This is a genomic window from Streptomyces sp. NPDC058231 (assembly GCF_042882275.1).
Lineage (GTDB): Bacteria > Actinomycetota > Actinomycetes > Streptomycetales > Streptomycetaceae > Streptomyces.
This window is the reverse complement of the sequence record NZ_JBHVWN010000015.1, coordinates 1-45,580: the sequence shown is the minus strand read 5'-3', so window position 1 is coordinate 45,580 and position 45,580 is coordinate 1. Positions and strand designations below refer to the sequence as shown.

At 67.2% G+C, this 45,580-nt stretch carries 52 protein-coding genes; 6 read left to right on the top strand and 46 right to left on the bottom strand.

What is annotated here, in order from left to right:
* From ACFVXE_RS13615 to ACFVXE_RS13605, 3 genes are all read left to right on the top strand, one after another.
* Positions 1-645: CU044_5270 family protein (locus ACFVXE_RS13615; protein ID WP_389671304.1), on the top strand; the 645-nt coding region annotated here is incomplete at its 5' end.
* A gap of 151 nt (positions 646-796) precedes the next feature.
* Entirely contained in the window at positions 797-1,792 is a 996-nt protein-coding gene (gene coaA / locus ACFVXE_RS13610; protein WP_389671303.1) for a type I pantothenate kinase, read from the top strand.
* A 24-nt stretch (positions 1,793-1,816) separates the two neighbouring features.
* Positions 1,817-2,755, top strand: coding sequence for a DUF389 domain-containing protein (locus ACFVXE_RS13605; protein WP_389671302.1), 939 nt, complete (start codon positions 1,817-1,819; stop codon positions 2,753-2,755).
* A 91-nt stretch (positions 2,756-2,846) separates the two neighbouring features.
* Here the strand turns inward: ACFVXE_RS13605 and glmM are convergent, their stop codons facing one another.
* From glmM to ACFVXE_RS13585, 4 genes are all read right to left on the bottom strand, one after another.
* Complete coding sequence (gene glmM / locus ACFVXE_RS13600) at positions 2,847-4,205, bottom strand: phosphoglucosamine mutase (protein ID WP_389671301.1); 1,359 nt, start codon at positions 4,203-4,205, stop codon at positions 2,847-2,849.
* Positions 4,206-4,427: 222 nt separating this feature from the next.
* A complete protein-coding gene (gene rpsI, locus ACFVXE_RS13595) occupies positions 4,428-4,955 on the bottom strand; it encodes a 30S ribosomal protein S9 (RefSeq protein ID WP_030979658.1) in 528 nt (175 codons plus the stop codon).
* A gap of 44 nt (positions 4,956-4,999) precedes the next feature.
* Positions 5,000-5,443, bottom strand: coding sequence for a 50S ribosomal protein L13 (rplM, locus tag ACFVXE_RS13590; protein WP_030914195.1), 444 nt, complete (start codon positions 5,441-5,443; stop codon positions 5,000-5,002).
* Between the two features lie 227 nt (positions 5,444-5,670).
* Positions 5,671-7,299: an ABC-F family ATP-binding cassette domain-containing protein gene (locus ACFVXE_RS13585; RefSeq protein WP_389671380.1), complete on the bottom strand. Its 1,629-nt coding sequence runs from the start codon at positions 7,297-7,299 to the stop codon at positions 5,671-5,673.
* Positions 7,300-7,357: 58 nt separating this feature from the next.
* Here ACFVXE_RS13585 and ACFVXE_RS13580 point away from each other — a divergent pair, with 58 nt between their 5' ends.
* Positions 7,358-8,212, top strand: a complete 855-nt coding sequence (locus ACFVXE_RS13580; RefSeq protein ID WP_389671300.1) for a hypothetical protein — start codon at positions 7,358-7,360, stop codon at positions 8,210-8,212.
* A gap of 72 nt (positions 8,213-8,284) precedes the next feature.
* Here ACFVXE_RS13580 and truA read toward each other — a convergent pair whose 3' ends face one another.
* The 32 genes from truA to rpsJ form a co-directional block, all read right to left on the bottom strand.
* Entirely contained in the window at positions 8,285-9,139 is an 855-nt protein-coding gene (gene truA, locus ACFVXE_RS13575; protein WP_389671299.1) for a tRNA pseudouridine(38-40) synthase TruA, read from the bottom strand.
* Between the two features lie 87 nt (positions 9,140-9,226).
* Positions 9,227-9,721 (bottom strand): 50S ribosomal protein L17, encoded by a 495-nt coding sequence (gene rplQ / locus ACFVXE_RS13570; protein ID WP_389671298.1) that lies wholly within the window; start codon positions 9,719-9,721, stop codon positions 9,227-9,229.
* A 182-nt stretch (positions 9,722-9,903) separates the two neighbouring features.
* Positions 9,904-10,926, bottom strand: coding sequence for a DNA-directed RNA polymerase subunit alpha (locus ACFVXE_RS13565; protein ID WP_024755423.1), 1,023 nt, complete (start codon positions 10,924-10,926; stop codon positions 9,904-9,906).
* A 109-nt stretch (positions 10,927-11,035) separates the two neighbouring features.
* The gene (gene rpsD, locus ACFVXE_RS13560) at positions 11,036-11,662 is read right to left on the bottom strand and encodes a 30S ribosomal protein S4 (RefSeq protein ID WP_389671297.1); all 627 of its coding nucleotides are present in this window, start codon (positions 11,660-11,662) and stop codon (positions 11,036-11,038) included.
* Between the two features lie 29 nt (positions 11,663-11,691).
* Complete coding sequence (gene rpsK / locus ACFVXE_RS13555; protein WP_003956432.1) at positions 11,692-12,096, bottom strand: 30S ribosomal protein S11; 405 nt, start codon at positions 12,094-12,096, stop codon at positions 11,692-11,694.
* Positions 12,097-12,201: 105 nt separating this feature from the next.
* A complete protein-coding gene (rpsM, locus tag ACFVXE_RS13550; protein WP_018519286.1) occupies positions 12,202-12,582 on the bottom strand; it encodes a 30S ribosomal protein S13 in 381 nt (126 codons plus the stop codon).
* Positions 12,583-12,779: 197 nt separating this feature from the next.
* Complete coding sequence (gene rpmJ / locus ACFVXE_RS13545) at positions 12,780-12,893, bottom strand: 50S ribosomal protein L36 (protein WP_003956441.1); 114 nt, start codon at positions 12,891-12,893, stop codon at positions 12,780-12,782.
* A gap of 60 nt (positions 12,894-12,953) precedes the next feature.
* The gene (gene infA, locus ACFVXE_RS13540; protein WP_003956442.1) at positions 12,954-13,175 is read right to left on the bottom strand and encodes a translation initiation factor IF-1; all 222 of its coding nucleotides are present in this window, start codon (positions 13,173-13,175) and stop codon (positions 12,954-12,956) included.
* A gap of 251 nt (positions 13,176-13,426) precedes the next feature.
* Positions 13,427-14,263 (bottom strand): type I methionyl aminopeptidase, encoded by an 837-nt coding sequence (gene map, locus ACFVXE_RS13535; RefSeq protein WP_389671296.1) that lies wholly within the window; start codon positions 14,261-14,263, stop codon positions 13,427-13,429.
* A gap of 123 nt (positions 14,264-14,386) precedes the next feature.
* Positions 14,387-15,046, bottom strand: a complete 660-nt coding sequence (locus tag ACFVXE_RS13530) for an adenylate kinase (protein WP_389671295.1) — start codon at positions 15,044-15,046, stop codon at positions 14,387-14,389.
* Entirely contained in the window at positions 15,046-16,365 is a 1,320-nt protein-coding gene (gene secY / locus ACFVXE_RS13525) for a preprotein translocase subunit SecY (protein WP_389671294.1), read from the bottom strand. Before secY ends, ACFVXE_RS13530 begins: the two co-directional genes overlap by 1 nt.
* Positions 16,366-16,588: 223 nt before the next feature.
* Complete coding sequence (gene rplO, locus ACFVXE_RS13520; protein ID WP_018550610.1) at positions 16,589-17,044, bottom strand: 50S ribosomal protein L15; 456 nt, start codon at positions 17,042-17,044, stop codon at positions 16,589-16,591.
* Between the two features lies 1 nt (position 17,045).
* A complete protein-coding gene (gene rpmD, locus ACFVXE_RS13515) occupies positions 17,046-17,228 on the bottom strand; it encodes a 50S ribosomal protein L30 (protein WP_007826007.1) in 183 nt (60 codons plus the stop codon).
* Positions 17,228-17,833 carry a 30S ribosomal protein S5 gene (gene rpsE / locus ACFVXE_RS13510; protein WP_030977962.1) on the bottom strand — a complete coding sequence of 202 codons (606 nt, stop codon included), beginning with the start codon at positions 17,831-17,833 and terminating at the stop codon, positions 17,228-17,230. Before rpsE ends, rpmD begins: the two co-directional genes overlap by 1 nt.
* A gap of 47 nt (positions 17,834-17,880) precedes the next feature.
* The gene (gene rplR / locus ACFVXE_RS13505; protein WP_030914149.1) at positions 17,881-18,264 is read right to left on the bottom strand and encodes a 50S ribosomal protein L18; all 384 of its coding nucleotides are present in this window, start codon (positions 18,262-18,264) and stop codon (positions 17,881-17,883) included.
* 2 nt (positions 18,265-18,266) lie between these two features.
* Positions 18,267-18,806: a 50S ribosomal protein L6 gene (gene rplF / locus ACFVXE_RS13500; protein ID WP_030977959.1), complete on the bottom strand. Its 540-nt coding sequence runs from the start codon at positions 18,804-18,806 to the stop codon at positions 18,267-18,269.
* 21 nt (positions 18,807-18,827) lie between these two features.
* On the bottom strand, positions 18,828-19,226 hold the full coding sequence (gene rpsH / locus ACFVXE_RS13495) for a 30S ribosomal protein S8 (RefSeq protein WP_030977958.1): 399 nt from the start codon (positions 19,224-19,226) through the stop codon (positions 18,828-18,830).
* Positions 19,227-19,450: 224 nt separating this feature from the next.
* Positions 19,451-19,636 (bottom strand): type Z 30S ribosomal protein S14, encoded by a 186-nt coding sequence (locus tag ACFVXE_RS13490; protein ID WP_003948630.1) that lies wholly within the window; start codon positions 19,634-19,636, stop codon positions 19,451-19,453.
* Between the two features lie 2 nt (positions 19,637-19,638).
* On the bottom strand, positions 19,639-20,196 hold the full coding sequence (rplE, locus tag ACFVXE_RS13485) for a 50S ribosomal protein L5 (protein WP_037688009.1): 558 nt from the start codon (positions 20,194-20,196) through the stop codon (positions 19,639-19,641).
* Positions 20,196-20,519, bottom strand: a complete 324-nt coding sequence (gene rplX / locus ACFVXE_RS13480) for a 50S ribosomal protein L24 (protein WP_030977955.1) — start codon at positions 20,517-20,519, stop codon at positions 20,196-20,198. Before rplX ends, rplE begins: the two co-directional genes overlap by 1 nt.
* A 2-nt stretch (positions 20,520-20,521) precedes the next feature.
* On the bottom strand, positions 20,522-20,890 hold the full coding sequence (gene rplN, locus ACFVXE_RS13475) for a 50S ribosomal protein L14 (protein ID WP_003966950.1): 369 nt from the start codon (positions 20,888-20,890) through the stop codon (positions 20,522-20,524).
* Positions 20,891-20,999: 109 nt separating this feature from the next.
* The gene (gene rpsQ / locus ACFVXE_RS13470) at positions 21,000-21,284 is read right to left on the bottom strand and encodes a 30S ribosomal protein S17 (protein ID WP_030977953.1); all 285 of its coding nucleotides are present in this window, start codon (positions 21,282-21,284) and stop codon (positions 21,000-21,002) included.
* The gene (gene rpmC, locus ACFVXE_RS13465) at positions 21,284-21,508 is read right to left on the bottom strand and encodes a 50S ribosomal protein L29 (protein WP_015035581.1); all 225 of its coding nucleotides are present in this window, start codon (positions 21,506-21,508) and stop codon (positions 21,284-21,286) included. The genes rpsQ and rpmC overlap by 1 nt, the downstream gene beginning before the upstream one ends.
* Positions 21,508-21,927, bottom strand: coding sequence for a 50S ribosomal protein L16 (gene rplP, locus ACFVXE_RS13460; protein WP_014047785.1), 420 nt, complete (start codon positions 21,925-21,927; stop codon positions 21,508-21,510). Before rplP ends, rpmC begins: the two co-directional genes overlap by 1 nt.
* A 5-nt stretch (positions 21,928-21,932) precedes the next feature.
* Positions 21,933-22,769, bottom strand: a complete 837-nt coding sequence (gene rpsC / locus ACFVXE_RS13455) for a 30S ribosomal protein S3 (protein ID WP_037688007.1) — start codon at positions 22,767-22,769, stop codon at positions 21,933-21,935.
* On the bottom strand, positions 22,769-23,116 hold the full coding sequence (gene rplV, locus ACFVXE_RS13450; RefSeq protein ID WP_004571827.1) for a 50S ribosomal protein L22: 348 nt from the start codon (positions 23,114-23,116) through the stop codon (positions 22,769-22,771). Before rplV ends, rpsC begins: the two co-directional genes overlap by 1 nt.
* A 40-nt stretch (positions 23,117-23,156) precedes the next feature.
* Positions 23,157-23,438: a 30S ribosomal protein S19 gene (gene rpsS, locus ACFVXE_RS13445; RefSeq protein WP_003966956.1), complete on the bottom strand. Its 282-nt coding sequence runs from the start codon at positions 23,436-23,438 to the stop codon at positions 23,157-23,159.
* A 12-nt stretch (positions 23,439-23,450) separates the two neighbouring features.
* On the bottom strand, positions 23,451-24,287 hold the full coding sequence (gene rplB, locus ACFVXE_RS13440; protein WP_093773282.1) for a 50S ribosomal protein L2: 837 nt from the start codon (positions 24,285-24,287) through the stop codon (positions 23,451-23,453).
* A gap of 39 nt (positions 24,288-24,326) precedes the next feature.
* Positions 24,327-24,650 (bottom strand): 50S ribosomal protein L23, encoded by a 324-nt coding sequence (rplW, locus tag ACFVXE_RS13435; protein ID WP_037688005.1) that lies wholly within the window; start codon positions 24,648-24,650, stop codon positions 24,327-24,329.
* A complete protein-coding gene (gene rplD / locus ACFVXE_RS13430) occupies positions 24,650-25,300 on the bottom strand; it encodes a 50S ribosomal protein L4 (protein WP_030914133.1) in 651 nt (216 codons plus the stop codon). The genes rplW and rplD overlap by 1 nt, the downstream gene beginning before the upstream one ends.
* Positions 25,301-25,304: 4 nt before the next feature.
* Entirely contained in the window at positions 25,305-25,949 is a 645-nt protein-coding gene (gene rplC / locus ACFVXE_RS13425; RefSeq protein WP_030914132.1) for a 50S ribosomal protein L3, read from the bottom strand.
* 13 nt (positions 25,950-25,962) lie between these two features.
* A complete protein-coding gene (gene rpsJ, locus ACFVXE_RS13420; protein WP_003948644.1) occupies positions 25,963-26,271 on the bottom strand; it encodes a 30S ribosomal protein S10 in 309 nt (102 codons plus the stop codon).
* 541 nt (positions 26,272-26,812) lie between these two features.
* On the opposite strand from rpsJ, the gene ACFVXE_RS13415 reads away from it, so the two are divergent.
* Positions 26,813-27,289 carry a GNAT family N-acetyltransferase gene (locus tag ACFVXE_RS13415; RefSeq protein ID WP_389671293.1) on the top strand — a complete coding sequence of 159 codons (477 nt, stop codon included), beginning with the start codon at positions 26,813-26,815 and terminating at the stop codon, positions 27,287-27,289.
* 83 nt (positions 27,290-27,372) lie between these two features.
* Positions 27,373-29,442 carry a PIG-L family deacetylase gene (locus tag ACFVXE_RS13410; protein ID WP_389671292.1) on the top strand — a complete coding sequence of 690 codons (2,070 nt, stop codon included), beginning with the start codon at positions 27,373-27,375 and terminating at the stop codon, positions 29,440-29,442.
* A 105-nt stretch (positions 29,443-29,547) separates the two neighbouring features.
* On the opposite strand, the gene tuf is transcribed toward ACFVXE_RS13410, so the two are convergent.
* The 10 genes from tuf to rplK all read right to left on the bottom strand — a co-directional run bounded on the left by tuf (position 29,548) and on the right by rplK (position 45,442).
* Positions 29,548-30,741, bottom strand: coding sequence for an elongation factor Tu (gene tuf, locus ACFVXE_RS13405; RefSeq protein WP_328887563.1), 1,194 nt, complete (start codon positions 30,739-30,741; stop codon positions 29,548-29,550).
* Between the two features lie 160 nt (positions 30,742-30,901).
* Positions 30,902-33,031: an elongation factor G gene (fusA, locus tag ACFVXE_RS13400; protein WP_389671291.1), complete on the bottom strand. Its 2,130-nt coding sequence runs from the start codon at positions 33,029-33,031 to the stop codon at positions 30,902-30,904.
* Between the two features lie 38 nt (positions 33,032-33,069).
* Positions 33,070-33,540 (bottom strand): 30S ribosomal protein S7, encoded by a 471-nt coding sequence (gene rpsG, locus ACFVXE_RS13395; RefSeq protein WP_030977935.1) that lies wholly within the window; start codon positions 33,538-33,540, stop codon positions 33,070-33,072.
* A gap of 2 nt (positions 33,541-33,542) precedes the next feature.
* Entirely contained in the window at positions 33,543-33,914 is a 372-nt protein-coding gene (gene rpsL / locus ACFVXE_RS13390) for a 30S ribosomal protein S12 (RefSeq protein WP_003948652.1), read from the bottom strand.
* A 644-nt stretch (positions 33,915-34,558) separates the two neighbouring features.
* Positions 34,559-38,458 (bottom strand): DNA-directed RNA polymerase subunit beta', encoded by a 3,900-nt coding sequence (locus ACFVXE_RS13385; RefSeq protein ID WP_389671290.1) that lies wholly within the window; start codon positions 38,456-38,458, stop codon positions 34,559-34,561.
* Between the two features lie 98 nt (positions 38,459-38,556).
* On the bottom strand, positions 38,557-42,042 hold the full coding sequence (gene rpoB / locus ACFVXE_RS13380; protein ID WP_389671289.1) for a DNA-directed RNA polymerase subunit beta: 3,486 nt from the start codon (positions 42,040-42,042) through the stop codon (positions 38,557-38,559).
* 585 nt (positions 42,043-42,627) lie between these two features.
* The gene (rplL, locus tag ACFVXE_RS13375) at positions 42,628-43,011 is read right to left on the bottom strand and encodes a 50S ribosomal protein L7/L12 (RefSeq protein ID WP_352265676.1); all 384 of its coding nucleotides are present in this window, start codon (positions 43,009-43,011) and stop codon (positions 42,628-42,630) included.
* 85 nt (positions 43,012-43,096) lie between these two features.
* A complete protein-coding gene (gene rplJ, locus ACFVXE_RS13370; protein WP_030914107.1) occupies positions 43,097-43,657 on the bottom strand; it encodes a 50S ribosomal protein L10 in 561 nt (186 codons plus the stop codon).
* A 548-nt stretch (positions 43,658-44,205) separates the two neighbouring features.
* A complete protein-coding gene (gene rplA / locus ACFVXE_RS13365; protein ID WP_030977922.1) occupies positions 44,206-44,928 on the bottom strand; it encodes a 50S ribosomal protein L1 in 723 nt (240 codons plus the stop codon).
* 79 nt (positions 44,929-45,007) lie between these two features.
* A complete protein-coding gene (gene rplK / locus ACFVXE_RS13360) occupies positions 45,008-45,442 on the bottom strand; it encodes a 50S ribosomal protein L11 (protein ID WP_030977920.1) in 435 nt (144 codons plus the stop codon).
* Positions 45,443-45,580 lie beyond the last annotated feature (138 nt).

Sequence of the window (45,580 nt, the reverse complement as noted above, 5' to 3'; positions counted from 1 at the left end):
TACCTGTGTATCTACACAAGGACCAAGATCGCCGCGCCGGACCCCACGGGGGCCTCCGGCGCCAGGGTGAAGGTGACGTACGACCCCGATTCCTGGGTCCCGTACGACAACTCCGCCGCGGCGAAGAACGGCAAGGACGACGACTACCGCACGTCCCAGCAGGTCTACCGGGCCGCGGAGAAGCTGCCCGACGACCCGGCGCAGCTGTTGAAGAAGGTCCGCTCGTTCTATCCGACGGGCCACACCGCCGAGAGCCCTCCCGAGGCCGAGGCGCAGCACACCTTCCGTGCGATGGGCCTGATGGTCGAGGCGTACCCGATCGCACCGGACGCTCTCGCCCGGATCTACCGCGCGCTGGCCACCGTCCCCGGCGTCCGTGTCACCGACCACCTGGTGAAGGACGCCGCCGGGCGCGAGGCCATCGCCATCACCCGGAAGGAGGACGGCTCGCACGAGCAGCGCGAGATCCTCATCAACCCGCGCGACTACAGCTACGCGGGCCTGCGCTTCGTGGCCGCCGAGGACTACGAGGTGAAGAGTCCCTTCACCGCCGGCCCACCCGGGACGTACAAGGCCGGGGATGTCCTCAACAGCGAGGCACGGGTCATGGCCGCCGTCGTCGACGCGAAGGGCCAGAAGCCCTGACCGCACGGCCCTGACCCTCTAAGGGGGAGTGACCGGCCGGTGTCCGCCACAGGGGGGCGGACACCGGCTTCTCCCGCGCCGCCCCGGGAACCGCACCCCACGTGACCGACCCCACCCCCCACTCCCTCGGAACTCCCGGGACAATGAACCCGTGATCACTTCGCCGCCACGGAGCACCCACCGACGCGCCGAGCACGCTTCGACGCCTTACGTCGACCTCTCCCGTGCCGAATGGAGCGCCCTGCGCGACAAGACCCCGCTGCCGCTGACCGCCGCCGAGGTGGAGCAGTTGCGCGGGCTCGGCGACGTCATCGACCTCGACGAGGTGCGCGACGTCTACCTGCCGCTCTCCCGGCTCCTGAACCTCTACGTCCAGGCCACCTCCGGCCTGCGCGGCGCCCTCAACACCTTCCTCGGGGACGCGGGCAACGGCCACGGCGAGCAGCGCGGCACCCCGTTCGTCATAGGGGTCGCGGGCAGTGTCGCGGTCGGCAAGTCGACCAGCGCCCGCATCCTCCAGGCGCTGCTGGCCCGCTGGCCGGAACACCCTCGGGTGGAGCTCGTCACCACGGACGGGTTCCTGCTGCCGATGAAGGAGCTCCAGGCGCGCGGACTGATGTCGCGCAAGGGGTTCCCGGAGTCGTACGACCGGCGCGCCCTGACCCGTTTCGTCGCCGACATCAAGGCCGGCAAGGACGAGGTGACGGCGCCGGTCTACTCGCACCTGATCTACGACATCGTGCCGGGCGAGCGGCTCACCGTGCGCCGCCCCGACATCCTGATCGTCGAGGGTCTCAACGTGCTGCAGCCCGCGCTGCCCGGCAAGGACGGCCGCACCAGGGTCGGTCTCGCCGACTACTTCGACTTCAGCGTGTACGTGGACGCGCGCGCCGAGGACATCGAGACCTGGTACCTCAACCGCTTCCGCGCACTGCGCGAGACCGCGTTCCAGAACCCGTTCTCGTACTTCCGCAAGTACACGCAGGTCTCCGAGGCGGAGGCCATGGAGTACGCGCGCACCATGTGGCGGACCATCAACAAGCCGAATCTGCTGGAGAACGTGGCACCGACCAGGGGTCGTGCCACCCTGGTACTGCGCAAGGGGCCGGATCACAAGGTCCAGCGGCTGTCCCTGCGCAAGCTCTGAGTCGGCGACCCCACGGGAGTCCGCGTGCTGCACCTGCGTCTGATCGTGCCCACCGGCCGTACGGACGAGGTGGTGCGTCTCGTCGAGCGTTCCGTCGGCGCCACGCATCTGGTGCTGATGCCCGGCGCGGCGCTCGATCCCGCAGGCGACGTGGTGACGTGCGACGTGGCCCGCGAGGCGGTCGACGAGGTGATCGCCGCGCTGCGCGGGCTCGGCATCGACCGGTCCGGTGCGATCGCCATGGAGGACACGGAGCTGACGCTCTCCGCGCATGCCGACCGGGCCGAGAAGGAGGCACCGGGCGAGGGCGTGGACGCGGTGCTGTGGGAGAAGCTGGCGGACGCCACCCACGAGGAGTCGACGTTCAGCGCCACGTATCTGGCGTTCCTCTCGGTGGCCACGATGCTCGCCGCCTGCGGTGTGATGCTCGACAACGCGGTGCTGATCGTGGGCGCGATGGCGGTGGGCCCCGAGTTCGGTCCGCTGGCCGGCATCTCCACCGCGCTGGTGCGGCGCGCCCCGCGCCTGGTATGGCGCTCGCTGTGGACGCTGATCGGCGGCTTCGCCGTCGCCATGGTGGTGACCGCCGGGTTCGCCTGGCTGATGAACGGACTCGGGCTGTTCACTGCCGCCATGATCGAGGCGGACCGACCGAACACGTCGTTCATCTGGCAGCCGGACTGGATGTCGCTGGTGGTGGCACTGCTGGCGGGCATCGCCGGGACGCTCTCCCTGACCTCGGCGAAGTCGGGGGCGCTGATCGGCGTCGCGATCTCGGTGACGACGGTGCCCGCGGCCGCCAACGCGGCGGTGGCCTTCAGCTATCAGGACCTCTCGCAGACCCTGGGCTCGGCGGGCCAGCTGATGGCGAACCTCGGGGGGATCGTGCTCGCGGGGACGCTGACGCTGCTGCTCCAGAAGGCGCTGTGGGCGCTGCATCTCCGCCGGATCCGGTCGGCATGACGCGGCCGCTCCGAGGGACGGAACGCCGGACGGACCCGATGCGCACCAGCCATCGGACCCGCCCGGCGACCGGGAACAGCCGGGTGACGCGCTACCCCAGCGCGGACTTCACCGCGTCGGCCAGCCGGCCGGCCACCGACCGTGCCTGCTCGATGTCAGCCGCCTCGACCATGACCCGTACCAGCGGCTCGGTGCCCGACTGACGGAGCAGTACGCGCCCGGTGTCACCCAGCTCGCGCTCGGCGTCCTCGACCGCGGCGGCCAGCTCCGGGGAGGAGGTGACCCGGGACTTGTCGACGTCCGGGACGTTGATCAGGATCTGCGGGAGCCGCTGCATGACACCCGCCAGGTCGGCGAGGGTACGGCCGGTGGCGACGACCCGGGCCGCCAGCAGCAGGCCGGTCAGCGTGCCGTCGCCGGTCGTGGCGTGGTCGAGGACGATGACGTGGCCGGACTGCTCGCCGCCGAGCGCGTACCCCTCGTTCTTCATCGACTCCAGTACGTACCGGTCGCCGACGGCGGTCTGGACGAGGTTGATGCCCTCCCGCTCCATGGCGATCTTGAAGCCGAGGTTCGACATGACGGTGCCGACCACGGTGTCCTTGCGCAGCTGCCCGGCCTCACGCATGGCGAGCGCCAGCACGGCCAGGATCTGATCGCCGTCGACCTCCTCGCCCGAGGCGTCCACGGCGAGGCAGCGGTCGGCGTCCCCGTCGTGCGCGACGCCGAAGTCGGCGCCGTGCTCGACGACGGCGGCCTTGAGCAGGGCCAGATGGGTGGAGCCGCAGCCGTCGTTGATGTTCAGGCCGTCCGGATCGGCACCGATCGTGATCACCTCGGCGCCGGCCCGTGCGAAGGCCTCGGGCGAGACCCGGGAGGCCGCGCCGTGCGCCTCGTCGAGGACGACCCGCAGCCCGTCGAGCCGGTTCGGCAGCACCGCGACGAGGTGGGCGACGTACCGGTCGAAGCCCTCTGCGTACTCCGTGACCCGTCCCACGCCGTCGCCGGTCGGGCGCGTCCACGGCTCACCGGTGCGGTGCTGCTCGTAGACCGTCTCGATCCGGTCCTCCAGCTCGTCGGCGAGCTTGTGCCCCCCGCGGGCGAAGAACTTGATGCCGTTGTCCGGCATGGCGTTGTGGCTGGCGGAGAGCATCACGCCGAGGTCGGCGCCCAGCACGCCGGTGAGGTGCGCCACCGCCGGGGTGGGCAACACACCGACGCGCAGGACGTCCACGCCCGCGCTCGCCAGACCGGCCACGACGGCGGCCTCCAGGAACTCCCCTGAGGCACGTGGGTCACGACCCACCACGGCTGTCGGCCGATGCCCGTCGAAGCTGCCCGCCTCGGCGAGTACATGCGCCGCAGCGACCGACAGACCGAGCGCGAGCTCGGCCGTCAGATCCGCGTTGGCGACGCCGCGCACACCGTCCGTGCCGAAGAGTCGTCCCACTGGTGTCCTCCGAAAATGCTCCGAAACCGAACCGCAAAAACCAAACAAGTCAGACAGGCCTGGCAGACAGGCCGGCGCGAGGCAGCGCAGAAAGCCATGCCGGGCATGGCGGGCCTATTAACGTCTCATGCCGTTATACGCCCGCAGGCGTCAATAGACGAACGCCCCGGGGGCACAAGGAGTGCCGCCGGGGCGAACGTATAAAGCAGATGAGCAGGCGGATTAGCGCTTGCTGTACTGCGGGGCCTTACGGGCCTTCTTGAGACCGGCCTTCTTGCGCTCGACCGCACGGTCGTCGCGGGAGAGGAAGCCGGCCTTCTTCAGCGGGGCGCGGTTGTTGTCCACGTCCGCCTCGTTCAGCGCACGGGCGACACCGAGGCGCAGGGCACCGGCCTGACCCGAGACGCCGCCACCCGAGATGCGGGCGATGACGTCGTAGCGGTTGTCGAGCTCGAGCACCTTGAAGGGCTCGTTGACTTCCTGCTGGTGCACCTTGTTGGGGAAGTAGTCCTCAAGGGTGCGACCGTTGATCTTCCACTTGCCGGTGCCCGGAACGATCCGGACACGGGCGATGGCGTTCTTGCGACGGCCAAGGCCGGCGGCGGGCTGCGGGTCGCCGAAGCGGGACGCCAGCGACTCGCTGGTGTACTCGCCCTCGACGGGAACCTCGGACTCGAAGGTCGTCACCTCGGCGAAGACCTCTTCGCCCTCGGTGCCCTCGATGGGGTTCTCAACAGTGGTCTCGGCCACGATTCTCCTCAGATCTTTCTTTATGTCTTAGGGGGAGGCCGGAACTACTGCGCGACCTGGGTGATCTCGAACGGGACAGGCTGCTGCGCAGCGTGCGGGTGCTGGTCGCCCGCGTAGACCTTGAGCTTCGAGAGCATCTGACGGCCCAGGGTGTTCTTGGGGATCATGCCCTTGATGGCCTTCTCGACGGCCTTCTCCGGGTTCTTGGAGAGCAGCTCGTCGTAACGCACGGAGCGCAGACCACCCGGGAACCCGGAGTGGCGGTACGCCATCTTCTGGGTCTTCTTGTTGCCGGAGAGGTGAACCTTCTCGGCGTTGATGATGATGACGAAGTCGCCCATGTCCATGTGGGGGGCGTAAATCGCCTTGTGCTTGCCTCGGAGGAGGTTCGCAGCCGTGGTGGCCAGACGACCCAGGACGATGTCCTCGGCGTCGATGATGTGCCACTGGCGAGTGACATCGCCGGGCTTGGGGCTGTACGTACGCACTTCGTAGCCTTCGCTTCTTCAGTGGATGAGGTCCAGACACATGGCACCCCTGAAGCGATCATGCAGCTGGGGCTCACAATGCCGGGAACGCTGTCCGTATGCGAGCCACTGGTAACTGCTCCAGAGAACCTACGTAAGGGCTCTTCGCGTGAGAACGACGAAGCCGATACGTATAACAAACCCCGACAGTACCCGCCCCGCCCGGGACGGGTCAAAACGCGCCGGCCCTACCGCGCCCGCTCCACCCGTCGCTCGTCCCACACCGGCTCCGCGGTCTCCCGCACCACCCCGTCCGACCCGAACACCAGATAGCGGTCGAACGACTTTGCGAACCAGCGGTCGTGCGTGACGGCCATCACAGTTCCGTCGTACGCCTCGAGACCGTCCTGCAGCGCCTCCGCCGACTCCAGGTCCAGGTTGTCCGTCGGCTCGTCCAGCAGCAGCGCGGTGGTCCCCGCCAGCTCCAGCAGCAGGATCTGGAACCGTGCCTGCTGCCCGCCGGACAGCTTCTCGAAAGGCTGGTCGCCCTGGCGCTCCAGCTCGTAGCGGCGCAGTACGGACATCGCCCCGCCCCGGTCCTTCGCGTGCTCCGTCCACAGGATCTCGACGAGCGTGTGCCCCATCAGCTCCGGATGGGCGTGCGTCTGCGCGAAGTGGCCGGGCACGACCCGCGCGCCCAGCTTCCACTCCCCCGTGTGCGCCACCGGCTCCCCGGCGAGCAGCCGCAGGAAGTGCGACTTGCCGGACCCGTTCGAGCCGAGCACGGCGACCCGCTCCCCGTAGTAGATCTCCAGGTCGAACGGTTTCATCAGGCCGGTCAGCTCCAGCCCCTTGCAGGTCACCGCCCGCACCCCGGTCCGGCCACCGCGCAGCCGCATCTTGATGTCCTGCTCGCGCGGCGGCTCCGGCGGCGGACCCGCGTCCTCGAACTTCTTGAAGCGGGTCTGCATGGCCCGGTACCGCGACGCCATGTCGGGGCTGATCGCCGCCTGCTGCCGCAGCCGGTGGACCAGCGCCTTCAGCCGGGCGTGCTCCTCCTCCCAGCGCCGCAGCAGCTCCTCGAACCGGGCGAACCGGTCCTTGCGCGCCTGGTGATACGTGTCGAAACCGGCGCCGTGCACCCACACGTCGCTGCCCGCCGGGCTGGGCTCCACACTGACGATCTTCTCGGCGGCCCGGGAGAGCAGCTCCCGGTCGTGCGAGACGAAGAGGACCGTCTTACGGGTCTCCTTCAGCTTCCCTTCCAGCCACCGCTTGCCGGGGACGTCGAGATAGTTGTCCGGCTCGTCGAGCAGCAGCACCTCGTCGGGACCGCGCAGCAGCGCCTCCAGCACCAGCCGCTTCTGCTCACCACCGCTGAGCGTGCGCACCTCGCGCCACTGCGCCTTCTCGTACGGCACCCCGAGCGCCGCCATGGTGCACATGTCCCAGACGGTCTCGGCCTCGTACCCGCGGGCCTCCGCCCAGTCGCTCAGCGCCTGCGCGTACGCCATCTGCGCGGCCTCGTCGTCGACGGTGAGGATCAGCTGCTCGGCCCTGTCGACCTCCCGCGCCGCCTCCCGGATGCGCGGCTGGGCGACGGAGACGAGCAGGTCCCGGACCGTACGGTCGTCCCGCACCGAGCCCACGAACTGCGGCATCACGCCCAGCCCGCCGCTGACCGACACCGTGCCGCCGTGCGGCTGGAGCTCCCCGGACAGCAGCCGCAGCAACGTCGTCTTCCCGGCGCCGTTCGCCCCCACGAGGGCGACCACGGCCCCGTCCGCGACCCGGAACGAAGCATCGCCGAGCAGCACCCGCCCGTCCGGTAGGTAGTACTCCAGGTGGCCCGCTTCAAGATGTCCCATACACAGCATTGTCACGGCCCGCGAAGCCCTGGCCCAACCGGTTTACGTCTCCTCTAGGATTCGCCGCATGAGCTTTGGGCAAGGGGGGCCCTCCTGGGGGCCCGGAGGCAACCACACTCCGGACTGGGCAGCGCTGGCCGAAGAATCCGCCGCGCGGAGCCGCCGCAAGAAATGGCTGCTGATCGGCGGCGGCGCGCTCGCCACCGCCGCGGTCGCGGCGATCGTCGCCACAGCCGTGATCACGACCAACCACGACAGCGGCTCCACCGGCTCGGACAGGAACACCGGTGACCTGCCGGGGCCCGCCGATCTGCCGACCGACTCGGCCGAGCCCGCGCCGTCCTTCTCCACGGTGGCGCCCCCGCCCCCGCCGGACCCGAAGGACTACATATCGGATGTGAAGAAGGACCGGGCGCCGATCACCGTCGACTCCTTCTACCCCGGCAAGAAGCTGACGATGGGCGACCGCGCCTACGCCAAGGGCGCCACGCACCACACCACCAGCTGCGCCGCCACCACCCAGGGCGCACTCGGCTCGATCCTCACGAACAACGGGTGCGGCCAGGTCATCCGCGCCACGTACAGCAGGGCCGGGGTGGCCGTCACGGTCGGCATCGCGGTCTTCGACACCGAGGCGCAGGCGAAGAAGGCGGCCCAGCAGGCGTCCGGCGGTCTGGCGTCGCTGAGCGGCTCGGGCGTACCGACGTTCTGCCGTGCCGGAGCGATCTGCCGCCGCACCGCCAACTCGTACGGCCGCTACGCCTACTTCACCGTCGGGGGCTTCACGAGCGGCAAGAACGTCACCAAGGCGGACAGGGACGTCTTCACGGTCGGCGACGACCTGACGAACTTCACGTTCCGTCAGATCCGCCACCGCGGCGAGGTCCAGGCCTCCGCGGCGGCGACCGCGTCCACCGGCTGACCGGCGCCGGGGGCGGCGGCGCGTGCGGCGCCGCCCCCGGCACCCCGCGAACGCCCGGCTCCGGTCACAGCACTAGCAGCAACCGCCGCCCGGCAGCGACCGCACGTTGCGGGCCTCCTTGTTCCGCGCCGCGAGCAACCCGTCGGCGGGATAGGCGACTTCCTCCAGCGTCAGCCCGTGCGGCCGCACCACGTGCACGCCCGGATCCCGGACCCCGGCGGCCAGTACCTCGGCCGGCCACGGATCGGGGCGGCGCCCGTCGCCCACGAACAGCATCGCTCCCACCAGCGCGCGCACCATGTTGTGGCAGAACGCGTCGGCCTGCACGGTCCCCGTGACCACTCCGGACACCGCGTCCCGCTCCCAACTCAGCTTCTGCAGCGTACGGATGGTCGTCGCACCCTCGCGCTTCTTGCAGTACGCGGCGAAGTCGTGTTCCCCGAGCATGCGCGCGGCCGCCGCGTTCATCGCCTCCACGTCCAGCGGACGGTCGTGCCACAGCACATGGCCCCGGGTCAGCGGATCGGCACCACCGGGGCGGTCGGATACCCGGTACGCGTAGCGCCGCCACAGCGCGGAGAAACGGGCGTTGAACCCCGGCGGGGCCTCGGCCACCTTCCAGATCCGTACGTCGGGCGCCATCCGCCCCGCCATCCGCCGCAGCAGCAACTCGCCGTGCTCGGCCCACACCCCGGCCGGCAGGTCGACGTGCGCGACCTGACCGCGGGCGTGCACCCCGGCGTCCGTCCGGCCGGCGACCGTCAGGTCGTACGTACGCGAGGACCGGGTCACGGTCCGCAGCGCGTCCTCGATCTCCCCCTGCACGGTCCGCCTGGCCGTCTGCTTCGCCCAGCCGGAGAAATCCTTGCCGTCGTACGCAAGGTCCAGCCGCACCCGTACGTGTCCGGGCTCCACTTCGTCACTCACCCAACGATCCTCTCAAGCCTGAACATACGGAACGGGCCCGCACCGCCCCGAAGGGTGATGCGGGCCCGTCCAGTGGTCTCAGAACGCTCAGGCGTCCTTGGACTCCTCCGCCGGAGCGGCGTCCTCGACGGACTCGGCCGGGGCCTCGTCCTTCTTGAGGGAGTCTTCCTTGACCGCACGCTTCGTCGCGGCCTCGGCCTCACCGGTGGCCTGCTGCGCCACGGTCAGCGCCTCGACCAGCTCGATGACGGCCATCGGGGCGTTGTCGCCACGACGGTTGCCGATCTTGGTGATGCGGGTGTAACCACCGGGGCGGTTCTCGTAGCGCGGGGCGATCTCGGTGAAGAGCGTGTGCACGATGCTCTTGTCCGTGATCGTCGCGAGCACCAGGCGACGGTTGTGGATGTCGCCCTTCTTCGCCTTGGTGATCAGACGCTCGGCGACCGGACGCAGGCGGCGGGCCTTGGCCTCGGTCGTCGTGATGCGGCCGTGCTCGAACAGCGACTTCGCGAGGTTCGCGAGAAGCAGACGCTCGTGCGCGGCGCTGCCGCCCAGACGGGCACCCTTTGCGGGACGCGGCATGGTGTTTCTCCTTGTGTGCTGCACCGGCCGTATCAGGTACCGGTGTCAGTTCCCGTGAAGCGGCCGCCTCACGGAAGATCATGGGCCGGACAGACCCGTCGGGCCCGTCCGGCGTCCGAGGGCAGAGCCCTCACCCCGGTCCGGGGTGCCCGGGAAACCCGGACGCCCCGGCCGGAGGCGTACTAGTACTGCTCGGTCTCGACGAAGCCCGCGTCCGCGTCGTCGTCGGCGCCGAAGGCGTCGGCGGCGGCGGTCGGGTCGAATCCGGGCGGGCTGTCCTTGAGCGCCAGGCCCATGCCGGCCAGCTTCGCCTTGACCTCGTCGATCGACTTCGCACCGAAGTTGCGGATGTCGAGCAGGTCGGCCTCGGAACGCGCCACGAGCTCACCCACGGAGTGGATGCCCTCGCGCTTGAGGCAGTTGTACGAGCGGACCGTGAGCTCCAGCTCCTCGATCGGCAGCGCCAGGTCGGCAGCGAGAGCGGCGTCCGTCGGGGACGGGCCCATGTCGATGCCCTCGGCGTCGATGTTGAGCTCGCGCGCCAGACCGAACAGCTCGACCAGGGTCTTACCGGCCGACGCCATGGCGTCACGGGGACGCATGGCCTGCTTGGTCTCGACGTCGACGATCAGCTTGTCGAAGTCGGTGCGCTGCTCGACACGGGTCGCCTCGACCTTGTACGTGACCTTGAGCACCGGCGAGTAGATGGAGTCGACCGGGATACGGCCGATCTCCTGGCCCGCCTGCTTGTTCTGGACGGCGGAGACGTAGCCGCGACCGCGCTCGACGGTCAGCTCCATCTCCAGCTTGCCCTTGCCGTTCAGCGTGGCGAGGACCAGGTCCGGGTTGTGGACCTCGACGCCGGCCGGCGGGGCGATGTCAGCAGCGGTGACCAGGCCGGGACCCTGCTTGCGCAGGTACATCACGACCGGCTCGTCGTGCTCCGAGGAGACGACCAGCTGCTTGATGTTGAGGATGAGGTCGGTGACGTCCTCCTTGACGCCCGGCACGGTGGTGAACTCGTGCAGGACACCGTCGATCCGGATGCTGGTGACAGCGGCGCCCGGGATCGAGGAGAGGAGCGTGCGGCGGAGAGAGTTACCGAGGGTGTAGCCGAAGCCCGGCTCCAGCGGCTCGATCACGAACCGGGAGCGGAACTCGTCGACGACCTCTTCGGTCAGCGACGGACGCTGAGCGATAAGCATGCTGTGGTCCTTCAGTCGTGGGCGCCCACTATTTGACGCCCCCAGATACTGACAAGGGTACGGGCGGCACGACCCGAAAGAGCCGTACCGCCCGGACCCGCGAGCTCTCCTACTTGGAGTAGAGCTCGACGATCAACTGCTCCTGCACCTGGGTGTCGATCACCTGGCGCTCGGGCAGGGAGTGCACGAGGATCCGCAGCGTCGACGGCACGGCTTCGAGCCACGCCGGAACGGTGCGCTCGCCGGCCTCGGCCTGGGCCACCTGGAAGGGGGTTAGGGCCTTGGACTTCGTGCGGACCTCGATGACGTCGTTCGCGGCGACGCGGGCCGACGGAATGTCGGTCTTCGTGCCGTTCACGGCGATGTGTCCGTGACGCACCAGCTGACGGGCGTGGTCGCGGGACTTGGCGAAGCCGGCCCGGTAGACCACGTTGTCGAGGCGGGTCTCAAGGATGCGCAGAAGGTTCTCACCGGTCTTGCCGGTCTTCTGGTTCGCTTCCTTGTAGTAGTTCACGAACTGCTTTTCAAGGACACCGTAGATCCGCGAGCACTTCTGCTTCTCACGAAGCTGAAGAAGGTACTCACTGTCCTTGGTGCGCCCGCGTCCGTGCTCACCCGGGGGGTAAGGACGGATCTCGATCGGGCACTTCGCGCTCTCGCACTTGCTGCCCTTAAGGAACAGCTTCTGCTTCTCACGACGGCAACGCTTGCAGTCGGCCCCGGTGTATCGCGCCATTTTCCAGTTGTCTCCGTTGCTTCAGAGCGTCAGACGCGACGGCGCTTGGGCGGCCGGCATCCGTTGTGCGGAGTGGGGGTGACGTCCTGGATCGAACCGACCTCGAGGCCGGTGGCCTGGAGGGAGCGGATCGCGGTCTCGCGGCCGGAGCCCGGACCCTTCACGAAGACGTCGACCTTGCGCATGCCGTGCTCCTGCGCGCGGCGGGCGGCCGACTCGGCGGCCATCTGCGCGGCGAAGGGGGTGGACTTGCGCGAGCCCTTGAAGCCGACGTGGCCGGCGGAGGCCCAGGAGATCACGTTGCCCGAGGGGTCCGTGATCGAGACGATCGTGTTGTTGAACGTGCTCTTGATGTGCGCGTGGCCGTGAGCAACGTTCTTCTTTTCCTTGCGACGCACCTTCTTGGCTGCGCCCTGACGTCCCTTGGGGGGCATGTCTGTACTCCAGATGGAGAGGGGAGGTGATCGGTCCTACAGCGAAGACCGCTGGATGCTGCGACGGCCCGGGGATCCGGACTGCCACAGTGCGTCCGCTGAGGACTACTTCTTGCCCGGCTTCTTCTTGCCGGCGATCGCGCGACGCGGGCCCTTGCGGGTACGAGCGTTCGTGCTGGTGCGCTGGCCGTGGACCGGCAGGCCGCGGCGGTGACGCAGACCCTGGTAGCAGCCGATCTCGACCTTGCGGCGGATGTCGGCCTGAATCTCGCGACGGAGGTCACCCTCGGTGCGGAGGTTGGCGTCCACGTACTCGCGGATCTTGACCAGGTCCTCTTCGGCCAGGTCGCGAACGCGCGTGTTCGGGTTCACACCCGTGGTGGCGAGGATCTCCTTGGACCGGGTGCGCCCGATACCGAAGACGTAGGTGAGGGCAACCTCCACGCGCTTTTCGCGCGGGATGTCAACACCTGAAACGCGTGCCATTCAATGGCTCCAGTTGTTATTTCGGGGGTCTTCCGCAGTACCACTCCCGGCCGCCGACCACTTCCGCGAGGAAGCGGTGGTACGTCCGGGTCCCCGGCCCCCGCCGGAGGTGTCGTCAGCCGAAGCTTGGACGGGCACTGCGTATGTACGTATTACGTGCGTCGCGCGAAGTGCTGCGAGATGCAGGGGGTCGTGCGTCAGCCCTGGCGCTGCTTGTGGCGCAGGTTGTCGCAGATGACCATGACCCGACCGTGACGGCGGATCACCTTGCACTTGTCGCAGATCTTCTTGACGCTCGGCTTGACCTTCATGGGATGTCAGGTTCTCCGGGTCAGTGCCAGCACCCCGCCGTGGCGGGGTGTGGGCAAGATCTACTTGTATCGGTAGACGATCCGGCCACGCGTCAGGTCGTACGGAGAGAGCTCCACCACGACCCGGTCATCCGGGAGGATTCGGATGTAGTGCATCCGCATCTTGCCGCTGATGTGCGCGAGGACCTTGTGACCGTTCTGGAGTTCCACCTTGAACATGGCGTTCGGGAGGGACTCGATCACGGTGCCCTCAATTTCGATGGCACCTTGCTTCTTGGCCACGCTTCGCCTTTCGAATCGGCTACCTTGATCGACTCCCAGCTCCGTATGCGGACACACGGACGCACGAGAGCCGACGAGTCAGTCTACGTCAGCGGACCCCAAAAGACGAATCCGTCAAGTTTGCCCACCCCAGGAGATCCTTAGACCCGATTTCGGGCCCCAGTCCTCGCGCGACCGCCGCCGTTCGGCGGAGCGAACAGGACGGGCGGCCGCACCGGCACGGAACCGGCGGGGGCGGGGTTCGGCGTGCCTCAGCCCAGCGGGTCGGGCGCCGCCTGGATTCCGTACTCGGCCAGCTTGGCGCGGCCGCAGTCGGGAGCCGTCAGGACCAGGGGGCCCTGCTCGGTGAGGGCGATCGAGTGCTCCCAGTGCGAGGACCAGGTGCCGTCGGTCGTGATGACCGTCCAGTCGTCCTTCAGCACCTCGGTCTGCGGCGTACCGAGCGAGACCATCGGCTCGATGGCCAGGCAGAGACCGGGGACCAGCTTGATGCCCTTGCCGCGCTTGCGCGCGACGTAGTTCAGCAGGTGCGGGTCCATGTGCATCTCGGTGCCGATGCCGTGGCCGCCGTAGTCCTCGATGATCCCGTACTTGCCGGTGGCCGGACGCGGCTGGCGGCGGATGTACGACTCGATCGCCTTCGAGATGTCGACGAGCCGGTTGTTCACCTTCATTGCGGCGATCCCGGCCCACATGGACTCCTCGGTCACCCGGGAGAGCTCGATGAGCTCCGGAGCGTGACCGGTTCCGACGAAGGCCGTGTACGCGGCGTCGCCGTGCCAGCCGTCCACGATCGCGCCGGCGTCGATGGAGATGATGTCGCCGTCCTTCAGGACGGTCTTGTCGTCCGGGATGCCGTGCACGACGACCTCGTTGACCGAGGTGCAGATGGTCGCCGGGAATCCTCCGTACCCGAGGAAGTTCGACTTCGCCCCGTGGTCGGCGATCACCTTGCGTGCGACCTGGTCCAGGTCCTGGGTGGTGGCGCCGGGCACCGCCGCTTCCCGCGTGGCCGCATGAATGGCAGCGACCACCAGCCCCGCCTCACGCATCTTCGCGATCTGCTCGGGGGTCTTGATCTGCACCATTGCGCGGCGCCTCTCTGCATCGAAGGGGGACGGGGTGCGGCGTACTCCACGATACGGCGCAAACAGTCGGCCGCGGCGCCCAAGGACGCCGCGGCCGTCTGCACAGGTATTACAGGGTGTTCCTCAGTCCTCGGCGGACTTCTTGAGGGCTTCCATCGCCCGCTCGGTCACGTCCATGACCTTGCCGAGCGCGGAGATCGTGACCACCAGGCCCTGGGCCCGGTAGTAGTCGATGATCGGCTCGGTCTGGGTGTGGTAGACCTCCAGCCGGGTCCGGACCGTCTCCTCGGTGTCGTCGTCCCGCTGGTACAGCTCGCCGCCGCAGGTGTCGCAGACACCCTCGGTCTTCGGCTGGTTGTACGTCACGTGGAAGACGTGCGAGCCGTCGTTCCGGCAGATGCGGCGGCCGGCGATGCGCTTGACCACCTCGTCCTCGGGGACCTCCAGGTCCAGGACCGCGTCCAGCTTGGTGCCCTGCTCCTTGAGCATGGCGTCCAGTGCCTCGGCCTGCCCCACGTTGCGCGGGAAGCCGTCCAGCAGGAAGCCGTTCACGGCGTCCGGCTGGGACATGCGGTCCTTGGCCATCCCGATGGTGACCTCGTCCGGCACCAGCTGCCCCGCGTCCATGTAGGCGCGGGCCTGCTTGCCAAGGTCGGTGCCCTGGCTGATGTTGGCGCGGAAGAGGTCGCCCGTGGAGATCTGTGGAATCGACAGGTTCTTGGCAAGGTACGCAGCCTGCGTTCCCTTGCCGGCACCGGGCGGCCCGACGAGGACGATTCGCATCAGCGGAGGAACCCTTCGTAATTGCGCTGCTGGAGCTGACTCTCGATCTGCTTCACGGTCTCCAGACCCACACCCACGATGATGAGGATGCTCGTCCCGCCGAACGGGAAGTTCTGGTTTGCACCGCCGAAGCCTGCCAACGCCATCGTCGGCACAAGAGCGATCAGACCCAGGTACAGCGAGCCCGGCCAAGTGATCCTGTTGAGCACGTAGCTCAGGTACTCGGCAGTAGGTCGACCAGCCCGGATACCCGGGATGAAGCCACCATACTTCTTCATGTTGTCGGCGACTTCCTCGGGGTTGAACGAAATCGCCACATAGAAGAAGGCGAAGAAGACGATCAACAGGAAGTACGCCGTGATGTAGTACGGGTGGTCGCCCTTGACGAAGTGGTCCTTGATCCAGGTCGCCCAGCCCGCAGTGGAGTTGGAGAACTGGACGACCAGGGCCGGGATGTAGAGCAGCGAAGAAGCGAAGATGACGGGAATCACACCCGCCTGATTCACCTTCAGCGGGATGTACGTGGACGTACCGCCGTACGACCTGCGGCCGATCATGCGCTTCGCGTACTGCACCGGGATACGGCGCTGAGCCTGCTCCACGAAGACGACGAGAGCCACCATCACGAAGCCGACCAGGATGACCGTGCCGAACTCGATCCAGCCGTCGGCCAGCTTGCCGCTCTGCTTGATGGCCCACAGGGCGCCGGGGAAGCTGGCGGCGATCGAGATGAACATCAGGATCGACATGCCGTTGCCGATGCCGCGGTCGGTGATGAGCTCACCGAGCCACATGACGGCGGCGGTGCCGGCGGTCATCGTGATGACCATCACGATGGTGGTGAAGATCGAGTGGTTGGGGACGATCTGGTCGGCGACCGGGCAGCCGCTGAAGAGCGCGCCGCTGGTGGCCGTGGCCACCAGGCCGGTGCCCTGGAGGATGGCGAGCGCGACCGTCAGATAACGCGTGTACTGCGTGATCTTGGTCTGCCCGGACTGCCCCTCCTTCTTGAGCGCCTCGAGTCGGGGAATGACCACAGTCAGCAGCTGAAGGATGATGCTGGCTGTGATGTACGGCATGATGCCGAGCGCGAAGATCGTGATCTGCAGCAGTGCACCACCGCTGAACATGTTCACCAGGCCGAAGAGGCTGTTGTTGCCTTTACTTGCCTGATCAACACAGGTCTGGACGTTCTCGTAGCTCACACCCGGTACCGGGATGTGTGCCCCGAGCCGGTAGAGCACGATGATGCCGAGCGTGAAGAGCAGCTTCTTGCGCAGGTCGGGCGTCTTGAACGCCCGGGCGAACGCGGTGAGCACGGTGCCTCCTGCGACCCCCGCGCGATGCGTAGAGGTGACGGTCTTGAGGATCGACGAATACGTAACAGTGAAAGTTTCCCGGGCCTGCGCCCAGGGGTTTACCACATCAAGTGCACGCCACCTTACCGGCGACCATGCCCCCCTAGGAACGACCAACCGGGGATGCCTCAAATGAGAGGCATCCCCGGTCGGATGTTCAAGCCATCGAGTTGTCCGAGTTGTCTCAGACGAGCTCAGTGACGGTGCCGCCGGCGGCGGCAATCTTCTCCTTGGCGGAGCCGGAGACGGCGTCAACCGAAACCTGCAGCGCCACGGAGATCTCGCCCTGTCCGAGGACCTTGACGAGGTGGTTGTTGCGCACGGCACCCTTGGCGACCAGGTCGGCCACCGTGACCTCTCCACCCTCGGGGTAGAGCGTCGCGAGCTTGTCCAGGTTCACGACCTGGTACTCGGTGCGGAACGGGTTCTTGAAGCCCTTGAGCTTCGGGAGACGCATGTGGAGGGGCATCTGCCCACCCTCGAAGCGCTCCGGAACCTGGTAACGGGCCTTCGTGCCCTTGGTACCACGACCAGCGGTCTTACCCTTGGACGCCTCACCACGACCCACACGGGTCTTGGCGGTCTTGGCGCCCGGGGCAGGCCGGAGGTCGTGGGCCTTCAGCGGCTTGTTCTCCGCCATGTCAGTCGACCTCCTCAACCGTCACGAGGTGGCGGACGGTGTGCACCATGCCGCGGAACTCGGGACGGTCCTCCTTGACAACCGTGTCGTTCAGGCGCTTGAGCCCGAGCGAACGCAGGGTGTCGCGGTGGTTCTGCTTGCTGCCGATGTACGACTTCGTCTGCGTGATCTTGAGGCGAGCCATTACGCACCCGCTCCCGCACGTGCACGAAGCAGAGCCGCGGGGGCGACGTCCTCGAGGGGCAGACCACGGCGAGCCGCGATCTCCTCGGGACGCTGCAGACCCTTGAGGGCCGCCACGGTCGCGTGCACGATGTTGATCGCGTTGGACGAGCCAAGCGACTTCGACAGGATGTCGTGAACGCCGGCGCACTCCAGAACGGCGCGCACCGGGCCACCGGCGATAACACCGGTACCGGGGGAAGCCGGCTTCAGCAGCACGACACCCGCGGCCCGCTCGCCCGTGATCGGGTGAGGGATGGTGCCCTGGATGCGCGGAACCTTGAAGAAGTTCTTCTTGGCTTCTTCCACGCCCTTGGCGATGGCCGCGGGAACTTCCTTGGCCTTGCCGTAACCGACACCGACGGTGCCGTCACCATCGCCCACCACGACCAGCGCGGTGAAGCTGAAGCGACGACCACCCTTCACAACCTTGGCGACGCGGTTGATCGCGACAACGCGCTCAACGTACGCGGTCTTCTCGGCGGCAGCTGCGCCGCCGTCACGGCCCTTCCGGTCCCGCCGCTCGCCGCCACCGGCACCGCTTCCGCGGCGCTGGGGTCCAGCCATTGGATTTACCTCTCTCTGTTACGTCCGCTGTGCGTAGGAACCGGGGCTTAGAACTTCAGCCCGGCTTCACGGGCGGCGTCAGCCAGAGCGGCAATCCGCCCGGCGTACTGGTTACCACCGCGGTCAAACACGACGGCCTCGACGCCTGCGGCCTTGGCACGCTCAGCGACCAGGGCGCCGACCTGCTTGGCCTGGGCGCTCTTGTCACCCTCGCCACCACGGATGGACACGTCCAGGGTCGACGCCGACGCGAGCGTGTGGCCCGCGATGTCGTCGATGACCTGAGCGACCATGTGGCGGTTGGAACGCGTCACGACCAAGCGGGGACGCTCCGGCGAACCGGAGATGTGCTTGCGGACGCGGATGTGGCGACGCTTGAGGGCGGCACGCTTGTATGCGTCGCCCTTGGCGATCTTTACGCCGTATGCCATCGCTACTTACCAGCCTTTCCGACCTTGCGGCGGATGACCTCGCCGGCGTACTTGACGCCCTTGGCCTTGTACGGGTCAGGCTTCCGCAGCTTGCGGATCTTGGCCGCGGTCTCGCCGACCTTCTGCTTGTCGATGCCCTCGACGGAGAACTTCGTGGGGGACTCCACCTTGAAGGTGATGCCCTCCGGGGCCTCGATCAGGATCGGGTGGCTGTAGCCCAGGGCGAACTCCAGGTTGGAGCCCTTCGCCTGGACTCGGTAACCGACACCACTGATCTCGAGCGCCTTGATGTATCCCTGGGTCACACCGGTGATCATGTTCGCCACCAGCGTGCGGGACAGGCCGTGAAGGGCCTTGTTCTGACGCTCGTCGTTCGGGCGGACGACGTTCAGGACGCCGTCCTCACCCTTGGTGACCTCGATCGGCGCGGCAACGGTGTGCGAGAGGGAACCCTTGGGGCCCTTCACCGCGACCGTACGGCCATCGATGGTGACGTCCACACCGGCGGGAACCTGGATGGGGAGCTTGCCGATTCGCGACATTAGCTATTCCTCCGTTCCCGACTACCAGACGTAGGCGAGGACTTCCCCACCTACGCCCTTCTTCTGAGCCTGCTGGCCGGTCAGGAGACCGTGGGACGTGGAGATGATCGCCACGCCCAGGCCGCCGAGGACCTTCGGCAGGTTGGTGGACTTTGCGTATACACGCAGACCCGGCTTCGAGATTCGCTTGATGCCGGCGATCGAGCGCTCGCGGTTCGGGCCGAACTTCAGCTCGAGGACGAGGTTCTTGCCAACCTCGGCGTCCTCGACCTTCCAGCCCGTGATGAAGCCCTCCTGCTGGAGGATCTCCGCGATGTGCGACTTGATCTTGCTGTGCGGCATCACGACGTCGTCGTGGTACGCCGAGTTCGCGTTACGCAGACGCGTGAGCATGTCTGCGATGGGATCAGTCATGGTCATGAATTGGCCTTCGGCCTCTCTCGCCGGGGTTTCCTGTATGCGCCATCCCTCTCCCCACTCAGTGGCGGGACGGGTGCGGTGCGGGGACCTACGGCGTAGTAAGTCGGTCTTGGGCGGCAGGCGCCCAACCCTTCAAGCCTACGGCATGAAGAGCCGGGCTCCTGCCGACCAGATGCTTACCGAGAGCTTCCGGGTAGTTCCAACGCCCAGTGGGCGAAGGAGATTTACCAGGAACTCTTGGTCACGCCCGGCAGCTCGCCACGGTGAGCCATCTCACGAAGGCACACGCGGCACAGGCCGAACTTGCGGTAGACGGAGTGGGGCCGGCCGCAGCGCTGGCAGCGGGTGTACCCGCGAACGCCGAACTTCGGCTTACGGGCGGCCTTAGCGATCAGAGCCTTCTTCGCCACGGTCAGTTCTCCTTGAACGGGAAGCCGAGGTGACGAAGGAGGGCACGACCCTCGTCGTCATTGGTCGCCGTGGTGACCACGGTGATGTCCATGCCCCGGACCCGGTCGATCTTGTCCTGGTCGATCTCGTGGAACATGACCTGCTCCGTGAGACCGAAGGTGTAGTTGCCACGGCCGTCGAACTGCTTCGGCGACAGGCCACGGAAGTCACGGATACGCGGCAGCGCGAGCGACAGCGTACGGTCCAGGAACTCCCACATCCGGTCACCACGGAGGGTGACGTGGCAGCCGATCGGCTGGCCCTCGCGCAGCTTGAACTGCGCGATGGACTTGCGGGCCTTCGTGACGGCCGGCTTCTGACCGGTGATCGTGGTGAGGTCGCGCACGGCGCCATCGATCAGCTTGGAGTCGCGGGCGGCGTCGCCCACACCCATGTTGACCACGATCTTGACCAGACCGGGAATCTGCATGACGTTCTCGTACGAGAACTCCTCACGCAGCTTGCCGGCGATTTCCTCGCGGTAGCGCGTCTTGAGACGCGGCGCAGTGGTGGCAGTCATCAGATGTCCTCACCGGTCCGCTTGGCAACGCGGATCTTCTTGCCCTCGTCGTCAAAGCGGTAGCCGACGCGGGTGACGACCTTCTTGCCGTCCTTCTCCACAACCAGCTGAACGTTGCTGACGTGGATCGGGGCCTCGGTGGTGACAATGCCACCGGTCTGCGAGCCGCGAGCCGTCTGACCGGCCTTGGTGTGCTTCTTGACCCGGTTGACACCCTCGACGAGGACGCGGTTCTGCACGGGGTAGGCCACGATGACCTTGCCCTGCTTGCCCTTGTCCTTACCGGTGATGACCTGAACCAGGTCGCCCTTCTTGATCTTCATGCTTACAGCACCTCCGGCGCGAGCGAGATGATCTTCATGAACTTCTTCTCGCGCAGCTCACGGCCCACCGGGCCGAAGATACGGGTGCCGCGGGGGTCGCCGTCGTTCTTCAGAATGACGGCGGCGTTCTCGTCGAAGCGGATGTACGAGCCATCCTGACGGCGACGCTCCTTGACGGTGCGAACGATGACGGCCTTGACGACGTCACCCTTCTTCACGTTGCCACCGGGGATCGCGTCCTTGACGGTGGCGACGATGACGTCACCGATGCCCGCGTAGCGGCGACCCGAACCACCGAGAACACGGATGGTGAGGATTTCCTTCGCACCCGTGTTGTCGGCGACGCGAAGTCGCGACTCCTGCTGGATCACGTCTATCTCCTGATCGTCTGCCGGTTCCCGGCGGGGAGCTCCGCAAGTGACTTACGGTGCTCCCCGCCGAGCCTGGCGGAACTTGCCTGAGGGGAATGCCCCTCAGGAATTACTTGGCCTTCTCGAGGATCTCGACGACGCGCCAGCGCTTCGTCGCGGACAGCGGCCGGGTCTCCATGAGGAGGACACGGTCGCCTACGCCCGCAGCGTTCTGCTCGTCGTGAGCCTTCAGCTTGTTCGTACGGCGGATGACCTTGCCGTACAGCGCGTGCTTGACGCGGTCCTCGACAGCGACGACGACGGTCTTGTCCATCTTGTCGCTGACGACGAGACCCTCACGGGTCTTGCGGAAACCGCGGTCGGTGTTCGTCTCAGTCACAGTCTTCTCGCTCATCAGGCGCTCTCCACCGTCTCGATGCCCAGCTCGCGCTCGCGCATCAGGGTGTAGATCCGGGCGATGTCCTTACGGACGGACTTGAGCCGGCCGTGGTTCTCGAGCTGACCGGTCGCCGCCTGAAAGCGGAGATTGAACAGCTCTTCCTTGGCCTCGCGGAGCTTGTTGAGGAGCTCCTCGTTGCCCAGCTCGCGCAGCTCGGACGCCTTGGTACCGGCCGACATCACGACTCACCTGCCTCGCGCCGAACGATCCGGCACTTCATCGGAAGCTTGTGAGCAGCGCGGGTAAGCGCCTCACGAGCAATCTTCTCGTTCGGGTAGGACAGCTCGAACATCACCCGACCGGGCTTGACGTTCGCGATCCACCACTCGGGAGAACCCTTACCGGAACCCATGCGGGTCTCGGCAGGCTTCTTCGTCAGGGGGCGGTCCGGGTAGATGTTGATCCAGACCTTGCCGCCACGCTTGATGTGGCGGGTCATCGCGATACGAGCGGCCTCGATCTGGCGGTTCGTCACGTACGCCGGGGTCAGCGCCTGGATGCCGTACTCGCCGAACGCAACCTGCGTGCCACCCTTGGACATACCGCTGCGCTTCGGGTGGTGCTGCTTGCGGTGCTTGACCCTACGGGGGATCAGCATTTCGGTCAGGCCTCCGTTCCGGTGCTCTCAGCCGGAGCAGCGGCGGCGGGAGCGTCGGCCTTGGGGGCCTCCGCTGCCGGCGCGGACTGCTGCGGCTTGCGACCGCGACCGCCACGCTCGCCACCGCGGCCACCGCGGCCGGCCGGGCGGTCAGCGCCGCCACGGGCCGGGCGGTTGCCAGCGCGGGCAGCAGCGTTCTCGGCGCGGACCTCGGCGATGTTCTTGACGTCGCCCTTGTAGATCCAGACCTTCACACCGATGCGGCCGAAGGTCGTCTTGGCCTCGAAGAAGCCGTAGTCGACGTTCGCACGGAGCGTGTGCAGGGGCACACGGCCCTCGCGGTAGAACTCCGAGCGGGACATCTCGGCGCCGCCGAGGCGGCCACCGCACTGGATCTTGATGCCCTTGGCGCCGGCCTTCATCGAGCTCTGCATGCTCTTACGCATGGCACGACGGAAGGAGACGCGGGAGGAGAGCTGCTCGGCGACGGCCTGGGCCACCAGCTGAGCGTCCACCTCGGGGTTCTTGACCTCGAGGATGTTCAGCTGGACCTGCTTGCCGGTCAGCTTCTCCAGCTCGCCACGGATGCGGTCGGCCTCGGCGCCACGGCGACCGATGACGATGCCCGGGCGGGCGGTGTGGATGTCAACGCGGACGCGGTCGCGGGTGCGCTCGATCTCGACCTTCGAGATGCCGGCCCGCTCCATGCCCTTCGTCATCATGCGACGAATGGCGACGTCTTCCTTGACGTAGTCCTTGTACAGCTTGTCGGCGTACCAACGGGACTTGAAGTCCGTGGTAATGCCGAGCCGGAACCCGTGCGGGTTTACCTTCTGGCCCATTACCGGGTTCCTTCCTTGCTGCTGACGACCACGGTGATGTGGCTGGTCCGCTTACGGATCCGGTAGGCACGGCCCTGAGCACGCGGACGGAACCGCTTCAGGGTCGGGCCCTCGTCCACGTACGCCTCGCTGATGACCAGCGAAGAGGCGTCGGTGTGGTCGTAGTTGTGTGCAGCGTTGGCGATGGCGCTGTCAAGCACCTTGCCAACCGGCACGCTCGCGGCCTGCGGGGCGAAACGCAGGACCGCCTGAGCCTCCGTGGCATCCATGCCACGGATGAGGTCCACCACGCGGCGGGCCTTCATGGGCGTGACGCGGATGTACCGCGCCTGGGCCCTGGCTTCCATGGTTGTCCCTTCGGTGTAAGTCATAGTCAGTCACCCCGCGTTAGCGGCGCTTCGACTTCCGGTCGTCCTTGACGTGGCCGCGGAAGGTGCGAGTCGGCGAGAACTCGCCGAGCTTGTGGCCGACCATCGACTCGGTGACGAACACCGGGACGTGAATCTTGCCGTTGTGCACCGCGATGGTGTGACCCAGCATGGCCGGGACGATCATCGAGCGACGGGACCAGGTCTTGATGACGTTCTTGGTGCCTGCCTCGTTCTGTACGTCCACCTTCTTGATGAGGTGGCCGTCGACGAAGGGCCCCTTCTTGAGACTGCGCGGCATCTAAACCCGCTCCTAGCGCTTCTTGTTCGTCTTGCGGCGGCGGACGATGTACTTGCTCGATGCCTTCTTCGGCGAGCGAGTACGACCCTCCTTCTGACCCCACGGCGAGACCGGGTGGCGACCACCGGAGGTCTTGCCCTCACCACCACCGTGCGGGTGGTCAACCGGGTTCATCGCGACACCGCGGACGGTCGGGCGAACGCCCTTCCAGCGCATACGGCCGGCCTTGCCCCAGTTGATGTTCGACTGCTCGGCGTTGCCGACCTCGCCGATCGTCGCGCGGCAGCGCGCGTCGACCAGGCGGATCTCACCCGACGGCATACGAAGGTGGGCCATGGTGCCCTCCTTCGCCAGCAGCTGCACGGAGGCACCCGCGGAACGGGCGAACTTCGCGCCGCCGCCGGGCCGCAGCTCGATGGCGTGGATGGTCGTACCGACCGGGATGTTGCGCAGCGCCAGGTTGTTGCCGGGCTTGATGTCGGCCGCGGGGCCGTTCTCGACCCGGTCGCCCTGCGTCAGTCCACGCGGCGCGATGATGTAGCGCTTCTCGCCGTCCGCGTAGTGCAGGAGCGCGATGCGCGCGGTGCGGTTGGGGTCGTACTCGATGTGCGCGACCTTGGCCGGCACGCCGTCCTTGTCGTGACGACGGAAGTCGATCACTCGGTAGGCGCGCTTGTGGCCACCGCCCTGGTGGCGAACGGTCACACGACCGGCGTTGTTACGGCCGCCCTTGCTGTGCAGGGGGCGGACCAGCGACTTCTCCGGCGTGGACCGCGTGATCTCGACAAAGTCGGCGACGCTGGAGCCACGACGGCCCGGGGTCGTCGGCTTGTACTTGCGGATACCCATTTCTCAGTCCTCGTCCGATTCCGGACGACTCGACCTCCGTCAGGAGGTCGGGCCGCCGAAGATGTCGATACGGTCGCCCTCGGCGAGGGTCACGATGGCGCGCTTCGTGTCGGCGCGCTTGCCGAAACCGGTCTTGGTGCGCTTGCGCTTACCCTGCCGGTTGATCGTGTTGACCCCGGTGACCTTGACCGAGAAGACCGCTTCCACGGCCTGCTTGATCTGGGTCTTGTTGGAGCCGGGCGCGACGATGAACGTGTACTTGTTCTCGTCGAGCAGCGCGTAGCTCTTCTCGGAAACGACCGGCTTGACGAGAACGTCGCGCGGGTCCGTGAAGGTCTTGCTGGTTACGGTCGCCTCGCTCATCAGGCGTCGCTCCCTTCGGTCTCATCGGCCTTGGGGCCAGACACGAAGGACTCGAAAGCGGCCTGGGTGAAGACCACGTCGTCGGAGACGATCACGTCGTACGTGTTGAGCTGGCCCGGCTCCAGGATGTGCACCTGGGGCAGGTTACGGGCGGACAGCCACGCGGCCTCGTCGGCGCGGTCGACGACCAGGAGCAGGTTCTTGCGCTCCGAGATCTTGCCGAACAGCGTCTTGGCGGCCTTCGTGGAGACTGCACCGTCGACCACGCCGGTGACGACGTGGATACGGGAGTGGCGAGCCCGGTCGGAGAGGGCACCACGCAGGGCGGCGGCCTTCATCTTCTTCGGGGTGCGCTGCGAGTAGTCGCGCGGCTGCGGGCCGTGGACGACGCCACCGCCGACGAACTGCGGTGCGCGGGTCGAACCCTGGCGGGCGCGGCCGGTGCCCTTCTGGCGGTACGGCTTGCGGCCACCACCACGGACTTCGCCGCGCCGCTTGGTCTTGTGCGTGCCCTGACGGGCAGCAGCCAGCTGTGCGACAACGACCTGGTGGATCAGCGGAACGCTGGTCTTCGCGTCGAAGATCTCCGCGGGGAGCTCGACGGTACCGGCCTTGTCGCCTGCCGGCGAAAGGATGTCAATGGTGCTCATTACCTCAAGCCCCCTTGGCCGCGGTACGGACCAGGACGAGGCCGCCGTTCGGACCGGGGACTGCGCCCTTGATGAGGAGCAGACCCTTCTCCGCGTCAACCGCGTGGATGGTCAGGTTCTGGGTGGTGACACGCTCGTTGCCCATGCGACCCGCCATGCGCATGCCCTTGAAGACACGGCCGGGGGTGGCACAGCCACCGATGGAGCCGGGCATACGGTGCACACGGTGGGCACCGTGGGACGCCTTGCCACCCTTGAAGTTGTGACGCTTCATCACACCGGCGAAGCCCTTGCCCTTGCTCTTGCCCGTGACGTCAACCTTGACGCCGGACTCGAACACTGCGGCAGTGACCTCCTGGCCCAGCGTGTACTCGCTGGCGTCAGGGGTGCGGAGCTCCACCAGGTGGCGGCGCGGGGTCACGTCGGCCTTGGCGAAGTGGCCCTTGAGGGGCTTGTTCACCTTGCGCGGGTCGATCTCGCCGAAGGCGATCTGGACCGACTCGTAGCCGTCGCTGTCGTTGGTGCGGACCTGGGTGACGACGCAGGGCCCGGCCTTGACGACGGTCACCGGGACGACCCGGTTGTTCTCGTCCCAGACCTGGGTCATGCCGAGCTTCTCGCCCAGGACGCCCTTAATGTTCTTAGCCATCTCGCGCGTCACCTCAGAGCTTGATCTCGATGTCGACGCCGGCCGGCAGGTCGAGACGCATCAGCGAGTCAACCGTCTTCGGCGTGGGGTCGAGGATGTCGATGAGGCGCTTGTGCGTGCGCATCTCGAAGTGCTCGCGCGAGTCCTTGTACTTGTGCGGCGACTTGATGACGCAGTACACGTTCTTCTCAGTGGGCAGCGGCACCGGGCCCGCGACCGACGCACCAGTGCGGGTCACCGTCTCGACGATCTTCTTCGCCGAGGAGTCGATGACCTCGTGGTCGTAGGCCTTGAGCCGGATGCGGATCTTCTGTCCCGCCATGGCTACTAGTAGTCCTGTCTCTCGTAACGCTCTGGAACCCGGGGGTTCTGGAAACTCCTCCTCCGACCCACGCGGTCGGGCGTGTCGCATCCCCTCTACGCGGATCTCCCGAAGGATTTCCCAACCAAGGGGGTGCGGGCCGTGGACCGCGGAACCGGGGGCGGAACACCCACCGGGTGCCTGGCCGGCGCCCCACTTACGCTTCCCGAAAGATTCCCGTACGTCCGGCCCGCATGGGGCCGACGAGTACTGTGGGACTCGCTTCCGGTCCTCCCGGCGGGAGGCGCGCAGCATTGACACTCAACCGAGCAACCTGGCCAGTGTGCCATAGCGGGCGCGGCGCTGGCCAATCGGGCGGAGGATCTTACCCCGCGTGCCCGAATGGTCAAACGCGGGCGTGCGTCGCCGGGGAGCTGCGGCGACGTCCGTTCGCCCGGCTCCGGGTGTCACGGCCGCGCCGCCCACCGTGACGGATGCCACGCTCCGTCCACCCGCCGAGACGGCCGCCGCCGGTCGCGGGATCGCCGGTGATACTCCGTCCGTGAAGAAGAGCACCGAGCCGGCCTGGACGCTGCGCCCCGCCGGCCTCTCCGACCTCGAACAGATCGCCGAACTGAGGGCCCTGGTCATGCGCCCCGACCTGGAGCGCCTGGGCCGGTACGACGAACATCGCGTACGGCAGCGGCTGCGGGACGGCTTCGTACCGGAGTACACCTCGGTCGTCGTCGCGGACGGCGCGTTCGCCGGCTCCGTCACCATGCGACCGGTGGAGAACGGCTGGTGGCTGGAGAGCTTCTACCTCTCCCCCGCCGTGCAGGGCCGCGGCATCGGTTCCGCCATCCTGCGCGGCCTGCTGGAGCGCGCCGACGCCGAACGGGCGGAGGTCCGTCTGCACGTCCTCCAGGGCAGCGCCGCCCGCAGGCTGTACGAGCGCCACGGATTCACCCTGGAGGGCGAGGACCCCGTCGACGTCCATCTGGTGCGCCGCTCCGGCGTGTGGCAGCGGCAACCGGCGTGACCACCGCGCGCGCCGTCTAATCTGCCGCTCGAGGCGTCCTCGACCGGCCGCTTCGACGGAAGTGAGCGGACGGAGCGGACGGCGTGGCGGATCGGTCCGGGCCGGGACACGGCGGCGGCGGAGCACGGCGGCGCACCGTCGTCGCGGCAGCCGCGGCGGCTGCCCTGACGGGCGTCGGCGCATGCTCCGTACCGGTTCCCCGGCGCACCGAACCCTTCGCCGACCCGCTCCCCGGCATGCCGATCGACGGCGCCCGGCCGGCCCTGGTGATGCAGCTCCTCGCCCACCCCGACGACGACCTGTACTTCATGAACCCGGACACCCAGCAGGCCCTGGACGCCGGGACACCGCTGGTGTGCGTGTACCTCACAGCCGGTGAGGCCGTCGGCGTCAACAGGATCCCCGGCCGGTCGCTGCCCCCCGCGGACAGGTCCGCCTACTCCTCCGCCCGACACCAGGGGCTCCGCCAGTCGTACGCCGTCCAGCTCGGCCTGCCGGTGTTCAGCCCATGGCACAGGACCGTACTCGGGCTGGCCGGCGGGCTCCGGGCCGAGATCGACACCCTGACCGGCACCGGCGGGCAGCGGGTCGAACTGATCTTCCTCAACACGGCGATGCACGCCGGCCGCGGCAGGCTGGGGCTGCCCTCCCTCTGGCAGGACCGGGCGATGCGCCTCCCCACCGTGGTCGCCGAGGGCTCGCCCCTGCAGCGGGCCGGTTCGTACACCTACGACGAGCTGATCGACGTCCTCGTCGGGCTGTTCGAGCGCTACCGGCCGACCGTCGTCCACACCATGGACCCCGACCCGGACATCCAGCACAGCTCCGAGGCCGTCCGCCGCCGGGACAGCGAGCAGCCGGGCTATTCCGACCACCCCGACCACACCGCGGCCGCCTCGTTCGCGTGGGTGGCACTGATCCGGTGGGTGACCCGCGCCACCGCAGGCGGCGGGGCCGTGCCGCGGTTCGTCACCACCGCGTTCCGGGGCTACTACAACCGGCACTGGCCGAAGAACCTGCCGCGCCGCGTTCTGGCGGAGAAGGCGGCACATCTGGTTCCGTACGGCGGCGGGGCCGACTGGCGGTGCGGCAACCCGGCGGGGTGCGGGGACTACAACGTGGGCGGCGACCGGCCGCTGACCAATCGGAAGGGCTGGGTACGAGCCACCCGCTACCGCTATCCGGGCCCCCGCCCGGCCGTCACCGCGGATCCGGACGGGCGGCTCTGCGCATACGGCGTGCTGGGGCTGCGGGCGGTCCGGTGGCGCGAGACCGCGCCGGGCAGCGGGGTCTGGGGCGAACCGGACGACCTCGGCGGCGGCCCCCTCACGCCGGTCCTGGGCGGGGCCGTGACGGCCGACGGCAGACAGCTGCTGTTCGGGCTGCGCCTCGCGGCGCTCAGCGGGCACGGGGCGGCCGACGAGCGGGAGATCGTGCTCCTCGAACAGCGCTCCCGCGGCGGTTCCTTCCGTGCCTGGTGGGGGCTGGGCAACCCGGAGCGGAACAACCGCGGCCGGGGCCGCCGGATCGGAGTCCCGGTGGCGGTGACCGCACCCGACGGGCGGGTCCATCTCTTCGTACGGAACGCGGACAAGGGCGTGAGTACCAGGGTGCGCGATGCCTCCGACCGGTGGAGCGGATGGCGCGACATGGGCGGCGGCGAGGTCCAGGACGGGCTGGGCACCGTGGTGGACGGGCGCGGCCTGGTCCATGTGTTCGGCGCCGGGCATCACACGGTGCACCACTGGACCCAGCGCACGCCCGGAGCCGCGCTGACCGCCCACCCGCCGGTCCAGGGGGCGCCGGTGCCCGGTGACGGGCCGGGTGTCCGGGTCGGCACGGACGGATCCGTGGAGCTGCTCTACCGGGCGGCGGCGCGCGCGGCACTGACGGTCGTACGTGAGGGGAGCACGGCGGACCGGGGCGGCTTCGACGGATACGGTCCGGTCGCCTCCGTCCGCTCGGCCGCCGGGGAGGTGCTGCTGGGCCGCACCGAGGCGGGCCGGATCCAGCTCCTCACCGCCGTGGGACTGTCCGTACGGTCCCGCGGCCCGGTGGCGCTCGACGGCCCGTCGCTGCACTCCGGGGACGCGGGAGGGCCGACGGTGGTGGGCCTGGGACCGGACGCCCGCCCCTGGCTCTGGCGTCCGTGACGCCGTACCGGGACATGCGGAAGGGCCCCGGTCCACCGCTTGCGCGGCGGGCCGGGGCCCTTCTTGGTGCTCTGTGCGGAGCAACCAGGTCAGACCGTCAAGTAATTACTTGAGGATCTTGGTGACCTGGCCGGCGCCCACGGTCCGACCACCCTCACGGATGGCGAACTTCAGGCCCTCTTCCATGGCGACCGGCTGGATCAGCACGACGTTCATGAGGGTGTTGTCACCCGGCATGACCATCTCGGTGCCCTCGGGAAGGGTCACAACGCCCGTCACGTCCGTGGTACGGAAGTAGAACTGCGGGCGGTAGTTGTTGAAGAACGGGGTGTGACGGCCACCCTCGTCCTTCGACAGGATGTAGGACTGCGCCTGGAACTCGGTGTGCGGCGTGACCGAACCCGGCTTGATGATGACCTGGCCGCGCTCGACGTCCTCGCGCTTGATGCCACGAAGAAGCAGACCGACGTTCTCACCGGCCTGGCCCTCGTCGAGCAGCTTGCGGAACATCTCGATGCCGGTGACCGTGGTGGTGGTCTTCTCCTGCTTGATGCCCACGATGTCAACGGTCTCGTTGACCTTGAGGACACCACGCTCGATACGACCGGTGACGACGGTGCCACGACCGGTGATCGTGAAGACGTCCTCGATCGGCATCAGGAACGGCTTCTCGACGTCACGCTCGGGCTGCGGGATCGACTCGTCGACGGCCTTCATCAGGTCGAGGACGGTCTGGCCCCACTCCTTGTCACCCTCAAGAGCCTTGAGCGCCGAGACCTTGACGACCGGAAGGTCGTCGCCCGGGAACTCGTACTCGGAGAGGAGCTCACGGACCTCGAGCTCGACGAGCTCCAGGATCTCCTCGTCGTCCACCATGTCGGCCTTGTTCAGGGCGACGACGATGTACGGAACGCCGACCTGGCGGGCCAGGAGCACGTGCTCCTTGGTCTGCGGCATCGGGCCGTCGGTGGCGGCGACCACGAGGATGGCGCCGTCCATCTGCGCCGCACCCGTGATCATGTTCTTGATGTAGTCGGCGTGACCCGGGCAGTCGACGTGCGCGTAGTGACGCGACTCCGTCTGGTACTCGACGTGCGCGATCGAGATCGTGATACCGCGCTGGCGCTCCTCGGGAGCCTTGTCGATCTGGTCGAAGGCCGAGGCCTCGTTCAGGTCCGGGTACGCGTCGTGCAGCACCTTGGTAATGGCGGCCGTGAGGGTCGTCTTACCGTGGTCGATGTGACCGATGGTGCCGATGTTGACGTGCGGCTTAGTCCGCTCGAACTTCGCCTTCGCCACTGGGTCCTCCTGTGGAGTGGTTCTGTACGCCTTGCTTCATCGGCGCCAGGTGATCTTTGCTGGGATGCCGGTGCCGGGGGCATCCGACGCGTCGCTTGCGCTCCGCGGCGAATGCCCCACCAGGCTCCGGTGACAAGCCTAAAGCGTGAGCTCGGGAGAGTTACTCGCCCTTGGCCTTCGCGATGATCTCCTCGGCGACGTTCCGCGGAACCTCGGCGTAGGAGTCGAACTGCATCGAGTAGCTTGCGCGACCCGAGGTCTTGCTGCGGAGGTCTCCGACGTAGCCGAACATCTCCGAGAGGGGCACGAGGCCCTTCACGACGCGAGCGCCGCTGCGCTCCTCCATGGCCTGGATCTGGCCACGGCGGGAGTTGAGGTCGCCGATGACATCGCCCATGTAGTCCTCGGGCGTGGTGACCTCGACGGCCATCATCGGCTCGAGGAGCACCGGGGACGCCTTGCGGGCACCCTCCTTGAACGCCTGCGAACCGGCGATCTTGAAGGCGAGCTCGGAGGAGTCGACCTCGTGGTATCCACCGTCGAGAAGGGTGACGCGGACGCCGACCATCTCGTAACCGGCCAGGATGCCGAACTGCATGGCTTCCTGAGCACCCGCGTCCACCGAAGGGATGTACTCACGGGGGATGCGGCCACCGGTGACCTTGTTGACGAACTCGTAGGAGGCGTCGCCACCCTCGATGGGCTCGAGGGCGATCTGCACCTTCGCGAACTGGCCGGTACCACCAGTCTGCTTCTTGTGCGTGTAGTCGATGCGCTCGACGGCCTTGCGGATCGTCTCGCGGTACGCGACCTGCGGCTTGCCGACGTTCGCCTCGACGCGGAACTCGCGCTTCATGCGGTCGACGAGCACCTCGAGGTGAAGCTCGCCCATACCACCGATGATGGTCTGGCCGGTCTCCTCGTCGGAGTGCACCTGGAAGGACGGGTCCTCCTCGGAGAGGCGCTGGATGGCGACACCCAGCTTCTCCTGGTCACCCTTGGACTTGGGCTCGATGGCGACCTGGATGACCGGCGCCGGGAAGTCCATGGACTCCAGGATCACCGGGCTCTTGTCGTCGCACAGCGTCTCACCGGTGGTGGTCTGCTTCAGGCCCATGACGGCGATGATGTCACCGGCACCCACCGACGCGATCTCCTCACGCTTGTTCGCGTGCATACGGTAGATCTTGCCGATGCGCTCCTTCTTGCCCTTGACCGAGTTCAGCACCGCGGTGCCGGCCTCGAGGCGACCGGAGTAGATCCGGACGAAGGTGAGCTTGCCGAGGTGCGGGTCGCTCGCGATCTTGAACGCCAGGCCGGAGAACGGCTCGTCGTCCGAGGGCTTGCGCTTGATGACGACCTCGGGGTCCTTGACGTCGTGGCCCTCGATGGCCTCGACGTCCAGGGGGGAAGGCAGGTAGCGGACGACCGCGTCGAGCAGGGGCTGGACGCCCTTGTTCTTGAACGCCGTGCCACAGAACACCGGGGTGACGGTGACGGAGCCCGCGCCGCCCTTCGATGCGAGGGTGATCCGACGGATCGCCTCGTGCAGCTGGTCCTGGGTGGGCTCGACGCCCTCCAGGTACAGCTCCATCATCTCGTCGTCGTTCTCGGAAACGGCCTCGAGCAGCTTGCCGCGCCACTCCTGAGCCGCCTCGATGTGGGTGTCCGGGATGTCGACGGTGTCGTACATCTCGCCCTTGAGGGCCTCTTCCGGCCACACGAAGGCCTTCATCGACACGAGGTCGACGACGCCCTTGAAGTCGGCTTCGGCACCGATGGGGAGCTGCATGACGAGCGGGACCGCACCGAGGCGGTCGACGATCATGTCGACGCAGCGGTGGAACTCGGCACCCGTACGGTCGAGCTTGTTGACGAAGCAGATACGCGGCACGCCGTAGCGGTCCGCCTGACGCCAGACGGTCTCGGACTGCGGCTCGACGCCGGCGACTCCGTCGAACACGGTGACGGCGCCGTCGAGGACGCGGAGCGAACGCTCCACCTCGACGGTGAAGTCGACGTGACCCGGGGTGTCGATGATGTTGATGGTGTGGTCAACATCATTGAGCGGCCAGTGACAGGTCGTCGCGGCGGACGTGATCGTGATGCCGCGCTCCTGCTCCTGCTCCATCCAGTCCATCGTGGCAGCGCCGTCGTGGACTTCACCGATCTTGTACGAAACACCGGTGTAGAACAGGATCCGCTCAGTGGTGGTCGTCTTGCCCGCGTCGATGTGGGCCATGATCCCGATGTTGCGGACCTTGGCCAGGTCAAGCGAAGTGGTGGCCATAAGGCTCAATCTTCTCTCGGTCTCGATGTGGGTAGCGACTACCAGCGGTAGTGCGCGAAGGCCTTGTTGGACTCGGCCATCTTGTGGGTGTCCTCGCGCTTCTTGACGGCAGCGCCAAGACCGTTGGAGGCGTCGAGCAGCTCGTTCATGAGGCGCTCGGTCATCGTCTTCTCGCGGCGGGCGCGGGAGTAACCCACGACCCAGCGCAGTGCGAGGGTGGCGGCGCGACCGGGCTTGACCTCGATCGGCACCTGGTAGGTGGCGCCACCGACACGGCGGGACTTGACCTCGAGCGAGGGCTTGACGTTCTCAAGCGCGCGCTTCAGCGTGATGACCGGGTCGTTGCCGGTCTTCTCGCGGAGGCCTTCCATGGCGCCGTACACGATCCGCTCGGCAGTGGAACGCTTGCCGTTGAGCAGGATCTTGTTGATCAGCGAGGTGACAAGAGGAGAACCGTAGACCGGGTCGATGATGACCGGGCGCTTCGGGGCGGGGCCCTTACGAGGCATTCTTACTTCTCCTTCTTGGCGCCGTAGCGGCTGCGGGCCTGCTTGCGGTTCTTGACACCCTGGGTGTCAAGGGAGCCGCGGATGATCTTGTAACGAACACCCGGCAGGTCCTTCACACGGCCACCACGCACGAGCACGATGGAGTGCTCCTGCAGGTTGTGTCCCTCACCCGGGATGTAGGCCGTGACCTCGATGCCGGAGGTCAGACGCACACGCGCGACCTTACGGAGGGCCGAGTTCGGCTTCTTCGGGGTGGTCGTGAACACACGCGTGCAGACGCCGCGGCGCTGGGGCGAACCCTCAAGCGCGGGCGTCTTGTTCTTCTCGACCTTGTCCTGCCGGCCCTTCCGGACCAGCTGCTGGATCGTAGGCACTACTTCTCCGGTTTCTGTGTGCCGTTCGTGAAACTAACCTGGAACATCTCCGACCCACGCGGTCGGGTGTGTCGAATACTGCAGACTGCTGCCCGTAGGCAGAAGGGCGCAGATTGCGGTGGCCACTGACAGACTCGATGCGGTTGAGGACACGCACACGAGCCCAGGCACACCCCAGGCACAAGGTCTGAGCGTACCTACCTCACGGACTCCGGTCAAAACAAATGCTGTCCGCCGCGACACGCGGGACTGAGCGTCGCGTCCCGTTCACCACCCGGCACAAACCAGTCGTTCCCCGCACATGATCACGTCACCTTCACCGTCGCTGAATAAGCACAGGTCAGCCCGGTGCGCACGCGCGCGGTCGACCGCCCCGCCGCTGCGGGACGGAGCCGGAGGAACGCCGGGGTGGGTCCGGGACTCCCCTGGAACGTACCCCAGGAGGTCCCGGCCGGCCGGGACGTCCCCCGGCGGGCCCGGGAAGCGGGCGCCCCGGGCCGTGGACGGCACCCCGGACGGCGCGTGGCCAACGGGGGGACCGTCCGGGACTCACGGCGCCACAGCCTCCGTCAGGGGCGCATGCCGAAGGGCGGCCACCCCGTCACGTACGGGGTGGCCGCCCTTCGGTCGGTCAGACGACTCGCTTACTGGTTGTACGGACCGTAGTCGTAGTCCTCCAGCGGAACGGCCTGGCCGGAGCCCGTGCCGAACGGCGAGTAGTCGATGTCGTCGTAGCCGACGGCCGAGTACATCGCGGCCTTGGCCTCCTCGGTCGGCTCGACCCGGATGTTGCGGTAGCGGGACAGACCCGTACCGGCCGGGATGAGCTTACCGATGATGACGTTCTCCTTGAGGCCGATCAGGGAGTCCGACTTGGCGTTGATCGCCGCGTCGGTCAGGACCCTGGTCGTCTCCTGGAAGGACGCCGCCGACAGCCACGACTCGGTCGCGAGCGAGGCCTTGGTGATACCCATCAGCTGCGGACGGCCGGAGGCGGGGTGACCGCCCTCGGTGACCACACGACGGTTCTCGGTCTCGAACTTCGACCGCTCGACCAGCTCGCCCGGCAGCAGCTCCGCGTCGCCGGACTCGATGATCGTCACACGGCGCAGCATCTGCCGGATGATGATCTCGATGTGCTTGTCGTGGATCGACACGCCCTGCGAGTTGTAGACCTTCTGGACTTCGCCGACCAGGTGGACCTGGACCGCGCGCTGACCGAGGATGCGCAGCACGTCGTGCGGGTTGGTGGCACCCACGGTGAGCTTCTGGCCCACCTCGACGTGGTCGCCCTCGCCCACGAGCAGACGGGCACGCTTCGAGATCGGGAACGGCGTCTCGTCGCTGCCGTCGTCCGGGGTGACGACGATCTTCTTGGTCTTCTCGGTCTCCTCGATACGGATGCGGCCGGCCGCCTCCGAGATCGGGGCGACACCCTTGGGCGTACGGGCTTCGAAGAGCTCGACGACTCGGGGCAGACCCTGGGTGATGTCGTCACCGGCCACACCACCGGTGTGGAAGGTACGCATCGTCAGCTGGGTACCGGGCTCACCGATGGACTGGGCCGCGATGATGCCGACCGCCTCACCGATGTCGACCAGCTTGCCGGTGGCGAGCGAGCGTCCGTAGCAGAAGGCACAGGTGCCGACCGCGGACTCACAGGTCAGGACCGAACGGGTCTTGACCTCCTCGACGCCGGCGCCCACCAGGGCGTCGATCAGGACGTCACCGAGGTCGACGTTGGCAGGCGCGATGACCTTGCCGTCGACGACGACGTCCTCGGCGAGCATGCGGGCGTAGACCGAGGTCTCGACGTCGTCCGTCTTGCGGAGCACGCCGTCCTCGCCCTTGACCGCGATCTTCAGCTTGAGGCCACGGTCGGTGCCGCAGTCCTCCTCGCGAATGATCACGTCCTGCGAGACGTCCACCAGACGACGGGTCAGGTAACCCGAGTCGGCGGTACGCAGGGCGGTGTCCGCCAGACCCTTACGGGCACCGTGCGTGGAGATGAAGTACTCCAGAACGGTGAGGCCCTCACGGAAGGACGCCTTGATCGGACGCGGGATGGTCTCGTTCTTCGCGTTCGACACCAGACCACGCATACCCGCGATCTGACGCATCTGCATCATGTTTCCTCGGGCACCCGAGTCAACCATCATGAAGATGGGGTTCGTCTTGGGGAAGTTCGCGTTCATCGCCTCGGCAACCTCGTTGGTCGCCTTGGTCCAGATCTGGATGAGCTCCTGCGTGCGCTCGTCCTTGGTGATCAGACCGCGCTCGTACTGCTTCTGGACCTTCTCGTCCTGCGCCTCGTAACCCGCGACGATGGCCTTCTTGGCCTCGGGCACGACGACGTCGGAGATGGCCACGGTGACACCGGAACGCGTCGCCCAGTGGAAACCGGCCGCCTTCAGGTTGTCGAGCGTCGCCGCCACGATCACCTTGGGGTAGCGCTCGGCCAGGTCGTTGACGATCTCGGAGAGCTGCTTCTTGCCCACCGAGTAGTCGACGAACGGGTAGTCCTCGGGCAGCAGCTCGTTGAAGAGCGCGCGGCCCAGGGACGTACGCAGCCGGAACGTGTCGCCCTGCTGGTACTCCTGCTCGCCTTCCTCGGCGACCGGCGGCACCCAGCCACGCGGCGGGATGGTGCCCACCGGGAAGCGGATGTCGACCTTCGCCTGGAGCGAGAGCTCCCGGGCGTCGAAGGCCATGATCGCCTCGGCCGTGGAACCGAAGGAACGGCCCTGGCCGACGACCTTGCGCTCCTCCTCGTCCGTGGTGAGGAAGAACAGGCCCAGCACCATGTCCTGGGTCGGCATGGTGACGGGACGACCGTCGGCCGGCTTCAGGATGTTGTTCGAGGACAGCATCAGGATGCGGGCCTCGGCCTGCGCCTCCGCGGAGAGCGGCAGGTGCACGGCCATCTGGTCACCGTCGAAGTCCGCGTTGAACGCGGTGCAGACGAGCGGGTGGATCTGGATGGCCTTGCCCTCGACCAGCTGCGGCTCGAAGGCCTGGATGCCGAGGCGGTGCAGGGTCGGTGCACGGTTCAGCAGCACCGGGTGCTCGGCGATGACCTCTTCGAGGACGTCGTACACCACGGTGCGGCCGCGCTCGACCATGCGCTTGGCCGACTTGATGTTCTGCGCGTGGTTCAGGTCGACCAGGCGCTTCATCACGAACGGCTTGAAGAGCTCCAGCGCCATCGCCTTCGGCAGACCGCACTGGTGCAGCTTCAGCTGCGGACCGACGACGATCACGGAACGCGCGGAGTAGTCCACACGCTTACCGAGAAGGTTCTGACGGAAACGACCCTGCTTGCCCTTGAGCATGTCGCTCAGGGACTTCAGCGGGCGGTTGCCGGGACCGGTGACCGGGCGACCGCGGCGGCCGTTGTCGAACAGCGCGTCGACGGCCTCCTGCAGCATCCGCTTCTCGTTGTTCACGATGATCTCGGGGGCACCGAGGTCAAGGAGACGCTTGAGGCGGTTGTTGCGGTTGATCACACGGCGGTACAGGTCGTTCAGGTCGGAGGTCGCGAAGCGGCCACCGTCCAGCTGCACCATCGGACGCAGGTCCGGCGGGATGACCGGCACGCAGTCGAGCACCATGCCCTTGGGGCTGTTGCTGGTCTGCAGGAACGCGGAGACGACCTTGAGGCGCTTGAGCGCACGGGTCTTCTTCTGGCCCTTGCCGGTACGGATGATCTCGCGGAGGCGCTCGGCCTCCTCGTCGAGGTCGAAGGACTCCAGGCGCTTCTGCAGGGCAGCGGCACCCATGGAGCCGTCGAAGTACGTGCCGAAGCGGTCACGCAGCTCGCGGTAGAGCAGCTCGTCGCCCTCGAGGTCCTGGACCTTGAGGTTCTTGAAGCGGCTCCACACCTCGTCGAGGCGGTCGATCTCGCGCTGCGCACGGTCGCGCAGCTGCTTCATCTCGCGCTCGGCACCTTCGCGCACCTTGCGGCGCACGTCGGCCTTGGCGCCCTCGGCCTCCAGCTCGGCCAGGTCGGTCTCGAGCTTCTTGGCGCGGGCCTCCAGGTCGGAGTCGCGACGGTTCTCGACCTGCTGACGCTCGACGGAGACGTGCGCCTCCAGCGAGGGCAGGTCACGCGTACGGCGCTCCTCGTCCACGAACGTGATCATGTACGCGGCGAAGTAGATGACCTTCTCGAGGTCCTTCGGCGCGAGATCAAGCAGGTAGCCGAGGCGCGACGGGACGCCCTTGAAGTACCAGATGTGGGTGACGGGGGCGGCAAGCTCGATGTGGCCCATGCGCTCACGACGCACCTTGGCGCGCGTGACCTCCACGCCACAACGCTCACAGATGATGCCCTTGAAGCGGACACGCTTGTACTTGCCGCAGTAGCACTCCCAGTCCCGGGTCGGACCGAAGATCTTCTCGCAGAAGAGTCCGTCCTTTTCGGGCTTGAGCGTGCGGTAGTTGATGGTCTCCGGCTTCTTCACTTCGCCGTGCGACCAGGTCCGGATGTCGTCCGCGGTGGCAAGGCCGATCCGCAGCTCGTCGAAGAAGTTGACGTCGAGCACTTGTCGTCAATCCCTCTTTCGGGGTCGAGTCTCAATCAATGGTCTGAACGGGTCCGGGGAGAGCCGGCCGCCCCTGAGCGGGGCGGCCGGCCAGCCCGTCAGACCTCTTCGACGCTGCTCGGCTCTCGCCGGGACAGGTCGATACCGAGCTCCTCCGCCGCGCGGAAGACGTCCTCGTCCGTGTCGCGCATCTCGATGGACATGCCGTCCGAGGACAGCACCTCCACGTTGAGGCAGAGCGACTGCATTTCCTTGATAAGCACCTTGAAGGACTCAGGGATGCCCGGCTCGGGGATGTTCTCGCCCTTGACGATGGCCTCGTAGACCTTCACGCGGCCGGTCACGTCGTCGGACTTGATCGTCAGCAGCTCCTGGAGGGCGTAAGCGGCGCCATAAGCCTCCAGCGCCCACACCTCCATCTCACCGAAGCGCTGTCCACCGAACTGAGCCTTACCACCCAGCGGCTGCTGGGTGATCATGGAGTACGGACCCGTCGAACGAGCGTGCAGCTTGTCGTCGACGAGGTGGTGGAGCTTGAGGATGTACATGTAGCCGACCGAAACCGGCTCCGGGAACGGCTCGCCGGAGCGGCCGTCGAACAGGTTGGCCTTGCCGGAGGGCTGGACCAGCCGGTCGCCGTCGCGGTTCGGGATCGTGGCCTCGAAGAGACCGGAGATCTCGTCCTCGCGCGCACCGTCGAAGACGGGCGTGGCGACGTTGGTGCCGGGGGCGACCTGGTCGGCGCCGATGGCCTGCAGGCGCTTGGCCCACTCGTCACCGAGGCCGGAGACGTCCCAGCCGCGGCTGGCGAGCCAGCCGAGGTGGATCTCCAGGACCTGTCCCGGGTTCATTCGGGACGGGACACCCAGCGGGTTGAGGATGATGTCGACCGGGGTGCCGTCCTCCAGGAACGGCATGTCCTCGATCGGGAGGATCTTCGAGATGACGCCCTTGTTGCCGTGACGGCCGGCGAGCTTGTCACCATCGGTGATCTTGCGCTTCTGCGCGACGTAGACGCGGACCAGCTGGTTCACGCCCGGCGGCAGCTCGTCGCCCTCTTCGCGGTCGAAGACGCGGACGCCGATGACCTTGCCGATCTCACCGTGCGGCACCTTCAGCGAGGTGTCGCGCACCTCGCGCGCCTTCTCACCGAAGATCGCACGGAGCAGGCGCTCCTCCGGGGTCAGCTCGGTCTCACCCTTGGGCGTGACCTTGCCGACGAGGATGTCGCCGGCGACGACCTCGGCACCGATACGGATGATGCCGCGCTCGTCGAGGTCGGCGAGGACCTCTTCGGAGACGTTCGGGATGTCCCGGGTGATCTCCTCCGGGCCGAGCTTGGTGTCACGGGCGTCGACCTCGTGCTCCTCGATGTGGATCGAGGAGAGGACGTCGTCCTGCACGAGGCGCTGCGACAGGATGATCGCGTCCTCGTAGTTGTGACCCTCCCACGGCATGAACGCCACGAGCAGGTTCTTGCCGAGCGCCATCTCACCGTTCTCGGTGGCCGGCCCGTCGGCGAGGACCTGGCCCTCGATGACCCGGTCGCCCTCGGAGACGACGACCTTCTGGTTGACCGAGGTGCCCTGGTTGGAGCGCGAGAACTTGGCGATGCGGTACGTGGTGTACGTGCCGTCGTCGTTGGTGACGGTGATGTAGTCCGCGGAGACCTCCTGGACGACACCGTCCTTCTCGGCCTTCAGGACGTCACCGGCGTCGGTGGCGCAGCGGTACTCCATGCCCGTGCCGACGAGCGGAGCCTCCGACTTGATCAGCGGCACCGCCTGACGCATCATGTTCGCGCCCATGAGGGCACGGTTGGCGTCGTCGTGCTCCAGGAACGGGATCATCGCGGTGGCGACGGACACCATCTGGCGCGGCGAGACGTCCATGTAGTCGACGTCGTCGCCCGGGATGTAGTCGACCTCTCCGCCACGACGGCGGACCAGGACGCGGGGCTCGGTGAACCGCATGTCCTCGGAGAGCGTCGCGTTCGCCTGGGCGATCACGAAGCGGTCTTCCTCGTCCGCGGTGATGTAGTCGACCTCGTCGGTGACCTGGCCGTCGACGACCTTGCGGTACGGCGTCTCGATGAAGCCGAACGCGTTGACGCGTCCGTACGAGGCGAGCGAACCGATCAGACCGATGTTCGGGCCTTCAGGGGTCTCGATCGGGCACATGCGTCCGTAGTGGGACGGGTGCACGTCACGGACCTCGAAGCCGGCCCGCTCACGGGAGAGACCACCCGGGCCAAGAGCCGACAGGCGGCGCTTGTGGGTGAGACCCGACAGCGGGTTGTTCTGGTCCATGAACTGCGACAGCTGGCTGGTGCCGAAGAACTCCTTGATGGAGGCGACGACCGGCCGGATGTTGATCAGGGTCTGCGGCGTGATCGCCTCGACGTCCTGGGTCGTCATGCGCTCACGCACGACGCGCTCCATACGGGCGAGACCCGTACGGACCTGGTTCTGGATGAGCTCGCCGACGTTGCGCAGACGCCGGTTGCCGAAGTGGTCGATGTCGTCGGTCTCGACGACGATCGTCCGGCCGGACTCGCCAACCGTCTCGGTCTCCCCGGCGTGCAGCTTGACCAGGTACTTGATGGTCGCGATGACGTCGTCGGTGGTGAGCACGCCGGCGTCCAGCGGCTCTTCGGCGCCGAGCTTCTTGTTCACCTTGTAGCGGCCGACCTTCGCGAGGTCGTAGCGCTTCGGGTTGAAGTAGAGGTTCTCGAGCAGCGTCTGAGCAGCCTCGCGGGTGGGCGGCTCGCCCGGGCGCAGCTTGCGGTAGATGTCGAGCAGCGCGTCGTCCTGGCCCTGGGTGTGGTCCTTCTCCAGGGTGGCGCGCATCGACTCGTACTCGCCGAACTCCTCGAGGATCTGCTCGGTGGTCCAACCGAGAGCCTTCAGGAGAACGGTCACGGACTGCTTGCGCTTGCGGTCGATACGGACACCGACCATGTCGCGCTTGTCGATCTCCATCTCCAGCCAGGCACCCCGGGACGGGATGATCTTGGCGGAGAAGATGTCCTTGTCGGACGTCTTGTCGATGGAGGAGTCGAAGTAGACACCCGGCGAGCGGACGAGCTGCGACACGACGACACGCTCGGTGCCGTTGATGACGAAGGTGCCCTTGTTGGTCATGAGCGGGAAGTCGCCCATGAAGACCGTCTGGGACTTGATCTCGCCGGTCTCGTTGTTGGTGAACTCGGCCGTGACGAAGAGCGGGGCGGCGAACGTGAAGTCGCGCTCCTTGCACTCGTCGATCGAGTTCTTCGGGGGCTCGAAGCGGTGGTCGCGGAACGTAAGCGACATCGACCCGGAGAAGTCCTCGATCGGTGAAATCTCCTCGAAGATCTCCTCCAGGCCGGACTTGGTGGGGACGTCTTGTCCACTGTCCAGAGCAGCCTCGACGCGAGCCTTCCAGGCGGCATTGCCGAGGAGCCAGTCAAAGCTCTCGGTCTGCAGCGCGAGGAGGTTCGGAACCTCGAGGGGCTCCTTGATCTTTGCAAAAGAGATGCGCAGCGGGGCGGTGCTGGCACCGTTGTTCGTATTCGCGGTCGAGGCGTTGCGCGAGGCGGCCAAGAGGGGGTCCTTCCGAGGGCTCGGACTCACTACGCGCGTACCGGTCCCAAGTTGGACACGGAGACAGAAATCCCAGGTCAGGGAAGTCGATCATCGATGCTCAAGCGTGGGCATGCCCCTGGTGACGGGCAGGAGGCAGCTAACAGGCAGCGCAAAGGGTCAGTGTAGCCAAACGGCACACTGATGTCCAGTCCGGGTTCTCAGAGACCCTCGAAACTCGCAACAGCTGTTCTCAACACCTATGAATCGCCCTCGCGCGGGATGCGCTCTTCTTTACTGCCCTCTTCGTCATCGATCCATGCCTCGGATCCGGATCGATGTGACGACGCGTCCTGAGAATTGCGCGCCACGTGCGGTTCGTCAAGGCCCCCCGGTCAGGACGGCGCCCCCGGGGCCTTCTCCGCACCCGCCGGCGGCCCCGAGAGGCGTACGGCGAAGATCACCATACTCGTCAACCGGGGAAGAGCAAGGCAACCGTCTCGGGTACGCCGAAGGGCGATCACCCTGATGGGTGATCGCCCTCCGCGATGTGACGTCCGTGCCGCGCGGCACGAGCAGTCCAGACGAGTCAGATGACTCGCAGGGTCACTTGACCTCGACCGAGGCGCCGGCGCCCTTGAGGGACTCGGCAGCCTTCTCGGCGGCCTCCTTGGCGACCTTCTCGAGGACGGGCTTCGGGGCGCCGTCGACGAGGTCCTTGGCCTCCTTGAGACCGAGCGAGGTCAGCTCACGCACGACCTTGATGACCTGGATCTTCTTCTCGCCGGCGCCGGTGAGGATGACGTCGAACTCGTCCTGCTCCTCGACGGCCTCGGCGGCGGCAGCAGCGCCACCGGCGGCGGCAACGGCGACCGGAGCGGCAGCCTTGACGTCGAACTTCTCCTCGAACGCCTTGACGAACTCGGAGAGCTCGATGAGGGTCAGGGTCTCGAACTGCTCGAGCAGCTCGTCCTGGGACAGCTTCGCCATGATGGCGTCCTTCCACTAAGTCGGCAGGTGCCGGGTGTATATGAAGGCGGGCGTACGGGCCCGCTGCGAGCCGTGGGGCGGAGTGTTACTCCGCCACCTCGGCGTCGGCGGGAGCCGGCGTACCGGCACCGCCCTGCTCGACCTTGGCGCGAAGGGCGTCCGCGGTGCGGACGAACTCCGACAGCGGGGCCTGGAAAGTCGCCGCGGCCTTGGCCATCGACGCCTTGATTCCACCGGCCACCTTGGCGAGCAGAACCTCGCGGGACTCGAGGTCCGCGAGCTTCTTGATCTCATCGGCGGACAGCGCCTTACCGTCAAGGACACCGCCCTTGATGATGAGGTTCGGGTTGTCCTTGGCGAAGTCACGAAGACCCTTCGCCGACTCCACCGGGTCACCGGTGACGAAGGCAACCGCCGTCGGGCCTGCGAACAGGTCGTCCAGCGTGTCGATCCCGGCCTCGTTGGCCGCAATCTTGGTCAGCGTGTTCTTCACCACGGCGTACTGGGCGTTCTCACCGAGCGAACGGCGCAGCTGCTTGAGCTGTGCCACGGTGAGACCCCGGTACTCGGTCAGCACAGCGGCGTTCGAGCTGCGGAACTGGTCCGCGAGCTCGGCTACCGCGGCAGCCTTGTCGGGCCTTGCCATGAGCGTCGGCCTCCTTCCGGGTGATGAGGACCGCTCAGAAGGGGCCGGGGAAAGACGAAACGCCCCGGCGCAGGCGCCAGGGCGTAGCTCGACCGAACGAAGTCCGGGAGCTTTCCACAGTCACCTGCGCAGGTCGTCCGCACTCAACGGATCCTTCGGTCACTGTTCCCTCTTGCGAGAGCACAGCAACGACCAGCGGTCTTTGGCTTCTGTAGGAGAATACGCGACCGGGGTCGCGCCGAGCAAATCCGTCCCGGTTCGGGCGGTGCGGGAGGTTTAAGACGCGGCGCCATCGCCCACCGGAGGCGCCCCGGCATCCGGACGGGGCGGTCGTGGCCGTTCGTTGCCGGGGGGCGGCCGTAGCGGCACACACCCCCGTCGTACGGCGCCGCAGCCCCGTCCCGCACGGTTTCCGGCCGCCCCGTCGTCGCCGGCCCGGGGCCGGGCAGCGCCCTCCGCTCCGGGTACGACAACGGGCCCCGCACCTCGAAAGGTTGCGGGGCCCGTCCATGTCACACGTGACGCGGCCTGTCGACGAGCACGGAGGCTCAGACGGCGGCCGGGTCCTCCTCGACGAGGAGGTTACGGGTGCGGTTGCCGTCCAGCGGGATGCCGGGGCCCATCGTGGTGGCCAGGGTGGCCTTCTTGATGTAGCGGCCCTTGGCGGCGGACGGCTTCAGACGGAGGATCTCCTCCAGCGCCGCGGCGTAGTTCTCGACCAGCTTCGTGTCATCGAAGGAGACCTTGCCGATGATGAAGTGCAGGTTCGAGTGCTTGTCGACGCGGAACTCGATCTTGCCGCCCTTGATGTCGTTGACAGCCTTCACGACATCGGGGGTGACCGTACCGGTCTTCGGGTTCGGCATCAGACCACGCGGACCGAGCACGCGGCCGAGGCGGCCGACCTTGCCCATGAGGTCCGGAGTGGCGACGACGGCGTCGAAGTCCAGACGGCCCTTCGCCACCTCGTCGATGAGCTCGTCGGCGCCGACGATGTCGGCGCCCGCGGCTTCCGCGGCCGCAGCACGGTCACCGGTCGCGAAGACCAGGACCCGGGCGGTCTTGCCGGTGCCGTGCGGGAGGTTCACGGTGCCACGGACCATCTGGTCGGCCTTGCGCGGGTCTACACCCAGGCAGAACGCGACCTCGACGGTGCCGTCGAACTTGGTGCTGGCGGTGTCCTTGGCGAGACGGACGGCCTCGAGGGGGGCGTAGTTGCGCTCCCGGTCGATCTTGGCGTCCGCAGCGCGGAGGTTCTTGCTGCGCTTCACTGCTGCTCCTGTGGTTTCAGGTGTGGAGGCGTGGTGCGGGCCAGCGCTTGGCCCTACCACTGAGGGACGACGGGGCTGATCAGCCTTCGACCGTGATGCCCATGGAACGGGCGGTGCCGGCGATGATCTTCGACGCGGCGTCCAGGTCGTTGGCGTTCAGGTCGGGCATCTTGACCGTGGCGATCTCGCGGACCTGGGCGCTCGTGAGCTTCGCGACCTTGGTCTTGTGCGGCTCGCCGGAGCCCTTGTCCACACCTGCGGCCTTGAGGATGAGCTTGGCAGCCGGCGGGGTCTTCGTCACGAAAGTGAAGGAGCGGTCGTCGTAGACCGTGATCTCCACCGGCACGACCATGCCACGCTGCGACTCGGTCGCGGCGTTGTAGGCCTTGCAGAACTCCATGATGTTGACGCCGTGCTGGCCGAGCGCGGGGCCGACCGGCGGGGCCGGGTTGGCCGCACCGGCGTTGATCTGGAGCTTGATAAGCCCCGTGACCTTCTTCTTCTTGGGAGGCATTGCTCTCTCCGGGTCCTAGTGAGAGTTTTTCGCCGTCATCCGGATCATCCGGATGCAGGCATACCGCACAACGATAACGGGTATAGCTGCGCGACCAAAAACCGAGCAGGTCAGACAGGCTGTAGAGCCTGTCTGACC

Coding starts and splice junctions, on each gene's coding strand:
- rplB (WP_093773282.1), bottom strand. CDS start 24,287: ATGGGTATCCGCAAGTACAAGCCGACGACCCCGGGCCGTCGTGGCTCC.
- ACFVXE_RS13585 (WP_389671380.1), bottom strand. CDS start 7,299: ATGCTGTGTATGGGACATCTTGAAGCGGGCCACCTGGAGTACTACCTA.
- rplQ (WP_389671298.1), bottom strand. CDS start 9,721: ATGCCGCGTCCCGCAAAGGGTGCCCGTCTGGGCGGCAGCGCCGCGCAC.
- ACFVXE_RS13565 (WP_024755423.1), bottom strand. CDS start 10,926: ATGCTTATCGCTCAGCGTCCGTCGCTGACCGAAGAGGTCGTCGACGAG.
- rpsS (WP_003966956.1), bottom strand. CDS start 23,438: ATGCCGCGCAGTCTCAAGAAGGGGCCCTTCGTCGACGGCCACCTCATC.
- rplC (WP_030914132.1), bottom strand. CDS start 25,949: ATGGCTAAGAACATTAAGGGCGTCCTGGGCGAGAAGCTCGGCATGACC.
- rpsE (WP_030977962.1), bottom strand. CDS start 17,833: ATGGCTGGACCCCAGCGCCGCGGAAGCGGTGCCGGTGGCGGCGAGCGG.
- rpmJ (WP_003956441.1), bottom strand. CDS start 12,893: ATGAAGGTCAAGCCGAGCGTCAAGAAGATCTGCGACAAGTGCAAGGTG.
- rplW (WP_037688005.1), bottom strand. CDS start 24,650: ATGAGCGAGGCGACCGTAACCAGCAAGACCTTCACGGACCCGCGCGAC.
- rplL (WP_352265676.1), bottom strand. CDS start 43,011: ATGGCGAAGCTGTCCCAGGACGAGCTGCTCGAGCAGTTCGAGACCCTG.
- rpmD (WP_007826007.1), bottom strand. CDS start 17,228: ATGGCTCGCCTCAAGATCACGCAGACGAAGTCGTACATCGGCAGCAAG.
- rplD (WP_030914133.1), bottom strand. CDS start 25,300: ATGAGCACCATTGACATCCTTTCGCCGGCAGGCGACAAGGCCGGTACC.
- map (WP_389671296.1), bottom strand. CDS start 14,263: ATGGTGCAGATCAAGACCCCCGAGCAGATCGCGAAGATGCGTGAGGCG.
- rpmC (WP_015035581.1), bottom strand. CDS start 21,508: ATGTCGGCCGGTACCAAGGCGTCCGAGCTGCGCGAGCTGGGCAACGAG.
- rpsH (WP_030977958.1), bottom strand. CDS start 19,226: ATGACCATGACTGATCCCATCGCAGACATGCTCACGCGTCTGCGTAAC.
- rpsD (WP_389671297.1), bottom strand. CDS start 11,662: ATGGCGCGATACACCGGGGCCGACTGCAAGCGTTGCCGTCGTGAGAAG.
- fusA (WP_389671291.1), bottom strand. CDS start 33,031: ATGGCCACCACTTCGCTTGACCTGGCCAAGGTCCGCAACATCGGGATC.
- rpsQ (WP_030977953.1), bottom strand. CDS start 21,284: ATGAGCGAGAAGACTGTGACTGAGACGAACACCGACCGCGGTTTCCGC.
- rpsG (WP_030977935.1), bottom strand. CDS start 33,540: ATGCCTCGTAAGGGCCCCGCCCCGAAGCGCCCGGTCATCATCGACCCG.
- rplJ (WP_030914107.1), bottom strand. CDS start 43,657: ATGGCAAGGCCCGACAAGGCTGCCGCGGTAGCCGAGCTCGCGGACCAG.
- rplX (WP_030977955.1), bottom strand. CDS start 20,519: ATGAAGATCAAGAAGGGCGACCTGGTTCAGGTCATCACCGGTAAGGAC.
- ACFVXE_RS13530 (WP_389671295.1), bottom strand. CDS start 15,046: ATGCGAATCGTCCTCGTCGGGCCGCCCGGTGCCGGCAAGGGAACGCAG.
- rpsC (WP_037688007.1), bottom strand. CDS start 22,769: ATGGGCCAGAAGGTAAACCCGCACGGGTTCCGGCTCGGCATTACCACG.
- rpsJ (WP_003948644.1), bottom strand. CDS start 26,271: ATGGCGGGACAGAAGATCCGCATCCGGCTCAAGGCCTACGACCACGAG.
- rpsK (WP_003956432.1), bottom strand. CDS start 12,096: ATGCCCCCCAAGGGACGTCAGGGCGCAGCCAAGAAGGTGCGTCGCAAG.
- rplK (WP_030977920.1), bottom strand. CDS start 45,442: ATGCCTCCCAAGAAGAAGAAGGTCACGGGGCTTATCAAGCTCCAGATC.
- rplP (WP_014047785.1), bottom strand. CDS start 21,927: ATGCTGATCCCCCGTAGGGTCAAGCACCGCAAGCAGCACCACCCGAAG.
- rplO (WP_018550610.1), bottom strand. CDS start 17,044: ATGGCGGAGAACAAGCCGCTGAAGGCCCACGACCTCCGGCCTGCCCCG.
- rplV (WP_004571827.1), bottom strand. CDS start 23,116: ATGGAAGCCAGGGCCCAGGCGCGGTACATCCGCGTCACGCCCATGAAG.
- rplR (WP_030914149.1), bottom strand. CDS start 18,264: ATGGCATACGGCGTAAAGATCGCCAAGGGCGACGCATACAAGCGTGCC.
- rpsM (WP_018519286.1), bottom strand. CDS start 12,582: ATGGCACGCGTTTCAGGTGTTGACATCCCGCGCGAAAAGCGCGTGGAG.
- ACFVXE_RS13580 (WP_389671300.1), top strand. CDS start 7,358: ATGAGCTTTGGGCAAGGGGGGCCCTCCTGGGGGCCCGGAGGCAACCAC.
- rplE (WP_037688009.1), bottom strand. CDS start 20,196: ATGACTGCCACCACTGCGCCGCGTCTCAAGACGCGCTACCGCGAGGAA.
- rplF (WP_030977959.1), bottom strand. CDS start 18,806: ATGTCGCGAATCGGCAAGCTCCCCATCCAGGTTCCCGCCGGTGTGGAC.